53 protein-coding genes, 2 tRNA genes and 1 pseudogene (2 of these 56 only partly in view) are annotated in these 57,671 nt (G+C 53.1%); 27 read left to right on the forward strand and 29 right to left on the reverse strand.

Annotation, left to right across the window (positions count from 1 at the left end):
- Positions 1 to 591: the 3' portion of a TerC family protein gene (locus JWF83_RS24500; protein ID WP_413653106.1), read on the forward strand. Its footprint begins 975 nt before the window's first position; the window shows 591 of its 1,566 coding nt (coding positions 976-1,566); the start codon falls outside the window, past its left edge; it ends in the stop codon at positions 589 to 591.
- A 65-nt stretch (positions 592 to 656) separates the two neighbouring features.
- On the opposite strand, the gene JWF83_RS24505 is transcribed toward JWF83_RS24500, so the two are convergent.
- The 4 genes from JWF83_RS24505 to pabB all read right to left on the reverse strand — a co-directional run bounded on the left by JWF83_RS24505 (position 657) and on the right by pabB (position 6,039).
- Positions 657 to 2,219 carry an EAL domain-containing protein gene (locus JWF83_RS24505; RefSeq protein ID WP_413653107.1) on the reverse strand — a complete coding sequence of 521 codons (1,563 nt, stop codon included), beginning with the start codon at positions 2,217 to 2,219 and terminating at the stop codon, positions 657 to 659.
- Positions 2,220 to 2,438: 219 nt separating this feature from the next.
- Entirely contained in the window at positions 2,439 to 3,803 is a 1,365-nt protein-coding gene (gene sdaA / locus JWF83_RS24510; RefSeq protein WP_413653108.1) for an L-serine ammonia-lyase, read from the reverse strand.
- A gap of 300 nt (positions 3,804 to 4,103) precedes the next feature.
- The gene (locus JWF83_RS24515) at positions 4,104 to 4,679 is read right to left on the reverse strand and encodes a CoA pyrophosphatase (protein WP_413653109.1); all 576 of its coding nucleotides are present in this window, start codon (positions 4,677 to 4,679) and stop codon (positions 4,104 to 4,106) included.
- Positions 4,669 to 6,039 (reverse strand): aminodeoxychorismate synthase component 1, encoded by a 1,371-nt coding sequence (gene pabB, locus JWF83_RS24520; RefSeq protein ID WP_413653110.1) that lies wholly within the window; start codon positions 6,037 to 6,039, stop codon positions 4,669 to 4,671. The genes JWF83_RS24515 and pabB overlap by 11 nt, the downstream gene beginning before the upstream one ends.
- 112 nt (positions 6,040 to 6,151) lie before the next feature.
- On the opposite strand from pabB, the pseudogene JWF83_RS24525 reads away from it, so the two are divergent.
- Positions 6,152 to 6,346: pseudogene (locus tag JWF83_RS24525) on the forward strand (YoaH family protein); the annotation flags it as partial.
- Between the two features lie 164 nt (positions 6,347 to 6,510).
- On the opposite strand, the gene JWF83_RS24530 reads toward JWF83_RS24525, so the two are convergent.
- Positions 6,511 to 6,855, reverse strand: coding sequence for a RidA family protein (locus JWF83_RS24530; protein WP_413653111.1), 345 nt, complete (start codon positions 6,853 to 6,855; stop codon positions 6,511 to 6,513).
- A gap of 129 nt (positions 6,856 to 6,984) precedes the next feature.
- Here JWF83_RS24530 and JWF83_RS24535 point away from each other — a divergent pair, with 129 nt between their 5' ends.
- From JWF83_RS24535 to rnd, 5 genes are all read left to right on the forward strand, one after another.
- Entirely contained in the window at positions 6,985 to 8,895 is a 1,911-nt protein-coding gene (locus JWF83_RS24535; RefSeq protein ID WP_413653112.1) for an ATP-dependent DNA helicase, read from the forward strand.
- Between the two features lie 60 nt (positions 8,896 to 8,955).
- Positions 8,956 to 9,657: a tRNA (adenosine(37)-N6)-threonylcarbamoyltransferase complex dimerization subunit type 1 TsaB gene (tsaB, locus tag JWF83_RS24540; protein ID WP_413653113.1), complete on the forward strand. Its 702-nt coding sequence runs from the start codon at positions 8,956 to 8,958 to the stop codon at positions 9,655 to 9,657.
- A 56-nt stretch (positions 9,658 to 9,713) separates the two neighbouring features.
- Complete coding sequence (locus JWF83_RS24545) at positions 9,714 to 10,307, forward strand: Slp family lipoprotein (RefSeq protein WP_413653114.1); 594 nt, start codon at positions 9,714 to 9,716, stop codon at positions 10,305 to 10,307.
- Between the two features lie 228 nt (positions 10,308 to 10,535).
- Positions 10,536 to 12,221 (forward strand): long-chain-fatty-acid--CoA ligase FadD, encoded by a 1,686-nt coding sequence (gene fadD, locus JWF83_RS24550; protein WP_413653115.1) that lies wholly within the window; start codon positions 10,536 to 10,538, stop codon positions 12,219 to 12,221.
- A gap of 118 nt (positions 12,222 to 12,339) precedes the next feature.
- Entirely contained in the window at positions 12,340 to 13,461 is a 1,122-nt protein-coding gene (gene rnd, locus JWF83_RS24555) for a ribonuclease D (RefSeq protein WP_413653116.1), read from the forward strand.
- A 58-nt stretch (positions 13,462 to 13,519) separates the two neighbouring features.
- Here rnd and minE read toward each other — a convergent pair whose 3' ends face one another.
- From minE to minC, 3 genes are all read right to left on the reverse strand, one after another.
- On the reverse strand, positions 13,520 to 13,789 hold the full coding sequence (gene minE / locus JWF83_RS24560) for a cell division topological specificity factor MinE (RefSeq protein WP_413653117.1): 270 nt from the start codon (positions 13,787 to 13,789) through the stop codon (positions 13,520 to 13,522).
- Between the two features lie 3 nt (positions 13,790 to 13,792).
- Positions 13,793 to 14,605: a septum site-determining protein MinD gene (minD, locus tag JWF83_RS24565; protein ID WP_413653118.1), complete on the reverse strand. Its 813-nt coding sequence runs from the start codon at positions 14,603 to 14,605 to the stop codon at positions 13,793 to 13,795.
- An 84-nt stretch (positions 14,606 to 14,689) separates the two neighbouring features.
- A complete protein-coding gene (gene minC, locus JWF83_RS24570; protein WP_413653119.1) occupies positions 14,690 to 15,391 on the reverse strand; it encodes a septum site-determining protein MinC in 702 nt (233 codons plus the stop codon).
- 159 nt (positions 15,392 to 15,550) lie between these two features.
- Here minC and JWF83_RS24575 point away from each other — a divergent pair, with 159 nt between their 5' ends.
- The 4 genes from JWF83_RS24575 to JWF83_RS24590 all read left to right on the forward strand — a co-directional run bounded on the left by JWF83_RS24575 (position 15,551) and on the right by JWF83_RS24590 (position 18,321).
- Positions 15,551 to 15,820, forward strand: coding sequence for a YcgL domain-containing protein (locus JWF83_RS24575; protein ID WP_413653120.1), 270 nt, complete (start codon positions 15,551 to 15,553; stop codon positions 15,818 to 15,820).
- Positions 15,821 to 15,918: 98 nt separating this feature from the next.
- The gene (locus tag JWF83_RS24580) at positions 15,919 to 17,019 is read left to right on the forward strand and encodes a lytic transglycosylase domain-containing protein (protein ID WP_413653121.1); all 1,101 of its coding nucleotides are present in this window, start codon (positions 15,919 to 15,921) and stop codon (positions 17,017 to 17,019) included.
- 64 nt (positions 17,020 to 17,083) lie between these two features.
- On the forward strand, positions 17,084 to 17,743 hold the full coding sequence (locus JWF83_RS24585) for a fumarylacetoacetate hydrolase family protein (protein WP_413653122.1): 660 nt from the start codon (positions 17,084 to 17,086) through the stop codon (positions 17,741 to 17,743).
- Positions 17,744 to 17,865: 122 nt separating this feature from the next.
- Positions 17,866 to 18,321 (forward strand): YcgN family cysteine cluster protein, encoded by a 456-nt coding sequence (locus JWF83_RS24590; RefSeq protein WP_413653123.1) that lies wholly within the window; start codon positions 17,866 to 17,868, stop codon positions 18,319 to 18,321.
- 36 nt (positions 18,322 to 18,357) lie between these two features.
- Here the strand turns inward: JWF83_RS24590 and dsbB are convergent, their stop codons facing one another.
- Positions 18,358 to 18,888, reverse strand: a complete 531-nt coding sequence (gene dsbB, locus JWF83_RS24595) for a disulfide bond formation protein DsbB (RefSeq protein ID WP_413653124.1) — start codon at positions 18,886 to 18,888, stop codon at positions 18,358 to 18,360.
- 123 nt (positions 18,889 to 19,011) lie between these two features.
- Complete coding sequence (nhaB, locus tag JWF83_RS24600) at positions 19,012 to 20,562, reverse strand: sodium/proton antiporter NhaB (RefSeq protein ID WP_413653125.1); 1,551 nt, start codon at positions 20,560 to 20,562, stop codon at positions 19,012 to 19,014.
- Between the two features lie 227 nt (positions 20,563 to 20,789).
- On the opposite strand from nhaB, the gene fadR reads away from it, so the two are divergent.
- Positions 20,790 to 21,512, forward strand: a complete 723-nt coding sequence (gene fadR / locus JWF83_RS24605; RefSeq protein ID WP_413653126.1) for a fatty acid metabolism transcriptional regulator FadR — start codon at positions 20,790 to 20,792, stop codon at positions 21,510 to 21,512.
- Positions 21,513 to 21,548: 36 nt separating this feature from the next.
- On the opposite strand, the gene JWF83_RS24610 is transcribed toward fadR, so the two are convergent.
- Positions 21,549 to 23,084, reverse strand: coding sequence for a SpoVR family protein (locus JWF83_RS24610; protein ID WP_413653127.1), 1,536 nt, complete (start codon positions 23,082 to 23,084; stop codon positions 21,549 to 21,551).
- 528 nt (positions 23,085 to 23,612) lie between these two features.
- Between JWF83_RS24610 and JWF83_RS24615 the strand changes: the two genes are divergently transcribed.
- Together JWF83_RS24615 and dadX are read left to right on the forward strand one after the other, a co-directional pair.
- Positions 23,613 to 24,917 carry a D-amino acid dehydrogenase gene (locus JWF83_RS24615; protein WP_413653128.1) on the forward strand — a complete coding sequence of 435 codons (1,305 nt, stop codon included), beginning with the start codon at positions 23,613 to 23,615 and terminating at the stop codon, positions 24,915 to 24,917.
- Positions 24,918 to 24,936: 19 nt separating this feature from the next.
- Positions 24,937 to 26,007: a catabolic alanine racemase DadX gene (gene dadX / locus JWF83_RS24620; RefSeq protein ID WP_413653129.1), complete on the forward strand. Its 1,071-nt coding sequence runs from the start codon at positions 24,937 to 24,939 to the stop codon at positions 26,005 to 26,007.
- Positions 26,008 to 26,009: 2 nt separating this feature from the next.
- On the opposite strand, the gene JWF83_RS24625 is transcribed toward dadX, so the two are convergent.
- From JWF83_RS24625 to yeaG, 7 genes are all read right to left on the reverse strand, one after another.
- Positions 26,010 to 27,200 (reverse strand): multidrug effflux MFS transporter, encoded by a 1,191-nt coding sequence (locus JWF83_RS24625; RefSeq protein ID WP_413653130.1) that lies wholly within the window; start codon positions 27,198 to 27,200, stop codon positions 26,010 to 26,012.
- A gap of 150 nt (positions 27,201 to 27,350) precedes the next feature.
- Positions 27,351 to 28,049: a sugar transferase gene (locus JWF83_RS24630; RefSeq protein WP_413653131.1), complete on the reverse strand. Its 699-nt coding sequence runs from the start codon at positions 28,047 to 28,049 to the stop codon at positions 27,351 to 27,353.
- Positions 28,050 to 28,404: 355 nt separating this feature from the next.
- The gene (locus JWF83_RS24635; RefSeq protein ID WP_413653132.1) at positions 28,405 to 28,638 is read right to left on the reverse strand and encodes a DUF1480 family protein; all 234 of its coding nucleotides are present in this window, start codon (positions 28,636 to 28,638) and stop codon (positions 28,405 to 28,407) included.
- A gap of 78 nt (positions 28,639 to 28,716) precedes the next feature.
- Complete coding sequence (locus tag JWF83_RS24640; protein WP_413653133.1) at positions 28,717 to 30,444, reverse strand: potassium/proton antiporter; 1,728 nt, start codon at positions 30,442 to 30,444, stop codon at positions 28,717 to 28,719.
- A 261-nt stretch (positions 30,445 to 30,705) separates the two neighbouring features.
- Positions 30,706 to 31,503 (reverse strand): hypothetical protein, encoded by a 798-nt coding sequence (locus tag JWF83_RS24645; protein WP_413653134.1) that lies wholly within the window; start codon positions 31,501 to 31,503, stop codon positions 30,706 to 30,708.
- A gap of 260 nt (positions 31,504 to 31,763) precedes the next feature.
- Positions 31,764 to 33,041, reverse strand: coding sequence for a YeaH/YhbH family protein (locus JWF83_RS24650; protein WP_413653135.1), 1,278 nt, complete (start codon positions 33,039 to 33,041; stop codon positions 31,764 to 31,766).
- A gap of 92 nt (positions 33,042 to 33,133) precedes the next feature.
- Positions 33,134 to 35,068 (reverse strand): protein kinase YeaG, encoded by a 1,935-nt coding sequence (gene yeaG / locus JWF83_RS24655; RefSeq protein WP_413653136.1) that lies wholly within the window; start codon positions 35,066 to 35,068, stop codon positions 33,134 to 33,136.
- A gap of 445 nt (positions 35,069 to 35,513) precedes the next feature.
- Between yeaG and JWF83_RS24660 the strand changes: the two genes are divergently transcribed.
- On the forward strand, positions 35,514 to 36,266 hold the full coding sequence (locus JWF83_RS24660; protein WP_413653137.1) for a MipA/OmpV family protein: 753 nt from the start codon (positions 35,514 to 35,516) through the stop codon (positions 36,264 to 36,266).
- Between the two features lie 79 nt (positions 36,267 to 36,345).
- On the forward strand, positions 36,346 to 37,197 hold the full coding sequence (locus tag JWF83_RS24665; RefSeq protein WP_413653138.1) for an aldo/keto reductase: 852 nt from the start codon (positions 36,346 to 36,348) through the stop codon (positions 37,195 to 37,197).
- Between the two features lie 37 nt (positions 37,198 to 37,234).
- Here the strand turns inward: JWF83_RS24665 and JWF83_RS24670 are convergent, their stop codons facing one another.
- Both JWF83_RS24670 and gapA read right to left on the reverse strand, forming a co-directional pair.
- Entirely contained in the window at positions 37,235 to 38,113 is an 879-nt protein-coding gene (locus JWF83_RS24670; RefSeq protein WP_413653139.1) for a D-hexose-6-phosphate mutarotase, read from the reverse strand.
- Between the two features lie 82 nt (positions 38,114 to 38,195).
- Complete coding sequence (gapA, locus tag JWF83_RS24675) at positions 38,196 to 39,191, reverse strand: glyceraldehyde-3-phosphate dehydrogenase (RefSeq protein WP_413653140.1); 996 nt, start codon at positions 39,189 to 39,191, stop codon at positions 38,196 to 38,198.
- A 342-nt stretch (positions 39,192 to 39,533) separates the two neighbouring features.
- On the opposite strand from gapA, the gene msrB reads away from it, so the two are divergent.
- Complete coding sequence (gene msrB, locus JWF83_RS24680; protein ID WP_413653141.1) at positions 39,534 to 39,947, forward strand: peptide-methionine (R)-S-oxide reductase MsrB; 414 nt, start codon at positions 39,534 to 39,536, stop codon at positions 39,945 to 39,947.
- A 7-nt stretch (positions 39,948 to 39,954) separates the two neighbouring features.
- A complete protein-coding gene (locus JWF83_RS24685; RefSeq protein WP_413653142.1) occupies positions 39,955 to 40,236 on the forward strand; it encodes a YeaC family protein in 282 nt (93 codons plus the stop codon).
- A 59-nt stretch (positions 40,237 to 40,295) separates the two neighbouring features.
- Here JWF83_RS24685 and pncA read toward each other — a convergent pair whose 3' ends face one another.
- The 3 genes from pncA to sppA form a co-directional block, all read right to left on the reverse strand.
- Complete coding sequence (gene pncA, locus JWF83_RS24690) at positions 40,296 to 40,904, reverse strand: bifunctional nicotinamidase/pyrazinamidase (protein WP_413653143.1); 609 nt, start codon at positions 40,902 to 40,904, stop codon at positions 40,296 to 40,298.
- Positions 40,905 to 40,919: 15 nt separating this feature from the next.
- Positions 40,920 to 41,930 carry an asparaginase gene (gene ansA, locus JWF83_RS24695; RefSeq protein WP_413653144.1) on the reverse strand — a complete coding sequence of 337 codons (1,011 nt, stop codon included), beginning with the start codon at positions 41,928 to 41,930 and terminating at the stop codon, positions 40,920 to 40,922.
- Between the two features lie 113 nt (positions 41,931 to 42,043).
- Entirely contained in the window at positions 42,044 to 43,900 is a 1,857-nt protein-coding gene (gene sppA / locus JWF83_RS24700) for a signal peptide peptidase SppA (RefSeq protein ID WP_413653145.1), read from the reverse strand.
- 174 nt (positions 43,901 to 44,074) lie between these two features.
- On the opposite strand from sppA, the gene JWF83_RS24705 reads away from it, so the two are divergent.
- From JWF83_RS24705 to JWF83_RS24715, 3 genes are all read left to right on the forward strand, one after another.
- On the forward strand, positions 44,075 to 44,626 hold the full coding sequence (locus JWF83_RS24705) for an NAD(P)H nitroreductase (protein ID WP_413653146.1): 552 nt from the start codon (positions 44,075 to 44,077) through the stop codon (positions 44,624 to 44,626).
- Between the two features lie 231 nt (positions 44,627 to 44,857).
- Positions 44,858 to 46,780 carry a DNA topoisomerase III gene (locus JWF83_RS24710; protein WP_413653147.1) on the forward strand — a complete coding sequence of 641 codons (1,923 nt, stop codon included), beginning with the start codon at positions 44,858 to 44,860 and terminating at the stop codon, positions 46,778 to 46,780.
- A complete protein-coding gene (locus JWF83_RS24715; protein WP_413653148.1) occupies positions 46,780 to 47,088 on the forward strand; it encodes a DUF1496 domain-containing protein in 309 nt (102 codons plus the stop codon). The genes JWF83_RS24710 and JWF83_RS24715 overlap by 1 nt, the downstream gene beginning before the upstream one ends.
- A gap of 33 nt (positions 47,089 to 47,121) precedes the next feature.
- Here the strand turns inward: JWF83_RS24715 and xthA are convergent, their stop codons facing one another.
- From xthA to JWF83_RS24740, 5 genes are all read right to left on the reverse strand, one after another.
- Entirely contained in the window at positions 47,122 to 47,928 is an 807-nt protein-coding gene (gene xthA / locus JWF83_RS24720) for an exodeoxyribonuclease III (RefSeq protein ID WP_413653149.1), read from the reverse strand.
- Positions 47,929 to 48,363: 435 nt separating this feature from the next.
- A tRNA-Tyr gene (locus JWF83_RS24725) sits at positions 48,364 to 48,448 on the reverse strand.
- A gap of 172 nt (positions 48,449 to 48,620) precedes the next feature.
- A tRNA-Tyr gene (locus JWF83_RS24730) sits at positions 48,621 to 48,705 on the reverse strand.
- A gap of 241 nt (positions 48,706 to 48,946) precedes the next feature.
- Positions 48,947 to 49,795, reverse strand: a complete 849-nt coding sequence (gene purU, locus JWF83_RS24735; protein ID WP_413653150.1) for a formyltetrahydrofolate deformylase — start codon at positions 49,793 to 49,795, stop codon at positions 48,947 to 48,949.
- Positions 49,796 to 49,880: 85 nt separating this feature from the next.
- The gene (locus JWF83_RS24740) at positions 49,881 to 50,339 is read right to left on the reverse strand and encodes a YchJ family protein (RefSeq protein WP_413653151.1); all 459 of its coding nucleotides are present in this window, start codon (positions 50,337 to 50,339) and stop codon (positions 49,881 to 49,883) included.
- Positions 50,340 to 50,607: 268 nt separating this feature from the next.
- Between JWF83_RS24740 and rssA the strand changes: the two genes are divergently transcribed.
- The 5 genes from rssA to JWF83_RS24765 all read left to right on the forward strand — a co-directional run bounded on the left by rssA (position 50,608) and on the right by JWF83_RS24765 (position 56,117).
- Complete coding sequence (rssA, locus tag JWF83_RS24745; protein ID WP_413653152.1) at positions 50,608 to 51,510, forward strand: patatin-like phospholipase RssA; 903 nt, start codon at positions 50,608 to 50,610, stop codon at positions 51,508 to 51,510.
- A 101-nt stretch (positions 51,511 to 51,611) separates the two neighbouring features.
- The gene (gene rssB / locus JWF83_RS24750; RefSeq protein WP_413653153.1) at positions 51,612 to 52,625 is read left to right on the forward strand and encodes a two-component system response regulator RssB; all 1,014 of its coding nucleotides are present in this window, start codon (positions 51,612 to 51,614) and stop codon (positions 52,623 to 52,625) included.
- A gap of 196 nt (positions 52,626 to 52,821) precedes the next feature.
- Positions 52,822 to 53,730: a UTP--glucose-1-phosphate uridylyltransferase GalU gene (gene galU, locus JWF83_RS24755; protein WP_413653154.1), complete on the forward strand. Its 909-nt coding sequence runs from the start codon at positions 52,822 to 52,824 to the stop codon at positions 53,728 to 53,730.
- A gap of 24 nt (positions 53,731 to 53,754) precedes the next feature.
- Entirely contained in the window at positions 53,755 to 55,095 is a 1,341-nt protein-coding gene (locus tag JWF83_RS24760) for a UDP-glucose dehydrogenase family protein (RefSeq protein WP_413653155.1), read from the forward strand.
- A gap of 14 nt (positions 55,096 to 55,109) precedes the next feature.
- On the forward strand, positions 55,110 to 56,117 hold the full coding sequence (locus JWF83_RS24765; protein WP_413653156.1) for an NAD-dependent epimerase: 1,008 nt from the start codon (positions 55,110 to 55,112) through the stop codon (positions 56,115 to 56,117).
- A 199-nt stretch (positions 56,118 to 56,316) separates the two neighbouring features.
- On the opposite strand, the gene hns is transcribed toward JWF83_RS24765, so the two are convergent.
- On the reverse strand, positions 56,317 to 56,724 hold the full coding sequence (hns, locus tag JWF83_RS24770) for a histone-like nucleoid-structuring protein H-NS (RefSeq protein ID WP_313852209.1): 408 nt from the start codon (positions 56,722 to 56,724) through the stop codon (positions 56,317 to 56,319).
- A 525-nt stretch (positions 56,725 to 57,249) separates the two neighbouring features.
- Here hns and tdk point away from each other — a divergent pair.
- Positions 57,250 to 57,671, forward strand: the 5' portion of a protein-coding gene (gene tdk, locus JWF83_RS24775; protein WP_413653157.1) for a thymidine kinase. 199 nt of this gene lie beyond the right edge of the window; the window shows 422 of its 621 coding nt (coding positions 1-422); its start codon is at positions 57,250 to 57,252; its stop codon lies off the right edge, out of view.

The following is a 57,671-nucleotide window of genomic DNA, read 5'->3' on the forward strand; positions in this document are numbered from 1 at the left end:
CAACTGCTGGATACGCCGCACAGCCTGTTCCCGGTGTGTCGTGGAGAGCTGGATGAAATTATCGGCGTCGTGCGTGCCAAAGAGTTGCTGGTGGCGCTGGATCATGGCATTGATGTGGCGACCTTTGCCGCAGCGATGCCGCCGATTATCGTGCCGGAGACGCTGGACCCGATTAATTTACTCGGCGTGCTGCGTCGCGCCAAGGGCAGCTTTGTGGTGGTCACCAGCGAGTTTGGCGTGGTGCAGGGGCTGATCACGCCGCTGGACGTGCTGGAAGCGATTGCCGGAGAATTCCCGGATGAGGATGAAACCCCGGATATTATCGCTGATGGTGATGGCTGGCTGGTTAAAGGCGGTACCGATCTGCACTCGCTGCAGCAGTTGCTGGATACCCAGGATTTGGTGAAGGCCGAGGATGACCACGCATCGCTGGCTGGTTTGCTGATTGCCCAGAAAGGGCAGCTGCCGGTGCCAGGTGAGGTGATCGAGCTGTTGCCGTTACGTTTCCAGATTATTGAAGCGACGGACTACCGGGTTGACCTGGTTCGCGTGACAAAAGAACGTAATGAAAGGGATGAAGAGGACGCCTGAGTAGCAGGGCGGCATAAATGCCGCCTGTACCGTGGGTTATCTGAAACAGTAATGCGGTCCCTGCATCAGGCAACTAACGCTGCCTGATGCTTATTTAACCATGCCGGGAAGTCTGCAATCGGCATCGGGCGGGCGTAGTAATAACCTTGCAGCGTATCCACCCCGCGCTCGCGCAGATAGGCCGCCTGCTCTGCGGTCTCCACACCTTCGGCCACCAGACTGATATTCAGCCGCTGCGCCAGTGAAATCACCATATCCGTCACCGTGGCGTTAATTGCATCGGTGCCAATCGCCGCAGTAAAAATCTTATCAATTTTCAGCACGTCCGGACGCAGGGTTTTCAGATAGGCCAGGGAACTGTGGCCGGTGCCAAAGTCATCAATCGCCAGTTTTACGCCAATCTTATGCAGATGTGATACTACTCGCTGATCAACCACCGGCAGGGCATCACGCTCGGTTAACTCGACCACCAGCTGCGGACGTGGATTGGCCGGCCACCACAGACGCTGCAGGTCGTCAATAATCGCCCGATCGCGGAAATGACTGGCGGCAACGTTTATTGCGATATGAAACGTCGGGCAGTCAGGGAGCGAAGGCAGCTGGCTGACCACTTCATTAATGACAAATCGCGTCAAAGGCGCGATTAGGTTTTGCCGCTCAGCCATCGGAATAAACACATCCGGCGGCACCCAGCCCTGACGCGGATTATGCCAGCGTAACAGCAGCTCTATACCGTCACAGTCGCCGGTGCGGGCATTGATCAGCGGCTGACAGTAGACCATAAACTCCTGCGCCGATAAGCCGTAGCTAATCTGCCAGGCGATACTCATGCGGTTGGCGGTCGCCAGCCAGATGATATAACCCATCAGCAGGCTCAGCAGCAGCGCCAGCGGTAGCTGAGACGGCACGGTCATTAGCGCCAGCCGCGTCGGCGACGGACCAAACAGCGTGATAGAAAAAGGATAACGCAGCGATGACTCTTCATAGCTCACTTCATCTTCAGAAGGTATTGCCGGTTCAATCATCGGGTTGCCGTATTCCAGACTTTTACCCGCGACATTGAACACCGCACGTTCAACCCATGGCAGGGTCGGTTCCAGCAGATAACTGCTCATCAGCTCGATATTAATGATTTGCACAATACCTGAGCGGTTATTCAGCGACTTTGGCGTCCAGAGTAGTAAGACCGGCGATCCTTTCAACAGGAAATTATCGGTTGTCAGTAACATGCGCTGATTATTGACCGCCAGATCCGGCCAGCTATCGCTGAAGCTAATTGCCCGATCGCCATGAATACTTGAGCAGTAGACCATGTCGTTCTCGACCAGCAGCATTGCACGGACTGTTTGCAGGGTAGCCATTTTCTCCACCAGCGGAAAACGCACGGCTGCGCAGCTCAGGCCAACCAGCGCCAGCATATTATTAGCTGATACATCCAGGGGCGAAAACATGCGGTCAAATCGTTGTATTGCATTATTAGCAAAACGATGTGATTGCTGCTCAATACGGCCTTTCTCTTCAAAAAAACGAAAGGTCAGGGTAAGAATGAGCACTAACGCGGCGACGATCGAAGCAATCAGCAATCGCTTACGACGAAACTGTCCAACAATTTGCTGGGACACTTGCATCAGTAACCATCCTTAAAAAAAGCGCACAATGAGATTCCGAATATCTGTTATCGACAAGGAGAAAGCTAAGTTTAGTACTAATAAACAAAAAGGCGCCGGCTGTAAGATATGGCAGCGCGGCCGGTAAAAGGCCGCGCGAATCCACTGTATCGGTTTCCGAAGGCGGGTGATAGTCCGGTAAGGAACTATTTTTATTCTATAGAAGTAACTGCTGAGGAATTAATCACACTGCACTTTTATCGCCAGTCCACCCCGCGAGGTTTCACGGTATTTGGCGTTCATATCCTTGCCGGTTTCGTACATGGTTTCGATGACTTTATCCAGTGAAACACGTGGTTCACTGGTGCGACGCATGGCCATACGTGCCGAGTTAATCGCTTTTACTGCGGCAATGGCGTTACGTTCGATGCAGGGAACCTGTACCTGGCCGGCGACCGGGTCGCAGGTAAGACCAAGGTTGTGTTCCATGCCAATTTCCGCGGCGATACAGACCTGCTCCGGACTGGCGCCGAGTAATTCTGCCAGGCCTGCCGCCGCCATTGAGCAGGCGACGCCAACTTCTCCCTGACAGCCGACTTCCGCGCCGGAAATGGAGGCATTCATCTTGTACAGCACGCCAATCGCGCCGCAGGCGAGGAAATAGCGGATAAAAATATCCGGGCTCACCGGCTCAATAAAGTGATCATAGTAGGCCAGCACCGCCGGTACGATACCGCAGGCGCCGTTGGTGGGCGCGGTTACCACCCGACCACCCGCCGCATTCTCTTCATTTACCGCCAGCGCAAACATATTAATCCAGTCAATCACATTCATCGGATCGCTGGAGAGTTTATCGGATGACACCAGCAGACGGCGCAACGCTGAGGCTCGACGCGGCACGCGCAGGGGACCCGGCAGCACGCCTTCGGTATTGAGGCCACGGTCGATACATTCGCGCATGGTCTGCCAGATAGCGGTGAAATAGTGCTCGATCTCCTGACGGCTGTGCACGGCCAGTTCGTTTTTCATCACCATGCCGGAGAGCGACAGGCCAGTTTCCCGGCAGTGCGCCAGCATCGCTTTAGCGGAGTTGAATGGGTAAGGCACGCTGACTTCATCCAGCGTCGACTGACCAAAATGCTCTTCCTCGACGATAAATCCGCCGCCGATGGAGTAGTAGGTTTTGCTGTAGATCAGCTGGTCAGCGGCAAAGGCATGGATACGCATTCCGTTTTCATGCAGTGACAGATTATCGCTGCGAAAGACCATGCCGCCCTCACGTGGGAAGTCGACCTCATGGCGACCACCGGCCAGCAACAGGCGCTGGCGCTGCTCGACATCGCGAATAAAACCCGCGATGCCGTCGATGTCAACGCTGTCCGGCGCGGCGCCCGACAGCCCCATAATAATGGCGATATCGGTGTGGTGGCCTTTACCCGTCAGCGACAGCGATCCGTAAACGTCCACCGCCACACGGGTCACGGAGGTGAGCAGGCCATTGGCTACCAGATCATCGACAAACTGTTTGCCGGCTTTCATCGGGCCAACAGTATGCGAACTGGAAGGTCCAATGCCGATCTTAAACATGTCGAAAACGCTAATCACGTTACAGGCTCCTTAATATTGTCTCTCTGCTGCTGTTCTCGGGTGAGCAGAGCTAAGTATGTTCATCATGCGGGAAAAAAAGAGGCTAATCGCATGAAAAAAATTTATCCCAAAGGCAAGTATCACACTTGCCCGCCACGCTGGCGGCCGGCACAGGATAACCGACTTTTCAGGCGCGAGAAATATATATCAAAATGACAAATAAGGAAGTGATTTGGATCGCCTGTCAGGCAATTGGCAGTGAAAAATAATGTAAAGAGTAATAAATGAGCGATTTTAGCAGGCGCGGAATTTAGACCGCTAGTCGCCGGCGGTTTGCAGACTCAACTGCCGGATGATGCCGGCGGTCATGCCCCAGACAAAGTAATCCTCAAACCAGGATAACCACACCCGGTGATGGACACCGTGACGATGAATGTCCAGCGCGCTGTAACGTCCGAGACGCAGGGCTTCCTGCAGCGGCATCTCAAATACTGCGGCGACCTCAGCTTCATTAGCATGATAAATAATGCTGTCGGGGATAATGCCCACTACCGGCGTCACCTGAAACCCGGTGCTGCTGGTGACGGCGGGCAGGGTGCCAATCACTCTGACCAGCGCCGGTGGAATGGCGACCTCTTCTTGCGCCTCGCGCAGGGCGGTAATAATCAGCGAATTATCGCTGCTGTCCATCATCCCGCCGGGGAAAGCCACCTGGCCGGCATGCTTGCGCAGTGAGCTGGCGCGTTTGGTCAGTAGCAGCGTCGGCTGCGGGCGTGCGACAATCGGCACCAGCACCGCTGCCTGTCGCCGCGGCAGTGTGATAGCGCTGGCGGCTGGCGGCTGTAGCGTAAAGCGCGCCAGGAACTGTGCCAGCGTCAGTGAATTAGCGGTCATCACGGGGATCCTGCAGACAGGGCAAAATGCGGTTCAGCTTGTCAAAGGTTTCCTGATATTCCGCCTGCTGCTGGCTATCGGCAACAATACCGCCGCCGGCGCAGCAGAACAGCTGGCCCTGTTCGGCAATCAGGGTACGGATGGTAATACTGGTATCCATACGGCCACAAACGCTGAGATAGCCAATACTGCCGCACCAGGCGTTACGGCGCTGAGGCTCCAGTTCTTCAATAATTTCCATCGCCCGTACTTTCGGCGCCCCGGTAATCGAACCGCCCGGGAAACAGGCGCGCAGCAGGTCGCTGGCATTCAGCCCGGGTTTTAAACTGGCGCGAATGGTGCTAACCAGATGATGTACTGCCGGGAAGGGCTCAACCACAAACAGTTCCGGTACTTTCACCGTGCCGGGCTGGGCCACCCGACCGATATCATTGCGTAGCAGATCAACGATCATCAGATTTTCCGCGCGATCTTTTGCCGAACTGGCCAGCCTCTCTGCCTGCAACCGGTCGGCTGCGGCATCAGCCAGACGCGGCAGGGTTCCTTTAATCGGCCGCGTCTCAATCTCCCCCTGTTGCAGTTCAAGGAAGCGCTCAGGCGACAGGCTGAGAATGGCGCTCTGTTCCAGACGCAGAAAAGCACTGAACGGTGCGCGGTTCTGCTGATTGAGCAGCGTAAATGCCTGCCATTCATCTCCCTGGTAGCTGGCGGTAAAGCGCTGGGCGAGATTTACCTGATAACAATCGCCCGCCTGCAGATAGTGCTGTATGCTGTTGAACTTCTCACCATACTGTTCTGGCGTCATATTGGACTGCCATGCGCTGGTAAGGCGAAAACTTTCCGGCTGCGTCTGTGCAGGCAACGCCATCAGCCAGTCATGGCGCGCATTACCCGCCTGATGCGTCACCAGCGTTAGCGTCTGGCGCTGATGATCGGCAATCACTGCCCAGTCATACAGGCCGACGGCCATATCCGGCGTCGTCAGATCGGCGACCGCAGTCTCAGGTAACGTTTCAAAGCGCCGGCCAAGATCATAGCCAAACAAACCTAATGCACCGCCCTGGAAAGGGAAGTCAGGATGCTGCGTGGCTGACAGATTTAACTGTTCCAGCGCCTGTTGCAGCAGCCCGAGCGGATCGGCATCAGATTCGCTAATCACCTCGCCCTGTCGCCAGCGGGTAGTGGCGCCTGTGGTTTGCAACGTGGCGCAGGGATCGGCGACCATGATATCGAAACGATTATCGTCATGTTCGGCAAAGCCGGAACTGAGCAGCATCGCCCAGGGTAAATGGGCAACGCGTGCAAACAGGTTATGCAGGGCGTCAGGCGTATACGCTAAAGGATGGTAAACAGGCGGCATGGTGTTCAGCAGGTCATCACAACATAAAGATGCAAGCCTGGCATATTTTTGCCTTGCTGGCATCTCTTAGTTAGTCGTGAAATAATTTTCACATTAATTGTAAGGAGTCACCATGATTACAGGTCTACCGGCACTATCGCATGCCCAGCAGGAAGAGGCTGTGGAGCGAATTCAGGAATTGATGGCCAGCGGCATGAGCAGCGGCGAGGCGATTACCCTTGTGGCCCGCGAGATCCGCGAAAGCCATACTGGTGAGATGGTCACGGCGCGCTTTGAAGATGAAGATGACGAAGATGAAGACGAAGAGATGAATACGGCGCGTTACGACGATGAAGATGACGAAGATGAAGATGAAGAGATGAATACGGCGCGTTACGACGATGAAGACGACGAAGATGAAGACGAAGAGATGAATACGGCGCGTTACGACGATGAAGATGATGACGAAGAAGAGTAACGCGCCGCATCCGATCAGAGCGCGGCGATAATCTTGATTTCAACCTTGTACTTCGCATTCATCAGATTCGCCTGCACGGTGCAACGCACCGGTGCATTGCCCGGTGACACCCAGGCGTCCCACGCGCGGTTCATCGCCGGAAAGTCCTCGGGGTTCACCAGAAACAGGGTGGCATCCAGAATACGGCTTTTGTCGGATCCGACACGCGTCAGCAGGCGATCGATCACCGCCAGCGCATTCGCGGTTTGTGCTTCAGCATCCTCATCCAGATTCTCCGGTACGCTGGTGTAATAGACCGTCTGGTTATGGATCACCGCTTCTGACATACGGTGTTCCGGATCAATACGGGTAATGCTCATCAGGTTTTCCTTCTGTGATCGATTTCGGCGGTTAGCCTGACACAGAAATTATCCCGCTGTCATCTGTTGTGGAGGGCGCGGCAGAATACTGACATAATTACAGTGTTTTTTCTCAGGCAGTGAGGGTATGTGGCAGACGATTTTGCAGCAGAAGGCGCACTGGCGCGGGAAATTCCGGGGTTTAAACCACGTGAAGCACAACGGCAAATGGCGGAGGCGGTCAGTAAAGCGATCGGCAACCGCAGTGAACTGGTGGTCGAAGCGGGTACCGGAACCGGCAAAACTTACGCCTATTTAGCGCCGGCGCTCCGCTCCGGCAAGAAAGTGATCATTTCTACCGGTTCGAAAGCCCTGCAGGATCAGCTGTACAGCCGTGATTTGCCTACCGTGGCGCGCGCGCTAAAGTTTAAAGGTCAGCTGGCGCTGCTGAAAGGGCGCGCCAACTACCTGTGTCTGGAGCGTCTGGAACAGCAGTCGATGGCCGGCGGCGAACTGGCGGTGCAGGCGATGAGCGATCTGATCCACCTGCGTGGCTGGTCGAACGAAACCGTTGATGGCGATATCAGCACCTGCGGCGGCGTGGCGGAAGACAGCACCATCTGGCCGCTGGTGACCAGCACCAATGATAATTGCCTTGGCAGCGACTGCCCGCAATACAAAGATTGTTTTGTGGTGAAAGCGCGCCGCCGCGCCATGGATGCGGATGTGGTGGTGGTGAACCATCATCTGTTTCTCGCTGATATGGTGGTCAAAGAGAGCGGCTTCGCTGAGTTGATCCCGGAAGCGGATGTGATGATTTTCGATGAAGCCCATCAGGTGCCTGATATTGCCAGCCAGTACTTTGGCCAGCAACTCTCCAGCCGTCAGTTAATCGATCTGGCGAAAGATATTATCATCGCCTACCGCACCGAAGTCCGCGATGCTCAGCAGCTACAGAAATCAGCTGACCGCCTGGCGCAATGCGCACAGGATTTTCGTCTGGCACTCGGCGATCCCGGCTATCGCGGCAATCTGCGTGAAATCCTGACCGACCCTGCCATCCAGCGTGCGCTGACGCTGCTCGATGATGCACTGGAGCTGTGTTATGACGTGGCGAAAATGTCGCTGGGTCGTTCAGCGTTGCTGGATGCGGCATTTGAACGTGCGGCACTGTACCGCAATCGGCTGAAGCGCTTAAAAGATACCAGTCAGCCTGGTTTTAGCTACTGGTATGAATGTAACTCGCGCCACTTTGTACTGGCGCTGACGCCGCTGTCGGTTTCTGAACGGTTTCGGGAAGTGATGGATGAGCGCCCGGCGGCGTGGATTTTTACTTCGGCCACACTGTCGGTCAATGAACAGATGAGCCATTTTGTTGAGCGGCTGGGCGTCAGCACGGCGGAGTCGCTGATCCTGAATAGCCCGTTTGACTATGCCAGCCAGGCATTGCTGTGTGTGCCGCGCAATCTGCCGTCGCCGAATCAACCCGGCGGCGCGCGCCAGCTGGCACGGATGCTGCTGCCGCTGATTGAAGCCAATAATGGCCGTTGCTTCTTCCTGTGTACTTCGCATCAGATGATGCGCGATTTGGCTGCAGAGTTCCGTGCCTCGCTGAAACTGCCGGTATTACTACAGGGAGAAACCAGTAAAGGGCAATTGCTGAAGCAGTTTGTCGCGGCCGGTAATGCCTTGCTGGTGGCGACCAGCAGTTTCTGGGAAGGGGTGGATGTGCGCGGCGACGCGCTGTCGCTGGTGATCATCGATAAACTGCCGTTTACTTCGCCGGATGACCCGTTACTGAAAGCACGTATGGAAGATTGCAGGCTGCGCGGCGGTGAACCTTTCGATGATGTTCAGTTACCCGATGCGGTGATTACCCTGAAACAGGGGGTGGGGCGCTTAATTCGCGACGTGGATGACCGGGGAGTTCTGGTGATTTGCGATAACCGGCTGGTGATGCGGCCCTATGGTGCGGTATTCCTTAACAGCCTGCCGCCGACACCCCGTACCCGCGATCTGCAGCGCGCCGTTGATTTTCTTACTGCGGCATCAGCGCAGTAATTGCTGCTGCCTTATGCTAAGATGCCGCCGAAAAAAATGTTGATCCCGCCTGAGGTTGCTATGTCCACGCGAATTTTAGCCATTGATACGGCCACGGAGGCCTGTTCAGTTGCGCTGTTAAATGAAGACACTATTGATTCCCTGTTTGAACTCTGTCCGCGTGAGCATACGCAGCGTATTCTGCCAATGGTGCAGCAGGTGCTGGCGGCTAATCAGCTGGCATTAACCGGGTTGGATGCGCTGGCGTACGGCCGCGGCCCCGGCAGCTTTACCGGCGTGCGTATTAGCATTGGTATCGCCCAGGGGCTGGCGCTGGGCGCCAGCCTGCCGCTGATTGGCGTGTCGACGCTGGCGACTATGGCGCAGGGCGCCTGGCGTCGGTGTGGCGCCACCCGGGTGCTGGCCGCCATTGATGCGCGCATGGGCGAAGTCTACTGGGCTGAGTACCAGCGCGATGAGCAGGGCAACTGGCTGGGCGAAAGCAGCGAAGCGGTACTGAAACCGGAAGCGGCAATGGCGCGGATGGCGCAGCTGGAGGGGGAATGGGCCACCGTCGGCACCGGCTGGCAAGCCTGGCCCGATCTGGCGGCGCAAAGTCCGCTAAGCTTAGTGCATACCAGCGTGACGTTGCCGGCGGCAGAGGATATGTTGCCGCTGGCGGTCCTGGCGCTGGCGGCGGGGAAAAGCGTTGCGCCAGAGCATGCTGAGCCGACCTATCTGCGTAATGAAGTGACATGGAAAAAATTACCCGGACGCCAGTAAGCGGCAACTTATTTGCCGCCTGAGAGTCTAAAAAACAGTACCAGGGAGAGTTAACTATGCGTAAACGTTTTATTGGCCCGGCCAGTCTGTGGTTGCTGGCGACTGTTTTTCTTTCCGGCTGCGTTTCCATCCCCGATTCGGTGAAAGGAACCTCGCCAGTCCCCCAACAGGATTTACTGCGCGTCATGAATGCGCCGCAGTTATATGTCGGTCAGGAGTCACGTTTTGGCGGTAAGGTGGTGAAGGTCACTAACCTCACCGGTCGTACCCGGCTCGAAATCGCCACGCAGCCGCTGGATGACAGCGCGCGACCGATTCTCGGCGCCGCTTCCGTCGGGCGTATTTTTGCGGATATCAACGGCTTTGTTGATCCGGTGGATCTGCATAACCAGATGGTGACTGTGGTCGGGCCGATTAAAGGCAGCGAGAAGGGTGAGATTGGCCAGGCCGCTTACAACTTCGTGGTGGTCAGCGTTACCGGCTATCAGCGCTGGCATCTGACGCAGCAGGTGGTGATGCCGCCACAGCCGATCGATCCGTGGATCTGGTATGGTCCGCCGCGCGGCAGGCACGGAGGTTACTGGGGTCCCGGACCATGGGGGGGCTATAACAACAGCCCCGGTCAGGTGCAAACCATTCTGACGGAGTAACTGGCAGCGGCAGTAATCCGGTACTAACCCTTTTTAGCGGCCCGGTCGCGATACTCTGCGACCGGGCCGTTTTATTTAATTTCTCTGTGGATTGAGAAATTTAGTGATGCACTTCGCAACCTCATAACAGAGTGATCTGCAAACTGGTACGCTGAGTTAAAATATTGTTAACAGAGCGTAGCGGGTGAGGCGGCGATGACCATAAAGTATAATTTCCGAGGTGAATCCTTGAAAAAGGTTTGGCTTAACCGTTATCCGGCCGATGTCCCGGCTGAAATAGATGCAGATCGCTACACTTCTTTAGTCGACCTGTTTGAACAGGCGGCAAAACGCTATGCCGATCAGCCCGCATTTATCAATATGGGGCAGGTGATGACCTTCCGTAAGCTGGAGGAGCGCAGCCGCGCTTTCGCCGCTTATCTGCAGGAAGGGCTGGGACTGAAGAAAGGCGACCGGGTGGCGCTGATGATGCCCAATCTGTTGCAATACCCGATTGCCCTGTTTGGCGTACTGCGCGCCGGGATGATTGTGGTTAACGTTAATCCGCTGTATACCCCGCGCGAACTGGAACATCAGCTGAATGATAGCGGGGCCAGCGCCATCGTACTGGTATCCAACTTTGCCCATACGCTGGAAAAAGTGGTTGCGAAGACGGAGGTTAAGCATGTGATTCTGACGCGGCTCGGCGATCAGCTGTCGCCTGCCAAAGCCACGCTGGTCAATTTTGTGGTGAAATATATCAAACGGCTGGTGCCAAAATATAACCTGCCGCATGCCATCTCTTTCCGCAGCGCCATGCATCAGGGTTATCGCCTGCAATATGTCAAACCTGAGGTGATCAATGACGATCTGGCTTTCCTGCAATATACCGGAGGCACCACCGGGGTGGCGAAAGGGGCGATGCTGACCCACCGCAATATGCAGGCGAATCTCGAGCAGACGAAAGCCACCTATGGTTCCCTACTGCAGGATGGCAATGAAACGGTAGTGACCGCGCTGCCGCTGTATCATATCTTTGCCCTGACGGTTAACTGTCTGCTGTTTGTCGAATTGGGCGGGCGCAATTTGCTGATCACCAATCCGCGCGATATTCCGGGGCTGGTTAAAGAGCTGGCCAGATATCCGTTTACCGCTATCACCGGGGTCAATACGCTGTTTAACGCCTTGCTGAACGATAAAGAGTTTAACCGGCTGGATTTCTCATCACTGCGCCTCTCTGCCGGCGGCGGCATGTCGGTGCAAAAAGCGGTGGCGGAGCGTTGGGAGAAGCTGACCGGGCACTACCTGCTGGAGGGTTACGGGCTGACCGAATGCTCGCCGCTGGTGTCGGTCAACCCGTACGATATCACCTGTCATAATGGCAGCATTGGCCTGCCGGTGCCGTCCACCGATATCAAACTGATTGATGACGCCGGCGATGAAGTGGCTGACGGCGAGCCTGGCGAGCTGTGCATCAAAGGACCGCAGGTGATGCTGGGTTACTGGCAGCATCCCGCGGCCACCGATGAAGTATTAAAAAATGGATGGCTTCGCAGCGGCGATATTGTTACCGTTGATCATGAAGGCTTTCTGCGGATTGTCGATCGTAAAAAGGATATGATTCTGGTTTCCGGTTTCAATGTCTATCCAAATGAGATCGAAGATGTGCTGATGCAGCATGCCAAAGTGCGTGAAGTGGCCGCTATCGGGGTGCCGAGCGATCTTTCTGGTGAAGCGGTAAAAGTCTGCGTGGTGAAAAAGGATGACTCACTAACCAAAGATGAGCTGATCGAGCACTGCCGTCGCCTGTTAACTGGCTATAAAGTGCCTAAAATTGTTGAGTTCCGTGACGAGTTACCGAAGAGCAATGTGGGTAAAATCCTGCGGCGTGAACTGCGTGACGAAGCGATCAGGGCGGCGAAAAACGGCGCATAGTCCAGCGGCATTGACACTGCACTAAGATTATATAACGCCGGAACCTCCGGCGTTTTTATTGCTATCAACACCTGAACACTGCCTGTTTTCAGTCTGCAGGCGGCGAGAGATAAACAATTTGAATTACACATTAATCACCTCCGATGACGCGCTGGCCGAGGTTTGTCAGGCGGCGCGCCAGTTTTCTGCCCTGGCGCTGGATACCGAGTTTGTCCGCACGCGCACCTACTATCCGCGTTTAGGTCTGATCCAGCTGTATGATGGTGAACGCGTATCATTAATCGATCCGCTGGCCATCAGCGACTGGGCGCCGTTTGAAGCGTTACTCAGTGACCAGCAGGTGATCAAGTTTTTGCATGCCGGCAGTGAAGATCTGGAAGTTTTTATCAATGAATTCGGCGTGATGCCAGACCCGATGATTGATACGCAAATCCTCGCGGCTTTCAGCGGCCGACCGCTCTCCTGTGGTTTTGCCACCATTGTCGAATCCTTTACCGGCATCGCGCTGGATAAGAGCGAATCCCGTACCGACTGGATGGCGCGCCCGTTAACCGAACGTCAGTGCGAATACGCCGCCGCCGATGTGTTCTGGTTGCTGCCCATCGCCCATCAGCTGGTGGCAGAAACCGAAGCTGCCGGACAAATGGCCGCCGCGCTTAGCGAGTGTCAGCTACTGTGCCAGCGGCGTAGCGATATTCTGCTGCCGGAAGATGCCTGGCGTGAAATCAGCAATGCGTGGCAGCTGCGCCCGCGTCAGCTGGCGGCATTGCGGCTGATGGCCGCATGGCGTCTGGATCTGGCGCGGGAAAAAGATATGGCGGTAAACTTTGTGGTCCGTGAAGAGAATCTGTGGAAAGTGGCGCGTTTTATGCCGGGTTCGCTGGGTGAGCTGGATCATCTGGGCTTAAATGGTCATGAAATCCGCTTCCATGGCAAAACCCTGGTTGGCTTTGTGGAGCAAGCCAACGCATTGCCGGAAGACGCGCTGCCTGAACCGCTGAATAATATTATCGATCAGCCGGATTATAAGCGGGCATTTAAAGCGCTGAAAGCGCTGGTGCAAGAGGTGAGTGAAAGCTCTGGCCTGAGTCAGGAGCTGCTGGCTTCACGTCGGCAGATTAACCAGTTATTAAGCTGGCACTGGCGTATCAAACCGCGTGAGCGCTTGCCGGAACTGCTGGCGGGCTGGCGTGGTGAACTGATGGAACAGGGCATTAAACAGCTGCTGGCGGAGTATTAAGACGTGATAAACGCTTTCCCCTGCAATATTGCAGGGGAAATTTAAGAGTAATGAAAGATCATTTCGTCGTTTCTTCCACTTCCGGTAGCGTCACGTTCAGCTCCAGAATCGAAATATCATCCCCTTTATGATCCAGTTGTACGGTAACCATTTCTGGATCAATCTTCACGTATTTGCAAATCACTTCCAGTATGTCGCGCTTCAACTGGGGAAGATAGTGGGGCTCGCTATCACCCCTTCTACGTTCCGCCACGATGATTTGCAGTCGTTCCTTGGCTATGTTTGCAGTGCCCTTTTTACGGGATAAAAAGAAATCGAGTAAGGCCATGGTTTATCCCCCGAACAGGCGTTTCAGGAAACCCTTCTTCTCTTCTTCAATGAAGCGGAAGGGACGTTCTTCGCCGAGTAATCGATCCACGGTATCGGCATAGGCTTTGCCCGCATCGGACTCGCCATCAAGAATCACCGGTTCGCCCTGGTTGGACGCACGCAGCACAGACTGATCTTCCGGAATAACGCCAGCCAGAGGAATGCGCAGAATTTCCAGCACATCTTCCATGCTCAGCATATCGCCACGATTAACGCGGCCCGGGTTGTAGCGGGTTAACAACAGATGCTCTTTGATCGGATCCTGACCATTTTCGGCACGACGCGATTTCGAGGCGATAATGCCAAGAATACGGTCGGAGTCACGCACCGAAGAGACTTCCGGGTTAGTGGTAATAATAGCTTCATCGGCGAAATAGAGCGCCATTAACGCACCGGTTTCGATACCTGCCGGAGAGTCACAGACAATAAAGTCAAACTCCATGGTGCCGAGGTCGTTCAGCACTTTCTCCACGCCGTCGCGCGTCAGCGCGTCTTTATCGCGGGTCTGCGAAGCAGGCAGGATAAACAGATTTTCAGTGCGTTTATCTTTAATCAGCGCCTGGTTCAGTGTGGCATCGCCCTGAATCACATTAACAAAGTCATACACCACACGGCGTTCACAACCCATAATCAGGTCAAGGTTACGCAGACCGATATCAAAATCGATCACGACGGTTTTTTTGCCCTTCTGCGCCAGACCAGTAGCGATGGCCGCGCTTGACGTGGTCTTACCAACGCCCCCTTTACCCGATGTAACTACAATAATGCGTGCCATATTGATTAATTCCTTAACAAAGGGGCTGAGTCTATTCCAACAGGCTTTTTACTCGTCGAGCGTCACGACGCGGTAAAAACAGGCCTAATTCAGTGTCTGTATGGTCAGCGCGCCATCTTTCAGACAGAGACGCGCGGCTTTTCCAAAAAATTCAGCAGGGATTTGGTCCATAATCCAGTATTCACCGGCAATCGAGACCAACTCTGCAGTTAAACTGGTACAAAAAATCTGGCAATCACGGTCACCGCTGGCGCCGGCAAGGGCACGTCCACGCATCATACCGTAGATGTGAATGTTGCCGTCGGCGACCAGTTCTGCACCGGCGCTGACGCTGTTAGTGACAATCAGGTCGGCGTTACGCGCATAAATCTGCTGTCCGGAGCGAACCGGCGTATTCACCACTCGGGTTTTTGCTACCAGAGGTTCAACCGGTGGCGCCGCCTGAATCAGCGGGGCGGTTTCCGCTGCCGGTTTCTGTTCTTTCCCTTCGGCCAGTACCGGTAAACCCGCGCGCGTGATCATGCGCTTCAGGTTTTCATCTTTACAGCCGCTGACACCGATAACGCGCAAACCTGTTGAGATCACTGCCTGCTGCATCTGTTTCCAGTTAACATCACCAGAAAGCGTCGCAACATTGAGCACCACCGGCGCGTTTTTCAGGAAGGCTGGAGCCTGGTCAATTTTGTCCTGAAGCGCCTGGCGAACCACCTCGGGTTGAGTATGGTGTAAATGAACGACAGACAGTGTAAAACTACTGCCTTTTAACTCGATTGGCGTTTGCGACATCTGTCCTGACTCAGTCCTGTTGTGTCTCACCCGACTAAATTAGGCCTAAATATATCATCGCTTAATCAAGGCGGGACATTATTCCGAAGTACTGCAAGCATGTTATAGTTACTGTTATATTCAGGCAAGCCACCATCCCGGTTAATTCGAGTAAAAAATATGTTTTGTGTGATCTATCGTAGCCCGCAACGCGACCAGACTTATCTGTATGTAGAAAAAAAAGACGATTTCTCGCGTGTGCCCGAAGAACTGCTCCGCGGTTTTGGTAAACCGCAGCTGGCGATGCTGTTACCGCTTGATGGCAGTAAGAAACTGGTCAATGCCGACCTGGCGAAAGTGACCCGCGCTTTGCAGGAACAAGGCTATTATTTACAGCTGCCGCCACCGGTGGAAAGTCTGCTCAAAATGCATCTGGGAAATAGTAAATAAAGTGAATTAAGAATCATCTGTAAATATCTCCGCCGCATGCTGTGAGCGATGCAGATTATTATTTGCGACGGATAAACCTGATTTAAAAGGATGCCCGCATGAAGCAGACAGCCCTCAGTGCTCTTACCCTCGCGCTTTTGCTCAGCGGATGTGCCAGCAAAAACAGCGCCGCTCCGATGCCCGCCGCCGCTCAGGGCGTGACCGGCGCCGCCGCCAGTAACGGCGCCAGTAATAATGATCGTTTTCTGAATCCCGCTAGCGGCGGCAGCACGCTGGCTGAACAGGGACGCAACCCGGCGGAGTTCCCGGCTTATATCGCGCAATTAAAGGCTGAGGCCCGCGCACAGGGGATTAATCCGGCTACGCTCGATAGCGCGTTTGCCGGGGTGCATTTCGTGGATCGGGTGATTACATCTGACCGCAACCAGCTGGAGAAAAAGGTCACGCTGGATGATTACCTCGCGCGGACCCTGACGGCGACGAAAATCAGCGAGGCGCGGGATAACTTTCAGCGCTATCAGCCGGCGTTGCATCGCGTCAGCCAGCGCTATGGCGTAGCGCCGCAATATATTGTCGCGCTTTGGGCGATGGAGAGTAATTTTGGCAAGATTCAGGGCCGGGAAGATATTATTTCGGCGCTGTCGACACTGGCGTTCGAAGGGCGTCGCGAAGCCTTTTTTACCAAAGAACTGATTGCCGCCCTGCAGATTATTCAGCAGGGACATATTAGCGCGGCGGAGATGAAAGGTTCCTGGGCCGGCGCAATGGGCCAGAATCAGTTTATGCCCAGCTCTTACCTGCGCTACGGCGCTGACGCCGATGGCGACGGTAAAATCGATATCTGGAACAATGTCGATGATGTGTTTGCTTCCACCGCCAATTACCTTGCTACAGAGGGCTGGCGCGGTGGGGACAGCTGGGGGCGCGAGGTAGCGTTACCCGCTGATTTTATTAAACAGCAGGCGGGCCTGAAAGATTCACAGGCCAAAAGCGTCGGTGAATGGCAGCAACTGGGGGTGCGTATCACCAACAGTGTGGCGTTGCCGGATAACACACCACGCGCCTGGATCATCATACCGGATGATCTGCAAGGGCGTGCATTTATGGTTTATGACAATTTCCGCACAATAATGCACTGGAATCGGTCTTATTATTTCGCTATTAGTATTGGCAAAATGGCCGATGCTATCGTGCAATAAGTGATTAACTGATAAACGCTGGCAGAAGCTGGCGTTGCCACTCAACAGCAAGCAGGGGAAAAGCATGTATCAGCATCGTAACTGGCAGGGCGCACTGTTAGATTTTCCGGTCAGCAAGGTGGTTTGTGTCGGCAGTAACTACGCGAAGCACATTAAAGAAATGGGTAGCGCGACACCGCAAGAGCCGGTGGTGTTTATTAAACCGGAAACCGCACTGTGCGATCTGCGCCAGCCGATCTCTATCCCGAAAGCCTTTGGCTCAGTGCACCATGAGATTGAACTGGCGGTGCTGATTGGTTCGACCCTGAAGCAGGCATCTGAAGAGCATGTGGCGAAAGCGATTGCCGGTTATGGTATTGCCCTTGATTTGACGTTGCGCGATCTGCAGGCCGGATTGAAAAAAGCGGGGCAGCCATGGGAAAAATCAAAAGGTTTTGATAACTCCTGTCCGCTGTCGGGTTTTATTCCGGTCAGCGAGTTTGCCGGCGATCCGCAAAATACCGAACTGAAACTGGTGGTCAACGGTGAAGTGCGTCAGCATGGCAGCACCGCCGATATGATCACGAAAATTCTGCCGCTGATTGCCTATATGAGTCAGTACTTTACCCTGCGCGCTGGCGATGTGGTGATTACCGGTACGCCAGAAGGCGTCGGCCCGATGGTCTCGGGCGATACGCTGGAGTTGTCGCTGGGCGGTCACGGCGTATCAACGCGCGTGCTGTAAAGGTTGCATCTGAAGCCCGAACTGTTTATAAGGTGCGGTTAATTTACGACAGTCATTAGCTTTCGCGTTGCAGCCCATGGCGCTGTGGCGTGAAAGATAAAGACCATAAACAGGATATCCCCATGACTGACACCTCCGATACTCCTTTCTGGCAGCAAAAATCGCTTGAGCAAATGACCGATAAGGAATGGGAATCCTTGTGTGATGGGTGTGGCCAGTGTTGTCTGAATAAGTTGCAGGATGAAGATACCGATGAAATTTATTTCACCAATGTCGCCTGCGACCAGCTGAATATCAAAACCTGCCAGTGTCGTAATTATGAGCGTCGCTTTGAACTGGAAGAAGATTGCATCAAGCTGACTCGCGATAACTTGCCGACCTTTTCCTGGCTACCGCCGAGCTGTGCTTACCGCCTGCTGGCGGAAGGCAAATCACTGCCGGTATGGCATCCGTTGCGTAGCGGCTCAAAAGCGGCCATGCATGCGGCGCGGATTTCGGTACGGCATATCGCGGTACGCGAGAGTGAAGTGGTGGACTGGGAAGATCACATCATGAATCGCCCGAGCTGGGCACAATAAAAAACGGGCCTGAAGGCCCGTTGTTTATTTTCGCGCTTAGCGTGAAAACAGATCGCGACGTTTAGGTTTCAACGGCTGGGAAATCAGAACCAATACCGCAACCAGCAAAAAGGCGGCAAAGATAATTACCAGCCATTGCGGCATACCTAAAGTCAGGAAAGACCACTGCTTCTCGGCGCAGTCGCCACTGGCGACAAACATTGATGGCAGCCATTTATCCAGCGGTAACCAGTCCGGAAAACGTGCGGCGAAATCGCAGGTGACAAAAGGGTTAGGGTGCAGCTGGATCATCGTATGCTGATAAGCTAAACGAACCCCTTCCCATGAACTGTAAATCCAGCCCGCGATCGCCAGCAGGCGCAACGGACTTTTTGGCGCAATCGCCCCGACAATGCCTGCCGCCACAATGCCCCATAATGCGCAACGTTCATAAATACACATTACGCAAGGCTTGAGCATCATTACATGCTGGAAGTAGAGTGCCACCATTTCCAGAGCAAAAGCGATTAGGGCCATTAATAGCCAGGCACCGCGTCCTCTGGAGCATTGATTTAAAAATCGCAACATAGTCTTTCCATGCAAGAAACCTTGATAGCGCAGTGTAAACCAAAAGCGATTCGCTGCCAGCCTCGATAGCGAAAAAATTAATCAGATAAATGACTTAAATTAAGCAAGCGTCAAATATCTCTGTCAGGGGTGCGGCAGGGCGATCCAACCCTGCAGGGTAAACCAGTGTGTCATCGGTTCCAGAGCGTAGATAATGCAGAACAGACCGACCAGCGACAGCACTACAGTAAAGGGTAGCGCCATCCATACCATGCGGCCATACGACAGGCGAATTAATGGCGCCAGCGCCGAGGTCAGCAGAAACAGGAACGCCGCCTGGCCATTCGGTGTGGCCACCGACGGCAGGTTAGTGCCGGTATTGGTCGCCACCGCCAGCAGTTCGAACTGCTCAAGACCGATCGCGCCGCTGGTGAAGGCATTTTTCGCTTCATTAATATACACCGAACCGACAAATACATTATCGGAAATCGACGACAGCAGGCCGTTAAACACATAGAACCAGCTGAGCTGTGAGGCGGCATCGGCCTGCAATACGAAATTAATCAGCGGACTGAATAGCTGTTGTTCGACAATTACCGCCACAATCGCAAAGAACACCGCCAGCAGCGCGGTAAACGGCAGCGCTTCTGAAAAGGCTTTACCGATAGCATGTTCATCGGTAACGCCGCAGAGTGAGGTGGCAAGAATAATCACCGACAGGCCAATCAGGCCCACTTCCGCCAGATGAAACGCCAGCGCGACAATCAGCCAGATACCGATCACTGCCTGTACCCACAGCCGAACCCGCTCCTGACGGCTGCTCTGTGCCGTGGAGCGACGATCGTAGTCCAGCAGGATCTCCCGTACCGGCGCCGGCAGCGGTTCGCCATAGCCAAAAATTTTAAAACGTTCCACCAGCAGCGAGGTGAGAATGCCGCAAATCAGTACCGGTACCGTTACCGGCGCCATGCGCAGAAAAAATTCTGTGAAATTCCAGCCGGCCGCTTTGGCGATAATCAGGTTTTGCGGTTCGCCCACCATGGTCATCACGCCGCCGAGAGCGGTACCTACACCCGCCTGCATCATCAGACTGCGCAGAAATGAGCGAAATTTTTCCAGGGTCTGACGTGAGTCGCCATCGGCAATATCGCTGTCGTCATGGCGGGCTTCTTCATTACCATTTGAGACAACACGATGATAGATGCCATAGAAACCTGTTGCGACGCTGATTACCACCGCGACCACGGTCAGCGCATCGAGAAACGCTGACAGGAATGCTGAAGCCAGACAGAATGCAACGCCCAACCAAATCTTAGAGCGAATATTCAGTAACAATTTGGTAAAGACGAACAGTAATAACTGCTTCATAAAAAAGATGCCGGCTACCATAAAAATCAGCAGCAATAACACTTCAAGGTTACCTGCCAGCTCCTCTTTAACGCTTTCAGCTGTTGTCATACCGATGGCAACAGCCTCCAGTGCCAGTAACCCACCAGGTAATAGCGGGTAACATTTCAGCGCCATGCCGAGAGTGAAAATAAATTCGGCCACCAGCATCCATCCCGCCAGAAAAGGGCTGACGAAAAAGAATAACAGCGGATTTAGTAGCAGAAATCCCAGCAGAGTGAGTTTATACCAGTCCGGAGACTGACCAAGAAAGTTACGTATCATTGCGCGCGTGACAGAAATATCCATCAGTATATCTGACCTCATTTGGTATTATGCATTTTGAATATAAAACAAAGGGTAAAGCGCTTCGGGTAGCCAGGCAATATGATTATTGTGCTGGCGCGTGCGAGAATTTTGTTATTTTCTCACCGCGATCGCTTTTTCAGCGTCTGACAGGCTATGTCCTGCCTGGGGCGTCTGGTATGATGAGCTGAATTTTTTTGCTGTATATGAAAGCGACGAGAAAAATTGCTATGGTCATTAAGGCGCAGAGCCCAGCGGGTTTCGCTGAAGAGTATATTATTGAGAGCATCTGGAACAGTCGTTTTCCGCCCGGCTCGATTTTACCCGCAGAACGTGAGCTTTCTGAACTGATCGGCGTCACCCGTACCACACTGCGTGAGGTTTTGCAGCGTCTGGCGCGTGATGGCTGGTTAACTATTCAGCACGGTAAACCTACCCGGGTGAATAATTTCTGGGAAACCTCCGGACTGAATATCCTGGAAACCCTGGCACGTCTCGACCATGACAGCGTTCCACAGTTGATTGATAATTTGCTGTCGGTACGAACTAACATCTCCTCGATTTTTATTCGGCGCGCCATTCGTCATCATGCGGACAAAGCACAAGAGGTGCTGGAGACCGCTAATCATGTAGAAGACCATGCCGAAGCCTATACCGAGCTGGATTACAATATTTTCCGTGGCCTGGCCTTTGCTTCCGGCAATCCAATTTATGGTCTGATTCTGAACGGGCTGAAAGGACTGTATACCCGCGTCGGGCGTTATTACTTCTCTAATCCCGAGGCACGTAAGCTGGCGCAGAGTTTCTATCAGCAGTTGATGGTCATCAGCCAGAAACAACAGTTTGAGCTGATTGTCGATAGCGTACGCGATTATGGTCGTCAGAGTGGGGAGATCTGGCATAGCATGCAGAAAGCGATGCCTGCCGATTTAGCGCATCAGCAGCGGCGCTAAAAAGAGAAAAGGCGGCATAAGCCGCCTTTTTTATGGCTACAGGGCAGAGGGACGCGGCGGAACACGGTCAAGCATTTCGATACTACCATCCTCATTTTGCTGCTCAAGATGGATATCAAAACCCCACAGACGATGCACATGCTTCAGCACTTCACGCCGACTTTTATCCAGTGGCGCGCGATCCTGCGGCACGTAGCGCAGGGTTAATGAGCGATCGCCACGCAGGTCGACGCTGTACACCTGAATATTAGGTTCCAGATTACTGAGATTATATTGCGCTGACAGCTGCTGACGGATGGCGCGATAACCCGCCTCATCATGAATCGCGGCAATTTCCAGAAAGTTATTGCGATCATCATCCAGAACCGTAAACAGGCGGAAGTCACGCATCACTTTTGGTGACAGGAACTGGCTGATAAAACTCTCATCCTTAAACTCACGCATGGCGAAATGCAGGGTTTCCAGCCAGTCCTTGCCGGCAATGTCCGGGAACCAGTAACGATCTTCTTCCGTCGGTGACTGACAGATACGTTTGATATCCTGGAACATGGCGAAACCGAGGGCGTACGGGTTAATGCCGCTGTACCACTGGCTGTTATAGGGTGGCTGATAGACCACGTTAGTATGGCTGTGCAAAAACTCCATCATAAAGCGTTCGGAGACTTTGCCCTCGTCATACAGGTGATTAAGAATGGTGTAGTGCCAGAAAGTGGCCCAGCCTTCATTCATCACCTGGGTCTGTTTCTGCGGATAGAAATACTGGCTCACCTTACGCACGATACGCAGAACTTCACGCTGCCATGATTCCAGCAACGGCGCATTTTTTTCCATAAAGTACAGCAGGTTTTCCTGTGGCTCGGATGGATAACGCGTGGCTTCCGCCTGTACTTCCTCTTTCTCGCGCCGCGGCAGGGTACGCCACAGGGTATTCACCTGGCTTTGCAGATACTCTTCACGGCTCTTCTGCCGCGCTTTCTCTTCCTGCAGGGAGATTTTTTGCGGGCGTTTATAGCGGTCCACGCCGTAGTTCATTAGCGCGTGGCAGGAGTCGAGCAGGCGCTCCACCTCTTCCACACCGTAACGTTCTTCACATTTGGTGATATAGGTACGGGCAAACAGCAGATAATCGACGATTGAGCTGGCATCGGTCCAGCTGCGGAACAGATAGTTATTCTTAAAGAAGGAGTTGTGCCCGTAGCAGGCATGGGCCATCACCAGGGCCTGCATGGTAATGGTGTTCTCTTCCATCAGATAGGCGATACAGGGGTTGGAGTTAATGACAATTTCATACGCCAGCCCCTGCTGACCATGCTTGTAACGCTGTTCGGTCTCGATAAATTTCTTACCGAATGACCAGTGGGCATAGTTAATCGGCATGCCGACGCTGGAATAGGCATCCATCATCTGCTCAGAGGTAATAATCTCAATCTGGTGCGGGTAAGTGTCGAGCCGGTAGAGCTTTGCCACACGGTCGATCTCTTCCAGGTAGACGTCAAGCAATTCAAAGGTCCAGTCCGGACCGTCACTGAGTCGTTTATTGTGCCTGATGGTATCGTCAAAAATAGTCGTCATAGCGCACCCCTCTTATTTGAATCTCCCAGCGTCATCCCCAGGATGAGCACTGAAATCTATTCATCGTGACCTGCGTTTTCTCTGTTATCAGTTACGACAAAGAAAGCCCGAAAATCTGAGCGAATACTTCAATGATAGTTCACTCTCACTCATCCGAAACAGGAACACAAATGAAATCTTTGGAAGAAAATAGAGCGCTCACGAAAAAAGAATTTTCAAATATTGAAAAATGCGAATAAATAACGAAAGATTAGCATAATATGCTGTTTATAAGTCTTTTTTATGAGCGGTTTCTTTTCTGCTGGCAAGCTGTGAATAATGCGGATTTGTTATTATTTGCTGCTGAAAACCTTTGTATTGCAATATTTTATTCCAAATTGGACCCCCCATCTTGTTTTTACTTACCCATAAGGTAAAAAAGATGTGAAATAGTTCGCGGTGATACTGATGGGTTTCACCAGTATCATCATCCGAAGCAAAGCTGTTAAAACAGTATATTGTTCTTTTATTAACTGCCGTGGAGTGGTTATGCGCGTTGTCATTCTTGGAAGTGGGGTGGTTGGCGTCGCCAGCGCCTGGTATCTGGCGCAAGCGGGACATGAGGTGACGGTAATTGACCGCCAGCCGGGCCCCGCGCTGGAAACCAGTGCCGGTAATGCGGGGCAGATCTCACCAGGCTATGCCGCTCCCTGGGCGGCGCCTGGCGTTCCGTTAAAAGCGATTAAATGGATGTTTCAGCGCCACGCGCCGTTGGCAATCCGTCTTGACGGCAGCAGTTTTCAGCTGCAATGGATGTGGCAGATGCTGCGTAACTGCGATATGCGCCACTATCAACAGAATAAAAGCCGCATGGTGCGCATTGCTGAATACAGCCGCGACTGCCTGAAGGCGTTGCGGGCGCAAACCGGCATTGCCTACGAAGGGCGACAGGGCGGTACGCTGCAGCTGTTTCGCACTGAGCAGCAGTATCAGAGCGCGGCAAAAGATATCGCGGTATTACAGCAGGCGGGAGTGCCTTACCAGCTGCTGGAAGCCAGTGAACTGGCCAGCGTCGAACCCGCGCTGGCGGCTACCTGCCACAAACTGACCGGTGGCCTGCGTCTGCCAAATGATGAAACCGGTGACTGCCAGTTATTTACTCAGCGGCTGGCGGAAATGGCGGCCGCGGCGGGGGTGACCTTCCGCTTTAACACCTCCGTGGATCATATTCTGCGTGATGGCGATCATATTTTTGGTGTGAAGTGTGGTGAAGAAGTGGTCAAGGCAGATGCCTGGGTGGTGGCTTTCGGCTCTTATTCCACTTCGCTATTGCATAATATTCTCGATATTCCGGTTTATCCGCTGAAAGGCTACTCGCTGACGATTCCGATTCATAACGAAGCTGGCGCGCCGGTTTCCACGGTACTGGATGAAACCTATAAAGTGGCGATTACCCGTTTCGATAAGCGTATCCGTGTGGGTGGCATGGCGGAAATTGTCGGTTTTAATGATCGTTTGCTGCCGGCGCGGCGCGAAACGCTGGAAATGGTGGTGCGCGATCTCTATCCGACCGGCGGTGATATTGCGCAGGCGACTTTCTGGAGCGGTCTGCGCCCAATGACACCAGACGGCACGCCAATTGTTGGCCGCACGCCGCTGAGAAATCTTTTTCTTAATACTGGTCACGGAACACTCGGATGGACCATGGCATGCGGTTCAGGCCAGCTACTTTCTGATATTATTTCCGGACAAACCCCGGCCATTGCCGCTGACGATCTGTCGGTAATGCGCTATCTGCCGGGTTTTTCCGCACCGAGCGGCACCCCGTTACACAGTGCCGACGTCACGCGTTAAGGCTTTACAAGGAGAGGTTATGTCACGTCCGATTGTCGCAACCATTGATACTGCCGCGTTGCGACAAAACCTGGCGATTGTTCGCCAGGCTGCACCTGATTCACGCATCTGGTCCGTGGTTAAGGCGAACGCCTACGGCCATGGTATTGAACGGGTATGGCAGAGTTTGTCAGAGACTGACGGTTTCGCGCTGCTGAATCTGGAAGAGGCGATTCTGCTGCGTGAGCGCGGCTGGAAAAAGCCGATTCTGTTGCTGGAAGGTTTCTTTCACAGCGATGAGCTGGCGATCCTCGATCGCTACCGACTGACCACCAGTGTCCACAGTAACTGGCAGATTCAGGCGATTGCTAACGCCCGGCTGTCCGCTCCGCTTGATATCTACGTTAAAATGAACAGCGGCATGAACCGCCTCGGTTTCCAGCCCGGGCAGGTGCACAGCGCCTGGCAAAAGCTACGTGCGCTGGAGAACGTGGGTGAGATGACCTTAATGGCGCATTTTGCCGAAGCGGAAAAGGCAGAGGGCATCGTCGCGCCGATGCAGCGCGTAGAGCTTGCGGCAGAAGGACTTCATTGCCATCGTTCACTGGCAAACTCCGCCGCGACGCTGTGGCATCCACACACTCACTTTGACTGGGTGCGCCCGGGTATCGTGTTATATGGCGCATCCCCCAGCGGTCAGTGGCAGGATATCGCCGGCAGTGGTTTGCGGCCGGTGATGACCCTGAACAGCGAGATTATTGCCATTCAGCCGTTGCAGGCGGGAGATTGTGTCGGTTATGGCGCCAGATATCAGGCGCAGGGGCAACAACGTATCGGTGTGGTCGCCTGCGGCTATGCTGATGGCTATCCACGCCATGCGCCTACCGGGACACCGCTGGTGGTGGATGGGGTGCGCACGCAAACGCTGGGGGCGATCTCAATGGATATGTTGATGGTCGATCTGACCCCCTGCCCGCAGGCGGGTATCGGCAGTAAAGTGGAACTGTGGGGCAATACGGTGAAAATCGATGATGTCGCCAGTGCCGCCGGTACGGTAGGCTATGAGCTGATGTGTGCTCTTGCCCCACGCGTACCGGTAAACGTTGGTTAAATTCAGAGCGCGGTGATGCGGCCGCGCACTGATTTACTGCACCGCCAGGCGGTGAATGCCAATACCGCCCCCACCAGCATCATCAATGCCAGCGCGGTTTTCTCGCTTAGCGGCAACGCCATCATTAACAACCCTGCGGATGACCCCCCGGCCATCTGGATAAATCCTGCCAGTGCCGATGCCACGCCAGCCTGCTGCTGATAGGGTTCCAGCGCATAGCTGGTGGCCGGCCCCACGGTAAATGCCAGACCCGCGACTGAAATCGCGACCGGGATCATATACAGCGCCCAATGGCTTTGCCATGCGACCGGCAGCAGGGTGGCGCCGCCATACAGCAGAATGGCACCGACAATCATGGTGATACTGCCGATCGCCAGACAGAACGGGCGGCCGACTTTGCGAATGGTTTTATTCACCAGCACGCTGACCAGCATAATCCAGAAACCATTGGCGCCGAAGGCAACGGAGAACTGCAGCGCGCTCAGTTTGCCTTCGGACATCAGTACCTGCGGCGCCAGAGAGACATAGGTCAGCACCATCCCCAGCGCGCCGGCATTGGCAAAGGCAAACGCCAAAAAACGCGGCTGCTTCAGGATCTGCCAGTACTGGCGCAGCGGCAGCCCTTTTACCGGCCGGGTATCCGCCGGGCGGGTCTCCGGCAGGAAAAACACCACAATAACGCCGATCAACAGCGCATAGCTGCTAAGGAACCAAAAAGGCGCGCGCCAGCCAAAGGCTTCCGCCAGAAATCCGCCGAGCATCGGCGCCAGTGCCGGTACGATATTCAGCGCGCCGTTAAGAAAACCGTAGGCGCGTGCCGCGTCCTCGCCATTCAGGCGGTCACGTACGCCGCTGAATGCCACGACGGCAGTGCAGCAGACCGCAATGCCCTGGATCAGCCGGGCAACCAGAAACATTGGCCAGTTCACCGCCGTTGCGCCGATCACGCTGCCGGTGAGATACAGCAGCAGACCAATGATAGCGATCGGTTTGCGGCCAAAGTTATCAACCAGTGGGCCGGCGACAATCTGACCTAATCCCATCACCAGCAGAAACAGCGGGATGGTGGTCTGAATATTGCTGACCGGTGTGGCCAGACCATCGGCAATTTGGGGCAGGGTAGGCAGATAAAGATCGATGCCCAACGGAGCCAGCAGAACCAGGCTCAGCAGCAGCAGGGTGAATTTTTGCATAACAGGGTGCGACTTCCGATAACAACAGGCCGCACAGGGTAGAGTTAACTTACAGAAAAGAAAAGGGGTATTTGTTGTTAATTGGTGCTGAGGCGGTGATGTTAATGCACATTTTCATAACATGCATTAACATCAGCGTGAGAAGGCGCGTTACTGTGATTCTTTACCACGTACCAGTTCGCTGGCGGATTTACACAGAATACGGCTGTCTGCCAGCACGTTCCAGTTCTTGACGTACAGTGCATCAAAATGTGCACGGGTGGCATAATCATTGCCTTTACGGCCACTTACCTGCCACAGACCGGTAATACCCGGTTTCGCCAGCAGATAATAGTTAGCGTGGCCGGCATAGCGCTCCAGCTCAGCGGCAGTGATCGGACGCGGACCGACCAGACTCATCTCGCCGCGCAGCACATTCCACAGCTGCGGCAGCTTATCCAGACTGGTGCTACGCAGAAATTGTCCGGTTTCGGTAATGCGCGGATCATTATCCAGACGGAAATCCTGTTCCCAGTCCACACGCAGCTGCTCGCTGGTTGCCAGCAGTAATTTCAGGCGCTGTTCCGCATCAGGCACCATGGTGCGGAATTTAAAGCAGGTAAATAGTTTGCCATTCTGACCAACACGCTGATGGCGATAAATTGCTTTGCCACCGTCACGCGATGCCATCCACCCCAGCGCCAGCAGTGCCGGGGCAAGGAACAGCAGTAATAACGCCGAAATCAGCACATCAAAGGACCGTTTCATCAATTGCGAAGAGGACCGGGAGAAGCCGTAGTTGGCTCCGGACGTCCCTTGCGGGCCATCATTATGACGACGGCTGTGGTTGATGATATTCATATCATCCATAATAGCGACTCTCTTAATTGCGACTAAGGGCTATCCTGAACTCGCGGACTCTTCAGGAACCATAAGGTTATTGTTAACATTCGTTCTGTTGCGCGTTATTTGCGGCGAGCCATACCGGTTGGGGTCATTGCGAAGGCAGTGATTTCTTTCACTTTCCTGCCAACAGTGCAAACAGTATGCAGGATCCGTTTGGGTTAGTTAATAGGGAAATAATCCTAAAAGAAATAACCGGTGATCTAATAAATAGTAAGATTGTTAATATTATCCACATTATTCAGCGTATTGACTTTGCCAGTGGAAATTAATTAGTGCAAAAAAAAGCCGCCATAATAATTATCAGGGCGGCTGCAGGCGATCAGGCCGGTTTCTTCAGGATCCAGCGGTCCTGTTGTTTGTCGTAATGTCCGACATCCAGGTCTACCGGGTTGCCGTCAATCCAGGCAGGAACGCTGGTCTCTGTGTCCCAACCATCCAGTTGGTAGCTGAGACCGGGATTGGTTTGACAGGGAATACTGACGGTATCCAGATTTTCAGTATCCATCTCGGCATCAATAATCTCGTAGCGACCAATTTTGACTACATGACCCATGTTACTTCTCCCATCAGGAAAGACGTGAATAGTAAGCTTAGTCGCTCAGGTGAGAAAATCGAGTCTACGGTGCCAGGATTATTCTTTCTCTTGCGGCACACGTACGCCGATCTTAATCACACGATTATCCTCTTTCTCCGCCACGGTCCATACCAGCTCTTTCCACTCGACCTGATCGCCTACCACCGGTGCGCCACCGATCATACCCAGAATCAGATGACCCAGGGTCTGCTGGTCATCAATCTCCGGATCCAGTTCGAGGCCATAGATTTGCGAAATATCGCGCAGGCGAGCATCGGCTTCAAGAATAAAGTCGCCGAAGAAACGTTGATCGAGAGAAACCGGCGGCGACTGGCTAAAGAGTTTGCCTAACGCGGGCAGATCGCGATCGCGGCCAATTACGCAGAGCACATCCCCCTCACGTAGCCGGGTGTTGCCGGTGGGGTGTAGCAGCTGGTTCTGGCGGAATAGCGCGGCGATAAGCGTCTCTCGCGGCATCTGCAGGTCGCGCAGTGCCGCGCCGACACACCATTTGTCCGCACTCAGCTGATAGACAAACTGTTCCCAGGGATTTTCCGGATGAATATCCAGCCCAACCCGGTTGATCGGAACCCCGGTTGGCGGCACCACCACCCGCGCTTTGCGCGCGGCTAGGCCAAGTGATGTACCCTGTACCATCAGTGAGACCAGCACCACGAAAAAGGCGATATTAAAAAACAGTCTGGCGTTATCCAGCCCGGCCATCATCGGGAATACCGCCAGAATAATCGGTACCGCGCCGCGCAAACCGACCCAACTGATAAAGAAGCGTTCGCGAATATTAAAGCCACGGAATGGCAGCAGTCCGACCAGGATTGACAGCGGACGCGCCACCAGAATCAGCCACAACGACAGCAGCATCGCCGGCAGGGCGATCTGCCAAAGGTCAGAAGGGGTCACCAGCAGACCGAGCACCAGGAACATGCCAATCTGGCTAAGCCATGCCATACCGTCGAAAGTCTGCAAAATACCGTGACGGTTACGAATCGGACGATTACCCAGTACAAAGCCACACAAATAAACCGCGAGAATACCGCTGCCTTCCAGTACCGTCGTCAGGGCAAATACCAGGATGCCGCCACTCACCGCCAGTAATGGATAGAGACCATTGGCCAGCGAAATTCGATTAACCAGCTGCTGTAGCGCCCAGCCGCCGCCCAGACCTAACACTATTCCCAGACCAAACTGTTGAACCAGATGTACCACAAACATCCAGCTCAGGCTGGTCTGCCCCAGTTGAATCATTTCGATTAAGGTGATGGTGAGAAACACCGCCATCGGATCGTTACTGCCGGATTCGATCTCCAGCGTTGCGCTGACGCGCTCATTGAGCCCTTTGCCGCCCAGCAGAGAAAACACCGCCGCGGCGTCGGTAGAGCCGATAATCGCTCCTACCAGAAAGCCCTGCATCAAATCGAGATGAAATAACCAGGCGGCGACCACCCCGGTTAATCCGGCGGTGATCAGCACACCGACTGTCGCCAGCGACAACGCTGGCCCTAAAGCGACTTTAAAGGAGCTGGCCTGGGTACGCATACCGCCATCCAGCAAAATAACCGCCAGCGCCAGGTTGGAGATCAGGTAGGCGGCCGGGTAGTTATCAAAAGCAATACCGCCGATGCCGTCAATCCCGGCCAGCATGCCGAGTGCCAGAAAGATCACCAGAATGGGGATGCCGAGGCGTGAGGAAAAAGAACTTAACAGGATGCTCGACGCGACCAGCACGGAACCGATAATAAATAGACTATAAATCGCGCTGGCTTCCAATGGGCGGGTCTCCTGAAATAGTGGGTATTTTTACAGTGTGTAAAACGTGGCGGCAAATGTCAAAAGCTATTCATAGTGCGATGTTTTAAACCGGGAAAATGCGCTACACAGAACAAAATACCAGATTCCTGCGGTGATCAAATGGCTTGCGACGGATAAATTTTGTCGGGTATTTTCGGGATTGGTACAGAAAGGAGTAAAAAGTAACCAGGCCAGACCGTGGGTCTGGCTTATAAAGCCGTTCTCACCCGTGAACCGTCGCTATTGAAGGGGCTTAAACGTTTGATAAAATTCATAGCCAGCAAACAGCAGACCGGGTACGCCGAGGATCCACAGGATAATGGCTGTTTTTTGTTCCTGCAGCTTGCTATCAAAGGTAATTGCCTGATTTTCAATGGCGGAGGTTAACTTTTGCGACTGGAGTTCAAGTGCCGAAGTGAACTTTTCAGACTGATGTTCCATGGCTGAAAACACCCGTTCTATATCGGAAGCGTGTTTCTGCGACTGATGCTCTATGGCTGAAAACACCCGTTCTATATCGGAAGCGTGTTTCCCCGACTGATGTTCTATGGCTGAAAACACCCGTTCTATATCGGAAGCGTGTTTCCCCGACTGATGTTCTATGGCTGAATACACCCGCTCTATATCGGAAGCGTGTTTCTGCGACTGATGTTCTATGGCTGAATACACCCGTTCTATATCGTAAGCGTGTTTCTGCGACTGATGTTCTATGGCTGAAAACACCCGCTCTATCCCGGAAGCGTGTTTCTGCGACTGATGCTCTATGGCTGAAAACACCTTTTCCGACAGGCGCTCCAGTGCTCCACTCAGTTTCGTCGTGTGCAGATCAATTTTCGCATCGAGCCGAATCACTGTTTCGTTGAGGTGCGAAAGGTTTGATTCGATGGCGTCAGTTTTTAATTCCAGGCGATCTAATCTTGCTAACATGCTGCCCCCTCTGCCGTTCCTGTGCGGTAGGTTAACATCATTGTTGGGTAAAACTTTAGCAGCTGAACCTGCTGTAAAACGATATGCATGAAAACTGTATAACTTCTTCATCGTGAATCCTTTCGCCAAACCTGCCATCTTTCCCCGGGAAATGGCGGCTGCTTTACTCTTCGATTGGGTTGTCGCAATACTGCGATTATTTCTTCAGGTTGCGCTTCCTGATGAATAAACACTCTATCCTGGATTTTATTTCAGGAAAAGATGTTTTTTATCAGTTAGTTGAATGATTAAACTGTTGGATTAAACCATGGTTATAACAATAAAAAACCAGCCGGGCGGCTGGTTATAATTATTTAACCGGTTGAGGTCAATCAGTAACTCTCTTCGGCCTGTTTGTGAAACAGTTCGCGGAACACCGGGTAAATATCTTCCGGTTCGCGAATGTGCTGAATGGCAAAGTTGCCAAAATTAGCCTGCAGATGCTCGTATTCGCGCCACAACGTCTGATGAGCACGTCGGGTAATCTCGATATAGCTGTAGTAGCGCACCATTGGCAGAATATTTTTCGCCAGAATCTCATGACATAACGGTGAGTCATCCGCCCAGTTATCGCCATCAGACGCCTGCGCCGCGTAGATATTCCACTGGGCCGGGTCATAACGTTCTCTCACCACCTCATCCATCAACTTCAGCGCGCTGGAAACAATGGTGCCGCCGGTCTCTTGCGAGTAGAAAAACTCCTGCTCATCAACCTCTTTCGCCTGAGTATGGTGACGAATATAAACCACCTCGACATTTTTATAGGTTCGGCTCAGGAACAAATAGAGCAGAATATAAAAACGTTTGGCCATATCCTTGGTCGCCTGATCCATCGAGCCGGAGACGTCCATCAGACAGAACATGACTGCCTGGCTGGAAGGTTCCGGACGTTTTTCAAAGTTTTTGTAGCGAAGATCAAAGGTGTCGATAAATGGCACCCGGGCAATGCGCGCGCGCAACTCGGCGATTTCATGGCGCAGGCGCTCCTCTTCCAGCAGTTGCGCCGGCTCGGCTTTCTCCACCGCCGCCAGCGTCTCTTCAAGTTCATGTACCATACGGCGTTTACCCGCCGTCATTGCAGTACGACGCGCCAGTGAGTTCTGCAGCGAACGCACTACGCTGATATTGGCCGGTACTCCGTTGGCGGTATAACCCGCACGATGGGTTTTGAATTCATTGAGCTGGCGATGCTGGTTTTTACGCAGATTAGGCAGAGCGAGATCTTCGAACAGCAGATCGAGGTATTCATCTTTAGAGATCTGAAAGACAAATTCGTCCTGGCCATCACCGTCCTGACTGGCGTTGCCCTGGCCACTACCGCCGCCGCCGCCGCCTTGTGGTCGTTCTACACGGTCATTTTGCACGAAGTGATCGTTACCGGGATGAACGCGATGACGATGGCCGCCGCGCCCCTGATGGAATATCGGTTCGTGGATATCGTCAATCGGAATTGAGACGGACTCACCACTTTCAACGTCGGTAACCGAACGCTTGTTAATGGCCTCGGAGATCGACTGCTTGATTTGCGACTTATAGCGGCGCAAGAAGCGCTGACGGTTAACCGCGCTCTTGTTTTTGCCGTTAAGTCGCCGATCGATAAAATAGGCCATAGTTCCCCCACACAACATTGCAAGCAGGTCGGGCGAACCCGACCTTTCCGATTTCGCTTCCATGCGCGTTCTGAGCTTACATGACAGTCAAGTTAAGACGATTTACGCACTCGCAGATACCATTCGCACAGCAGGCGTACCTGCTTACGTGTGTAGCCTTTCTCCATCATGCGGTCAACAAAATCGTCGTGTTTCTTCTGTTCGTCCGTGGACGTCTTGGCATTAAACGAGATCACCGGCAGCAACTCTTCGGTGTTCGAGAACATTTTCTTCTCAATAACCGTACGCAGTTTTTCGTAACTGGTCCAGTTAGGGTTACGTCCGTTATTGTGCGCGCGTGCACGCAACACAAAGTTGACGATCTCATTACGGAAGTCTTTCGGATTACTGATACCGGCAGGCTTCTCAATTTTTTCCAGTTCCGCATTCAGCGATTCGCGGTCAAACAGCTGACCGGTATCCGGGTCACGGTACTCCTGATCCTGGATCCAGAAATCAGCGTAGGTGACGTAGCGGTCAAAAATATTCTGCCCGTACTCAGAATAGGATTCCAGATAAGCGGTCTGAATCTCTTTACCGATAAACTCGGCATACTTCGGAATCAGATAACCTTTCAGGTGCTCCAGATACTTCTCGGCCAGATCCTGTGGGAACTGCTCGCGCTCAATCTGTTGCTCCAGCACGTAGAACAGGTGTACCGGGTTGGCCGCGACTTCCACATGGTCGAAGTTAAACACCCGTGAAAGGATCTTAAAGGCGAAACGCGTCGACAGACCGTTCATCCCTTCATCAACACCGCCATAATCGCGATACTCCTGGTAGGACTTCGCTTTTGGATCGGTATCTTTCAGGCTTTCCCCATCATAAACGCGCATTTTTGAATAAGTGCTGGAGTTTTCCGGCTCTTTCAGGCGCGACAGGATAGAGAAGCGGGCCAGCGTTTCCAGCGTGCCAGGGGCGCATGGCGCATGGGTCAGCTCACTGTGATTAAGCAGTTTCTCGTAGATTTTGATCTCTTCCGAAACCCGCAGGCAATAAGGCACTTTGACAATGTAAACACGGTCAAGGAACGCCTCGTTGTTTTTGTTGTTGCGGAACTGCACCCACTCAGATTCGTTGGAGTGCGCCAGAATAATACCGTTAAACGGCAGGGCGGAGATGCCCTCGGTACCGTTATAGTTCCCTTCCTGCGTTGCGGTCAGCAGCGGATGCAGCACTTTAATCGGTGCTTTAAACATCTCAACGAATTCCATAATCCCCTGGTTAGCACGGCAGAGTGCGCCGGAGTAACCGTAAGCATCAGGATCGTTCTGCGCGTGGTTTTCCAGTTTACGGATGTCCACTTTACCCACCAGCGCCGAGATATCCTGGTTATTCTCATCGCCCGGTTCGGTTTTGGCGATCGCCAGCTGTTCCAGAATCGACGGCCAGACTTTCACCACTTTAAAGCGGGTAATATCGCCACCAAAGTCATGCAGGCGTTTTGCTGCCCACGGCGACATAATGGTGCCAAGATAGCGACGTGGTACACCGTACTCTTTTTCCAGAATATTGGCGTCTTCCTGCGGATTAAACAGACACAGCGGGTGATCATTCACCGGGCTACGTTCGCCATCCGCACTCAACACATAAATAGGCACACGTTGCATCAGCGATTTCAGCCGCTCGGCCAGAGATGACTTACCGCCACCAACCGGACCCAGCAGGTACAGAATCTGTTTCTTCTCCTCGAGCCCTTGCGCCGCATGTTTCAGGTAAGAGACGATCTGTTCAATCGCTTCCTCCATACCATAAAACTCTTCAAAGGCCGGATAACGTGCCACGACGCGATTGGAAAACAGGCGGGAAAGGCGTGGCTCCAGAGCAGTATCGACCATTTTTGGCTCTCCGATAGCCATTAACAGTCGTTCTGCCGCGTTGACGTATGCACTACGATCTTGCTTACAGATAGCAAGAAATTCCTGCAGTGTGAACTCTTCGTCCTTGGACGCTTCATAACGCTGGCGATAGTGATCGAATATATTCATAACGATGCCCGTCCTTTCGTTTTTAGCACAGGTAAAAGGAGCCTAAAAAAAGATCTGGGTGCTCCCGGAAGATATTCTCTATTGTGAGTACAGCAACCCTTATGCCAACCTGATGTTTTTTTATCGGGATACACAATGCTTATGGTTACTCTGCTCGCTCAAAATTAGCGTCTTACATTTAACTGTAGAAGGCATTTAAGAATTTTCCTCAGCTGCCTGCACTTTTTGATGAAATTTCAATAACAAAGTTAGAAACCATCTAACGCAAATCCCTCAGCTGACGCGGGCTGAGAGAAAATTGTAAATTAATTAACCAAAGTCTATCCGCCGATTAAAGGCATTAAATTGATTCTAAGTGCTACCGAATATGTAAATTTTTCAACTGCACGTCGGGCAGTGGTTACACTGTGTAGCCTGATTGTTATATTTATGGGATGAATAAATTGTGAACCATTTCAAAGTTAGCGCGCTTGCCCTGCTTTTACCTTGTTGTTTTGCGGCTTTTTCCACCAATGCAGCCCCTCTGAGCGTGGGCGCTTCGGTTATTTACTCCGAAAGTCCATATAAAAGTGGTCAGGATCGCTACTACCCGGTCCCAATCATCAACTATGAAGGGGAGAGCTTCTACTTCCGCAGTCTGCAGGCCGGTTACTATCTGTGGAAGGACCAGCAGGACCAGCTGTCGCTCACCGTACTCGGTTCACCGCAAAGTTACGATCCCGACCAGAGCGATGATGGCGACATGCGGGCGTTAGATAAGCGTCATATGACGCTGATGGCTGGCGCGTCATACCGCCATACCGCTGACTGGGGCATTGTGCGCACCACGCTGGTGGGGGATGTGCTGAATAACAGCAACGGTATCGTCTGGGATTTAACCTGGCTCTATCCGTTCAAATTTGGCGACGATTTCAGCCTGACGCCAGGCCTTGGCGTGCTATGGAACAGCGCCAGACAAAACCGTTATTACTACGGGATCTCCGCTGCTGAATCGGCGCGTAGCGGTCTGGATAGCTACCATCCGGACGACAGCTGGAGTCCGTATGTGGAACTGAGCGCTGACTACAAAATTAGCGCAAACTGGCGCGCCAGTGTGGTAGGACGCTATACCCGCCTGGCTGATGAAATCAAAGACAGTCCGATGGTCGATAAAGATTCACAAATACTGGTGTGGACCGGCTTGAGTTATAGCTTCTGATGAAAAGCTATGCACAAGAAAGGGGCGTAACGCGCCCCTTGTTCGATCGTGGGGCACCATTTTGGTGCAAGGAGCGAACATGAGTAAGACAGTCACTTTCCCGCAGGCTATCACTTTACCGGCTATTGGTCAGGGAAGCTGGTATATGGGCGAAGATCCCAGTCTGCGTAAAAAAGAGATAGCCGCATTACAGGCAGGACTGGAGTGCGGTCTGAAACTGATCGATACCGCAGAAATGTATGCGGACGGTGGCGCGGAGCAGGTGGTGGGTGAAGCGCTCAGCGGACGACGTGACAGCGCGTGGCTGGTATCGAAGGTCTATCCATGGCATGCCGGTGAGGTCGATGCCATTGAAGCCTGTGAGCGCAGCCTTAGCCGCCTTAAAACGGACTACCTTGATCTCTATCTGCTGCACTGGCGTGGTAGCGTGCCACTGGAAGAGACCATCCGTGCCATGGAAACGCTGCAACAGCAGGGCAAGATCCGCCAGTGGGGGGTCTCCAACTTTGATATCGATGATATGCATGAATTGTGGCAGGAAGCTGGCGGTAACGCCTGCGCCACCAATCAGGTGCTTTATCACCTGGCGTCGCGTGGCATTGAATATGCACTGTTGCCCGAGTGTCAGCAGCGTCAGATACCGCTGATGGCATACTGCCCGCTGGCGCAGGCAGGCCGCTTGCGGCGCGACTTGCTGCACAATGGCGCCCTGAATCAACTTGCACAACAAAAGGGCATTAGCATTGCCCAGCTGCTGCTGGCCTGGGTGATCCGCAAGGAGGGGGTGATTGCCATCCCGAAAGCGAGTTCGGTGGCACATGTGCAGGAAAATGCCGCGGCGTTAAACGTCAGTTTTAGCAGTGAGGAGCTGGCGACGATTAATCAGCAGTTTCCGCCGCCAACCGGTAAATTGCCACTTGATGTCGTATAACCAGAGCGGGCGGCATTAATCCATGCCGCCCGTGATATCAGGCTTTGTTACGCAAACGCAGGGTAGTACCAAGACGTGCAGGTTTTTCGCCGGCGCTTTTCATCGGCTTACTGACGTGGGCCGTTTCGACGCAGACAAAGGTTTTGTAACCGTCATTCGCCATATCCGCCAGGCTGCAGGACAACTCTGCGCCCGGATTCCATGTGACAACGTCACTTTGGTAATGGTGGTACACCTCAATTACCCGGTTACCGGCTTTATCATGAATCAGGCTGCAGTCTTCGGGTTGCGTGTGAATGCGATCCACGCGTGACGGATAAGTCTGCCTGCCGTTTTCGGATACGCCGGTGACGCCGTTATTCACTTTATCGATAAAGTGATTACCGAGACCACTGACTTCAACTCCTGCGATATCTTCTACGGCAAAATAGCTGTGCAGCGCTGCGGTAGCTTCATAATCACCGTGAGCTTCCAGTTCCATCTCACAATGTTCGCCGAAGCGGAAGCGGGCAAACAGGGTGAAATCGTGCGGCCACAGTTTTTTGGTCTGCTCGTTACTCTCCAGCACCAGCGTCAGCATCACGCCATCTTCATTCTCGTCGTGCGCGGACAGCGTCCATGGCAGGATACGGGCGAAACCATGTGCGGGCTCACCGGCCGGACCAAACCATGGCCAGCAAATCGGTACGCCGCCACGAATCGCCTTACCGGCGGTAAAGGGGGTTTTTTCGCTCAGCCAAATCACCGCTTTCTCGCCACTCGGTTGCCAGGCAACAAGGTGTGCGCCCTGCAGAGTGACGGCGGCACGTACTTTGGGATGGCTGATGACAATAACCGGTAGTTGATCGATCTGGCGCAGGGAGATGTAAGGGGTGACCTGGTTAACCACGGGCAGGGTAAAAAGTTTTTCGTTCATGATGAATCCTGTTTTATTCAGGTTCCGACGAAGAAAAAAGGGCGACCTGAGTCGCCCTTCATAATCAGCTTGTCATCATCACTTATTTAGCGATGTGAGCAACCAGATCCAGCACCTTGTTAGAGTAGCCAGTTTCGTTGTCGTACCATGAAACCAGTTTCACAAAGGTGTCGCTCAGAGCAATACCGGCTTTCGCATCAAAGATAGAAGTCAGTGTTTCGCCGTTGAAATCGGTAGAAACCACTTCGTCTTCGGTGTAACCCAGAACGCCTTTCATTTCGCCTTCGGCAGCAGCTTTAATCGCAGCACAAATTTCTTTGTAAGATGCTGGTTTAGCCAGACGTGCAGTCAGGTCAACAACAGAAACGTTAGGGGTAGGAACGCGGAACGCCATACCAGTCAGTTTGCCGTTCAGCTCAGGGATCACTTTACCTACCGCTTTAGCAGCACCGGTAGAAGAAGGGATGATGTTCTGAGATGCGCCGCGGCCGCCGCGCCAGTCTTTGTGAGACGGGCCATCAACAGTTTTCTGCGTAGCGGTAGTTGCGTGAACAGTGGTCATCAGCGCTTCAACGATACCGAAGTTGTCGTTGATAACTTTAGCCAGTGGTGCCAGGCAGTTGGTGGTACAAGATGCGTTAGAAACGATATCCTGGCCAGCGTATGACTTGTGGTTTACACCCATAACAAACATTGGGGTGTCATCTTTTGATGGGCCAGTCAGTACAACTTTCTTCGCGCCAGCTTCGATATGTTTACGAGCAGTTTCGTCGGTCAGGAAGATACCGGTAGCTTCAGCAACGACGTCAACACCCACTTCACCCCATTTCAGGTTAGATGGATCACGTTCAGCGGTAACACGGATGGTTTTGCCGTTCACAACCAGATGGCCGTCTTTGACTTCCACAGTGCCGTTAAAGCGGCCATGAGTTGAGTCATATTTCAGCATGTATGCCATGTACTCTGCGTCCAGCAGATCGTTGATTGCAACGATTTCTACGTCAGAACGCTCCTGAGCAGCACGGAAAACAATGCGACCGATGCGGCCAAAACCGTTGATACCTACTTTGATAGTCATATATTCCACCAGCTCGTTGTTAGTGAATAAAAGGTTGGCTGTAAAATTACAAAAACCATACCAGGCGTCAAGCGGAATCGTGTCAATTATTGCGACAAATCAATCCAGTGACCAGGAATTATTCAACGCCAAACCAACTCCGCGACGACAGATAGTTCTACATAATGGGGCTTGATCCCTGAATATAAAGGGGCGCGGGTGGTAAATGGTGACCTGAATCACAATTTTAACTGCGCCTGAGGTTGTGACCGGTTCAGGCACGAAAAATTCACCTGAACTTGTTAAGTGTTTGTTAGAATAGTAGCTGAAGTTTTCAGAATAACACTGCCAGAGACCAGCAAAATGGCTAAAGAAACGACACACCCGATAACACCCGCGACAGAACTGACCGAAATGCAGCGCTATGTGACGCAGCAACGCGGTACTGAACCACCGTTTTCTGGTGCATTATTGCACAATAAAGATGAAGGTATCTATCACTGCCTGGTGTGCAATGCGCCACTCTTTTTATCCGAAACCAAGTATGATTCCGGCTGCGGCTGGCCAAGTTTTTATCAGCCCTACAACGATGAGGCAATCCGCTACCTGGAAGATAACTCGCATGGTATGCAGCGTGTTGAAATTCGCTGCGGCAGCTGTGATGCCCACCTTGGGCATGTTTTCCCTGATGGCCCGCAACCGGGCGGCGAGCGTTACTGTGTTAACTCTGCCTCACTCAGTTTTACCGACGATGACGGCAGGCAAACCAAAGGCTGATGATGAGATGCAAAAAGATCTTAATGAGATAATTGCGGCTATGACGCCAGATGTTTACCAGCGGCTGGCGACCGCGGTTGAACTCGGCAAGTGGGCAGATGGCGTGGCTCTGACCGCGGAGCAGAAAGAGAACTGTCTGCAACTGGTGATGTTGTGGCAGGCAAAGTATAACGACCGGCCGCAGCATATGAGCATCGGGCAGGATGGACAGATCGTCACCCGTACCCGGGAGCAACTGAAAGAAGAGTTTGGCATTAGCGCTGAGGTGACGCGCATAAATCTGCAGTAAGCCTCCGCGAATCCCACGAGCCGGACGATCCCGGCACGTGGGCTCTACCGGGCCTCAGATTAGTTGATCAGCGCGCCTGCCGCTGCCATCGCGGCAAACGCCTGTTCACTGTCGTCAGGATGCAGATTGACGCCGCGGCAGCCTTCGCGCAGCACCTCAACCTGATATCCCAGCGCCAGCGCATCGAGAACGCTGAATTTCACGCAGTAGTCGGTGGCCAGCCCGATAATCAGCAGCGAACGGATACCGCGTTGCGTCAGCCACTCATCCAGCGCCGTTTTGCGGCGATGACCGTTATCGAAGAAAGCGCTGTAGCTGTCTACCGTCGCATCCTCGCCTTTGTGAAATACCGCATCGATTAAGCTGCGATCCAACTGCGGATGAAACTGAGCGCCTTCAGTGTGGCTGACACAGTGATCCGGCCACCAGATCTGCGGCAGCCCGTTTAGCTTGCCCTGGGTGTTAGGCTGCTCGCCAGCCACCGAGGCGAAGCTGCCATGGTTCGCCGGGTGCCAGTCCTGAGAAGCGATTACCGCTTCGCCACGCTGGCGGAACGCCTGAGCCAGCCGATTAGCCACGGCGATAGTGGCATCGCCGTCGGTTACCGCCAGCGCACCGCCGGGGCAGAAGTCGTTCTGCAGGTCGATCAGCAATAAAGCGCGTTTCATCGGCATCTCACCATCTCAGAGGGTTAATTCACCACGCAGATTACTTTGCATCTGCTGGCGTACTTCAGCGCTGGTGAGGTTCTGGCTCAGCAGAAAATGCAGTTTGGTCAGCGCCGCTTCTACCGTCAGATCGAAGCCGCTAATCACCCCGGCATGCGCCAGCGCGTTACCGGTGGCATAGCCGCCCATATTCACCTTGCCAGACATACACTGCGTCAGATTCACCACCACGATACCGCGTGCGGCGGCGTCTTTCAGTTCATTGAGAAATTCAGCATTCTGCGGCGCATTGCCGACGCCATAAGAGCGCAGGATCAGCGCTTTTACCGGCTGACGCAGGAAGTTACGCACCACTTCGGCGGAAATTCCCGGATAGATGGTCACCACGCCGATCGGCTGCGGTGAGGTCGGATGGACAATTAACCGTCCGCTGCCCTGGGGCGCTGCCGGGGTGTTCAGCCGGCGAATATGGATACCCGCCTCCAGTAGCGGCGCCAGGTTCGGCGAAGCAAAGGCATTAAAGCCATCGGCATGGGCTTTAGTGGTCCGGTTGCCGCGAAACAAGGTGTTATTAAAAAACAGCGTCACTTCATTGATCGGATAATTTGCGGCGACAAACAGCGCATTCAGCAGGTTTTGCTGACCATCGGAGCGCAGTTCGGCCAGCGGAATTTGTGACCCGGTGACAATGACCGGCTTCGCGAGGTTCTCCAGCATAAAGGAGAGGGCGGAAGCGGTAAACGCCATGGTGTCGGTGCCATGCAGGATCACGAAGCCATCATAATTGTCGTAGTTTTTTTCGATGTCTTCCGCAATCGATTGCCAGTCCTGCGGCGTCATATCCGACGAGTCCATCAATGGCGCGTATTCGTGAATGGTAAAATCCGGCATCTCGGGACGGTGAAACTCAGGCATCTTCGCCAGCTGGGTCTGCAGATGGCCGGACACCGGGATATACCCCTGTTCAGAACGCTGCATACCAATGGTGCCGCCGGTATAGGCAACGTAGATCGATTTTTTTTGCATAAAGGTCGTCATTATAGTTGGTACAAATTACAGGCAGGGGCGGCATCAATGCCGCCCCTGCGTGGGAGTAGCTAAAATAGGGCGGGGGGCGTCATTACCGCCGCCCGCGTAACTTAACGCACGTCACCGCAGGTAAGGCAGAGTGCGTAACGGTTTTGCGGATCGTTAAGATCGTCGAATAACCCCGGTTGCTTTTTCATATCCGCCATAATATCGGCCATTGGCGCCGGCAGATAGACTTTCAGAGCCGCCGGCAGCGAGGCGCGGACAGAAACGTCCACCTGGCTGAGCAGCGCCTCAAACAGCGTTGGTTCATCCTGCGACCACTGCAGCTGATAATCTTTCAGTTTTGCCAGCTCCGCCGCCTTGACCACCGCATCATCGAAGTCGCCCAGAGCATCAACCAGACCGTTGGCTTTCGCCGCGCTGCCGGTCCAGACGTGCCCCTGGGCGATCTGGTCAATCTCCTCAGGCGTCTTGTTACGTGACTTCGCCACCAGACCGAGGAAGTTTTTATAACCGTTTTCGATACTTAGCTGCATCAGTTGCTGAACTTCGCCTGGCAGCGCTTTGGTCGATGCGATATCCGCCAGCGGCGAGGTTGCCACGCCGTCAGTATGCACGCCAATGGCATCCAGCGAATTTTCCACCGTGTTGATCACGCCGAAGATACCAATCGAACCGGTCAGCGTGCTTGGGCTGGCAACAATATAGCTGGCCGGGGTAGAGATCCAGTAACCGCCGGATGCCGCCATACCGCCCATCGATACCACCACCGGCTTACCGGCATCACGTGCTGCCGCCAGTTCTTCACGAATCACTTCGGAGGCGCTGACGCTACCGCCAGGGCTGTTCACGCGCAGTACAATCGCTTTGATTTTTGGGTCAAGACGCGCTTCACGGATCTGCATGGCGGTGGTATCGCCGCCGACTGAACCCGGTGCCTCTTCGCCATCCATAATCGCGCCGTTCGCCATTACCACGGCAATATTGCCATCGTGGCTGGTGTTGTCCTTCAGCGGATAATCATAGATGCTGATATTGTTGTAATCATGCTCCTGCTGATTGAAGCCAAACTTTTTCGTCAGTTGCAGATCAACCGCGGCGCGCGACGCCAGTTCATCGACCAGTTTATTGTCTTTGGCATACTGAGCGGTATCACCGCCCACTTTCTGCAGACCGTCCAGCAGACCTTGCGCGCCAGGGAACAGCTGCTGCGTGGTAATCTGGCGGTTGGCGGCGATGGTATTAAGGTAATTTTGCCACAGTTCACCAATCCAGCGGCTGTCGGCATCGCGCGCGGCCGGGGACATATCATCACGCAGGAAGGGTTCTACTGCTGATTTGTAGGTGCCGACACGAAACACATGCGACGTCACTTTCAGCTTATCCAGCAGTGATTTGTAGTAAAGCGTGTTGGTGGCGAAACCGTGTAAATCAACGGTGCCCTGCGCGGAGAGATAGACGGTATTGGCAAAACTGGCGAGATAATATTGCGCCTGGCTGTAGCTGTCGCCAGTGGCGTAAATCGGTTTGCCGCTGTCACGAAATTCCCGCAGCGCTTTACCGATATACTGCAACGAAGGCTGGTCCGCGCCGGCGAAATCGCGCAGATCCAGCACCATGCCGGTAATGTTTTTATCATCTTTTGCCTGACGAATGGCGTTAACCACGTCAAACAGCGAGTTCTCTTTCAGACGGTCGCTGCTGGCGCCCAGTAACTGACGGCCAATTTTGCTCAGACGGTTGCTGACGGAAGGTTTATCCACCACCACCCCGGTAAGATCGACTTTAAGTGCGCCGCGCGGCACATCGGCTGGCGCACTGGAGCTGTTAATCTGGAAATAGATGCCGGTGCAAATCAAAATTAAAAAAATTAAAAACAGGTTGAGAATGAACTCACGGATAAAGTTCACCGCACGCCATGTCCATTTAAAACAACCAGCGATAATTCGCCACAAAGTGCGCATGTCATCTCCATATTCGCAGAGTAATACCCGCAAGCGACTGGCTTGCGGGGTGATGGGCTCATCCTAAAGAGCGCCAGCGCAATTGTCAGCAGGAAAAAGCACTATGCTGTAACAAAAGATCAGGCTGTGTTAGTTTGCCGGGTAATAAATGCTACTCATTTTCAGGAGGCGTTAATGGATGCTCTCGATTTACTGCTGAACCGCCGTTCGGCATCCCGTCTGGCAGAACCGGCCCCGCAGGGCGAGGCGCTGGATAATATTATCCGTGCGGCAATGCGTGCGCCGGACCATGGCGCAATGCAGCCGTGGCGTTTTATTGTGATTGAAAAAGAGGGGCGTGAGCGCTTCAGCGCGCTGCTGGAGAACGCCGCGCGCGATGATGGCCTGGATGCTAAGGCGATTGAGAAAGCGCAACAGGCGCCGTTCCGTGCGCCAATGATTATTACCGTTGTGGCTCACTGTGAACCGCAGGCGAAAGTGCCGCGCTGGGAACAGGTAGTATCCGCTGGCTGTGCGGTGATGGCGATGCAGATGGCGGCCGTTGCGCAGGGGTTTAACGGTATCTGGCGCAGCGGCGCATGGACGGAACACGCGGCAGTGCGTGACGCGTTTCACTGCCGCGAACAGGATGCCATTGTCGGTTTTCTCTACCTCGGCACACCGCAGTTGAAATCCTCTACCACCGTCATTCCTCCCGATAGCACGCCATTTGTCAGTTATTTCTGAGTGACTTTTTGCATTGCTGCCTGCAGGGTTGTGAGCAACCCTGCATTTCGTCGGCATTATGAGCGAATAAGCCGTCAACAGTGACGATAAGCTTATCACTGTCGGTTGAACACGCTAACATAGCCGCCAGAATGCGACGATAGAGTAACTGATGAACAATCATATGGAATGGCTGCCCGCCCGCGCATCTGTCGGATTGAACCGTGAAGCGCCAGGGGTTAAAACGAAATAATGCGTCTGTTTATTGCCGAAAAACCGAGTCTCGCGCGCGCCATCGCCGATGTATTGCCCAAACCGCATCGTCGTGGCGATGGTTATATTGCCTGCGGCAACGATCAGATGGTCACCTGGTGTGTCGGACACCTGCTGGAACAGGCGCAGCCGGATAGCTATAACAGCCGTTATGCGCGCTGGTCGCTGGCAGATTTACCGATTGTGCCGGATAAGTGGCAGTTGCAGCCGCGTCCTTCCGTCGCCAAACAACTGAATGTGATTAAAGGCCTGCTGGCGCAGGCCAGCGAAGTGATCCATGCCGGCGACCCGGATCGTGAGGGGCAGTTGCTGGTGGATGAAGTGCTGGACTATCTGTCGTTGCCAGCGGAAAAGCGCGAAAAAGTGCAACGCTGCCTGATTAACGATCTTAATCCGGCGGCGGTGGAGCGGGCGGTAAGTCGCCTGCGCGAGAACCGCGAGTTTATCCCTCTGTGCGTCTCGGCGCTGGCGCGCGCGCGCGCTGACTGGCTGTACGGCATCAATATGACCCGCGCCTATACTCTGCTGGGACGCAATGCCGGTTACGACGGCGTGCTCTCTGTCGGGCGGGTGCAGACGCCGGTGCTCGGGCTGGTAGTGCGTCGTGATGAAGAGATTGAAAACTTTGTCGCGAAAGATTTTTTTGAAGTCAAAGCCTATATCGTCACGCCGCAAGAAGAGCGTTTTGTCGCGCTGTGGCAGCCCAGTGACTCGTGTGAGCCTTATCAGGATGAAGAGGGGCGTTTACTGCATCGCCCGCTGGCGGATCATGTGGTGGCGCGTATCGGCGGTCAGCCCGCGCTGGTCACGCAATATCAGGATAAGCGGGAAAATGATACCGCGCCGCTGCCGTTTTCGCTCTCCAGCCTGCAGATTGAAGCCGCCCGTCGTTTTGGTCTGAGTGCGCAAGTGGTGCTCGATACCTGCCAGAAACTGTATGAAACCCATAAGCTGATTACCTATCCGCGTTCCGACAGCCGTTATTTGCCGGAGGAACATTTTGCCGGACGTCATGCGGTACTGAACGCGATTAACGCTCATCAGCCGGACTTAACGCCACCGGCGGATTTTGACCCGGACCGCAAAAATCGCTGCTGGGACGATAAAAAAGTCGATGCGCACCACGCGATTATTCCCACTGCGCGTAGTAGCCAGACCCGTCTCAGCGAGAATGAGGCCAATATTTATGGGCTGGTGGCGCGCCAGTACCTGATGCAATTTTGCCCGGATGCGGTATATCGCAAATGTGTTATCGAACTCGATATCGCCGGCGGCAAGTTTGTCGCCAGGGCGCGCTTTCTCGCTGAAGCGGGCTGGCGCGCCCTGCTGGGCAGCAAGGAGCGAGATGAAGAGAATGACGGCACGCCGTTGCCGGTGGTGGCGAAAGGTGATGAGCTGCTGTGTGAGCGCGGCGAAGTGGTAGAGAAGCAGACCCAGCCACCACGGCCGTTTACCGATGCCACGCTACTTTCGGCGATGACCGGTATTGCACGCTTTGTGCAGGATAAAGATCTAAAGAAAATACTGCGGGCGACCGATGGTTTAGGAACTGAAGCGACACGCGCGGGTATCATTGAATTACTGTTCAGACGTACATTCCTCTATAAGAAAGGTCGCTATATCCATTCCAGCGAGGCCGGACGAGCGTTAATTCACTCGTTACCGGAAATGGCGGCGCGACCGGATATGACGGCGCAATGGGAATCAACGCTGACTAAAATTAGTGAAAAGCAGTGTCGTTATCAGGATTTTATGCATCCGCTGGTCGAGACGCTCTACAGCCTGATTAATCAGGCGCGTCAGCAGCCTGCAGCGCACGCTTTTCGCGGCTTACCTGCGGCGGCCAGTAGTAAAAGCAAAAAACCGCCGCGTAAATCGGCGAAGGCAAAGGAGACCGGATAATGAAACTTTCAGGCGTGTTATTTTGTGCCGGATTACTGCTAAGCACTGGCGCACTGGCGCAGGGGCAACAGGAAAGTCGCCCGCACAATGGCGGTGATACGGATGTGGTGGTGAATCTGCCTGCGGAGGCCTGGACACAGGGCAATAATAGCCAGTCGGCTCCTCCCTGTGCGCGCTGCTGTACCTATGGCAACCAGAACTACACTGAAGGCGCGGTGATTAAAGCGGTAGGGGTGTTACTCCAGTGTACGCGCGATAAAGCATCGCTGGGCACCAATAACCTGATCTGGCAAGTGCTGAAACAGTAACTCTGACCGCATCGCGCGGTCAGAGCCGGACGATCAGAGGGTAAACTGCGCCCAGATTGGCGCATGGTCAGAAGGTTTTTCCATGCTGCGAATAGCATAATCAATGCCGGTCGCCACACAGCGCTCGGCCAGCGGCTTACTCGCCAGAACCAGGTCGATACGCAGTCCACGGTTGTCGTCGAAGCCTTTAGAACGATAATCAAACCACGAGAAGCGGTCACTGGTCTCCTGATTTTGTGCCCGCCAGGTATCGACTAACCCCCAGTTCATCAGACGATCCATCCACTCGCGCTCTTCCGGTAAGAAAGAACATTTGCCGGTGCGTAGCCAGCGCTTGCGATTCTCTTCGCCGATGCCGATATCCAGATCGCTGGAGCTGATATTCATATCGCCCATAATCAGTACCGGATTTTCCGGCTGCAGATGTTGTTCAAGGTAATCCTGCAGATCGCGGTAAAACTTATCTTTCGCCGGGAATTTGGTTGGATGGTCGCGGCTTTCACCCTGGGGAAAGTAACCGTTAATTACCGTCAGATTGCCGATTGGCGTCGCCAGTTCCGCCATAATCAGCCGACGCTGTGAATCGTCATCATCACCGGGGAAGCCACGGCGTACCATAATTGGCGGCTCTTTGGTCAGCAGCGCAACGCCATAGTGGCCTTTTTGTCCGTGATAAAAGACGTTGTAGCCCAGCTTGCTGACATCTTCCAGCGGGAACATATCGTCATGGACTTTGGTTTCCTGCAGACCGATCACGTCTGGCTGATGCTGTTCGATGATAGCTTCAAGCTGATGTGGGCGGGCGCGTAGCCCATTGATATTAAAAGAAACAAATTTCATTTCAGTTGCCGTTTCACGAGGGAAAAGATGGCCGGATGGTAGCAGACTCGGGTAGTGGCTGTCATTACGGCTGGTGCAAATTAGCGGAAATGTTGCGAGTTTGCAGTAATCTGAATGGTGGTGCTAAATGTAGCCTCTGTGCGGGAAGGATTACCGCCGCAGGCGGCGTTGTCTCGCTGTCGCTCGACCCGAACCTTCGAGGTCGAAGCTTCTCATCCTTCCCCAGCGGGAATTTGCAGATAGCGGGGATATTGCGAGTTTGCAGTAATCCTGAATGGTGGTGCTAAATGTAGCCTCTGTGCGGGAAGGATTACCGCCGCAGGCGGCGTTGTCTCGCTGTCGCTCGACCCGAACCTTCGAGGTCGAAGCTTCTCATCCTTCCCCAGCGGGAATTTGCAGATAGCGGGGATATTGCGAGTTTGCAGTAATCCTGAATGGTGGTGGGGGAAGGATTCGAACCTTCGAAGTCGATGACGGCAGATTTACAGTCTGCTCCCTTTGGCCGCTCGGGAACCCCACCAGGGGAAGCGTATTACAAGTTCGTGCTGTACCCGCTAATAGTACCTTACCACCGGGTGGGAAGGATTATCGCCGCAGGCCTCGACCCGAACCTTCGGGAGCGAAACTGCTTATCCTTTCCGGTCGACAACGTCTCTATTCCGGGAAAGTTGCATGCATGGCGCAATGCAAAATGGTGGTGGGGGAAGGATTCGAACCTTCGAAGTCGATGACGGCAGATTTACAGTCTGCTCCCTTTGGCCGCTCGGGAACCCCACCACTGGCCTTACTACTATGCTCGTAAGCGGGGCGCATCATATCAAATGAACCGCAGCTGTAAAGCACTGGATAGCGGAAAGTTTATCGTTTGCCGCTTTTTTGCCCGTAGCGCTGCTTTACCCGGCATTAGCTGCGCTGAAAATCAGCGCTGAGGGGCACGTCGGGCGGAATAAATCCCCACCCCTGGAGCCAAATCACCGGTGCAGGGGAGCCATTAATGGCTCCCGAATAGCATGCACGGTTAAAGAATAATGGTGCGGTTGCCATACACAAACACGCGTTGCGCCAGCACCTTATACAGCGCGCGACTCAGCACATTTTTTTCCACATCGCGACCGGCACGCATCATATCTTCCGCCGTATAGGTGTGATCGACATTAATCACATCCTGCATAATGATCGGACCTTCATCCAGATTATCATTCACATAGTGCGCGGTGGCGCCGATAATCTTCACACCACGCTCGTAAGCCTGATGATAAGGGCGCGCGCCAATAAAGGCTGGCAGGAAAGAGTGATGGATATTGATAATCTGATTCGGATAACGCTGAACAAAGGCCGGCGTCAGTACGCGCATATACTTGGCCAGCACCACATAATCCGGCTGGTAGCGATCGATCTCGGCCGCCATATTGTTATCGTGCTGCTCGCGCGTCATCCCCTCGTGGCTAACCAGCACAAACGGAATATCGAAACGCTCAACCAGTGTGCGCAGCGTTTCATGGTTGCCAATCACTGCCGCAATTTCTACGTCCAGCCCGCCATAAGTGCTTTTCATCAGCAGATCGCCAAGGCAGTGCGCCTCTTTGGTCACCAGAATCACCACCCGGCGCCGACCGGCAGAGCCCAGTTCGCGCACCGACCCTTGTGGTAAAGCGCTGTCGAGATCGGCCAGCAGGGTATTATCGTTAAAGATCCCTTCCAGCTCGGTGCGCATAAAGAAGCGACCGGTGCGATGGTCAACAAACTCATTGTTTTGCACGATATTCAGCTCGTGCTTGTAACAGATGTTGGTGATCTTGGCGATCAGCCCTTTTGCATCAGGGCAAATAGTACGTAAAACTTTTCGTTGCAGTGTTTGCGCTTGCATCTCGTTAGGGATCCTGTCGAAGCGTTTATGTCATCAAATCTAAACGGCAATAGTACGTTACCCATGCATCATGAATGCTGTTGGGTTACTGGCCGCAACATTTTTTGTATTTTTTCTCGGAGCCGCAGGGACAGCGATCGTTTCGACCCACCTGCGGAGCGGTTCCGTCAATATAGTACCAGCGTTGATCGTCCCGAAGAAAGCGCGAGCGTTCATGGATAGCCGATGGGTGCTGATTATCGGTAAAACGAGCAAAGAAAGTGACATAACTTTCGTTGTCATCGCGTCCCGCTTCCTGAGCAATAACAGTCAGGCCAAGCCAGTGGGTGTTGGCAAAACTTTCTGCAAGCATACTTTGCAATTGTGCGTGGCGCGCACTACTGTGCCATGTCGCGACCAGATAAGCCGCATCCTGTTTAACATAGGCGGTATAGCGTGAACGCATGAGTTGCGCAGCGGTGGACGGAATTGCCGTCCCGTTCAGCCACGGCTCGCAACATAGGCTATACTGCATTCCGCTACAGCACGGACACTTTTCAGACACATTAACTCCGGGTTGTCAGACAACAGTCAGACCCGTCATACTTCAGGCTGCAGCAGCGTTAGCGCCACGGGCGGCATTAGGCCATCCTGGCCCGGGGCATCTGAAACATCGCCGCAGAGCCGTTAATGGCTCCTGCTCATCGGGCCTGGTTCATTTGCCGCCTTCCTGCAATCCGAAGTCGTCAGGGCAGATAAGTAAAAACACGCGTTATGTTAACCGAGCTGCAGGCGGTTAGCCATTTGCACGTTGAGTTATCACCAGAGGTTGAATGAGACAGGTAAAAATTGGACTGGCGTTGGGTTCTGGCGCCGCCAAGGGATGGGCCCATATCGGAGTGATTAATGCTCTGGAGCGCGCAGGGATCAAGATCGATATTGTCGCCGGCTGTTCCGTCGGTGCCCTGGTGGGCGCGGCTTATGCCAGTGAACGTTTGCCGATGATGGAAAAGTGGGTACGCTCATTTAGCTACTGGGATGTGATCCGGCTGATGGATTTCTCATGGCGTCGCGGTGGTCTGCTGCGCGGCGAACGGGTGTTTAACCATGTCCGTCGCCTGGTGACCCACGAAGATATTGAGCAGTGTAAATTGCGTTTTGGCGCGGTTGCCACCAATCTTAGCACCGGCCGCGAGCTGTGGCTGACGGACGGTGATCTCCATCAGGCGGTGCGCGCCTCCTGCAGCATGCCGGGTCTGCTGGCGCCGGTAGCCTGGAATGGTTACTGGCTGGTCGATGGTGCGGTGGTGAATCCGGTACCGATTTCGCTGACGCGCGCATTAGGCGCCGATATTGTTATCGCGGTCGATTTACAACACGATGCGCACCTGATGCAGCAGGATTTACTGTCTGTCACGCCGCAAACGGCGGCGCAGGAGAGTGAACCCGCGACCAGTTGGGGCGGAAAACTGCGCCAGCAGTTGTCAAAAATGGCCATCCGGCGCGTGAATCAGACGCCAGGCGCGATGGAAATTATGACCACATCCATCCAGGTGTTAGAAAACCGGGTTAAGCGAAACCGTATGGCGGGTGATCCGCCTGATGTGTTAATTCAACCTTTTTGCCCGCAGATATCGACGCTCGATTTCCATCGTGCCGACGAAGCGATAGCCGCGGGCCGGGAGGCCGTCGAGAAAAAAATGGATGAGCTTTTACCGCTTGTTCGAAACAGGTAATCCAGCCTGTCACTGCTATTGAGGTGACTTCAGGCAATTCTGACAGGCATAAGTGCGTTTTATGAACCACTATTGAATTATCTGGCGCACAAGGGGGAGCAATGGAAAAACCATTAATCGGGAAGCAGATACTCATCGTGGAAGATGAGGTAGTTTTCCGTACCCTGCTGGAAAACTTCCTTCAGGCTTTAGGGGCGGTGATTATCCCGGTTGGCGATGGGCTGGAAGCGCTTGATGCCCTGCAACAATCCACGCCCGATATGATGATATGCGACCTGGACATGCCGCGGATGAATGGTATCAGGTTGGTAGAGCATCTGCGCGCCCGTGGCAATACTTTGCCGATCCTTATCGTCTCCGCTACGGATAATATGGCGGATATCGCTCATGTGCTGCGGCTTGGCGTGCAGGATGTGCTGTTGAAGCCGGTGAAGGATCTCGAACGGCTGCGTGAGGCGGTATATGAGTGTCTCTATCCTTCGATGTTCACTTCGAAAGTGGAAGAGGATGAACAGCTGTTTCAGGACTGGGATGCGCTGGTACGTGACCCGACCGCAGCCGCTAAATTGCTGAAGCAGCTCCAGCCGCCGGTACAGCAGGTTATTGCAAATTGCCGCATTAACTACCGACAGTTAACCATGGCGGAACAGCCTGGCCTGGTGCTGGATATCGCCGCGCTTTCCGAAAAGGATCTGGCCTTTTACTGCCTTGATGTCACCCGTGCCGGGGATAATGGCGTTCTTGCTGCACTTTTATTACGCGCTTTGTTTAACGGTTTACTTCAGGAACAGTTATCGGGGCAGGGGCCGCGCTTGCCAGAATTAAGCGGGTTGCTGAAACAGGTTAACTTGTTATTGCGCCAGGCGAACCTGAACGGTCAATTTCCATTATTGGTGGGCTATTATCATCAGAGCCTGAAAAACCTGATCCTGGTTTCTGCCGGATTGAATGCTACGCTTAACATCAATACCCATCAAATCCAGCTAAATAATGGTGTGCCGCTGGGAACCCTTGGCAGCACACATCTTAATCAAATAAGTCAGCGCTGTGATGCATGGCAATGTCAGGTCTGGGGCGCGGGCGGCAGGCTGCGGCTGATGCTGTCGACTGAATAATAGACAGAAAAATAATATTGTTTCTACGGCTAAAGACAGCATCAACTATAAGCTTTACACTTGGGTAATAGTCTTAATTTCACTGGAATTTACCTAACCAGGATAAATCCTGCGTCTCCGAACTGATATACTCATTTCGTTTTTTTAAATCGACATATCAAGTAATAACTTGAACGGCCTAAAGAGAGGTATCTTGATGTCTGCCTATAAGTCAAAAGTAAAAAAAGCGGTAATCCCGGTAGCAGGTTTGGGAACACGTATGTTGCCAGCTACCAAAGCTATTCCTAAAGAGATGCTGCCATTGGTTGATAAGCCGTTAATTCAGTATGTCGTTAACGAGTGCATCGCAGCAGGAATTAACGAAATTGTGCTGGTAACGCACTCTTCCAAGAATGCCATCGAGAACCATTTTGATACCAGTTTTGAGCTGGAATCGATGCTGGAAAAACGCGTTAAGCGCCAGTTGCTGGATGAAATTCAGTCTATCTGCCCACCACACGTCACCATTATGCAGGTGCGTCAGGGTATCGCTAAAGGTCTGGGCCATGCGGTTATGTGCGCGCACCCACTGGTCGGCAATGAACCATTTGTCGTGATCCTGCCAGACGTCATTATTGATGAGTACGAATCTGATCTGACCAAAGAAAACCTCGCCGATATGCTGAAACGTTACGACGAAACCGGTCACAGCCAGATTATGGTTGAACCCGTTGCCGATGTGACTGCGTATGGTGTTGTGGATTGCGAAGGCCGCGAACTGAACCCGGGCGACAGCGCCCCGATGGTCGGTGTGGTAGAGAAGCCAAAAGCTTCTGAGGCGCCATCAAACCTGGCGGTTGTCGGTCGCTACGTGCTCTCTGCGGATATCTGGCCTCTGCTGGCAAAAACTCCTCCGGGAGCGGGTGGCGAAGTTCAGCTGACTGACTCCATCGCGATGCTGATGGAAAAAGAGACGGTTGAAGCGTATCACCTGAAAGGTATCAGCCACGACTGTGGTAACAAACTGGGCTATATGCAGGCATTTGTGGAGTACGGTGTACGTCATGAAACGCTCGGCAGCGACTTCAAACAGTGGCTGGAAAGCACCGTTGGTAACAAAAAGTAATTCATTTAAAAGCGGGATAACTCAATGAAAGTCACCGTATTTGGTATCGGCTATGTTGGTCTGGTTCAGGCTGCAGTACTGGCCGAAGTCGGACATGACGTTCTTTGTATCGATGTGGATGAGAACAAAGTTGAAAACCTTAAGAAAGGAATTATTCCGATCTTTGAACCAGGTTTGACGCCTCTCGTCATGCAGAACTATGAAGCTGGTCGTCTGAAATTTAGCACCAACGCCGAAGATGGCGTCAACCACGGCGTAATGCAATTTATTGCGGTTGGTACTCCCCCAGACGAAGATGGCTCAGCAGATCTGAAATATGTTACCGCCGTAGCGCGCACCATTGCGCAGCATATGACCGAGCATAAAGTGGTTATCGACAAATCAACGGTGCCGGTAGGGACTGCTGAACGTGTGCGCTCAGTGATGACCGAAACGCTGAAGGCGCGTGACCACAATCTCTCATTTGATGTGGTTTCCAATCCAGAGTTTCTGAAAGAAGGGGCTGCGGTCAGCGACTGCATGCGTCCTGAGCGTATCGTTGTCGGTACCGATAACGAGGATGTGGTGGAACTGTTGCGTGAACTTTACGAACCGTTTAACCGTAATCACGATCGTATGATCCTGATGGACATCCGTAGCGCCGAGCTGACCAAGTATGCGGCTAACTGCATGCTGGCGACCAAAATCAGCTTTATGAATGAGATGTCCAACCTGGCGGAACGTCTGGGTGCCGATATCGAGAAAGTGCGTCAGGGTATTGGCTCCGATCAACGTATCGGCTACCACTTTATCTATCCTGGCTGTGGCTACGGTGGTTCCTGCTTCCCGAAAGACGTGCAGGCATTGATCCGTACCGCTGAGTCGATTGGCTATACTCCACGTCTGCTGCAGGCTGTGGAAGAAGTTAACGACGCGCAGAAGACCAAACTGCCAACCTTTATTAAGCGCCATTTTGGCGACAATTTGCAGGGCAAAACCTTTGCCGTTTGGGGTCTGGCATTCAAGCCGAACACTGACGATATGCGTGAAGCCTCCAGCCGCGTCCTGATGGAAACCTTATGGCAGGCGGGCGCTACGGTTCAGGCGTTCGATCCTGAAGCTATGGATGAAGCTCAGCGTATTTATGGTCATCGTGCCGATCTGAAATTGATGGGTACGAAAGAAGCGGCGCTGCAGGGTGCTGATGGCCTGGTTATCTGTACGGAGTGGAAAAACTTCCGCGCGCCAGACTTTGATGTGATTAAAAATGCCTTAAAAGAACCCGTGATTTTTGATGGTCGTAACCTGTATGATCCAGAAAGAGTCAGCAAACGCGGTTTTGTTTATTATGCAATCGGCCGCGGAGCGTCTATTGAAATTGCATAATTAATGAGGAAAGTATGAAATATCTGGTTACCGGCGCAGCAGGCTTCATTGGTTTTCACGTTAGCCAACGGTTGTTGTCAGCCGGTCACCAGGTTGTTGGAATCGACAACCTGAATGATTACTACGATGTAAACCTCAAAACCGCCCGCCTCGATCTGCTTAAATCTCATCCTGAATTCTTATTTGTCGCCTGCGATCTCGCCGATCGCCAGGGCATGGCGCAATTATTCGCCAGCCAGGGTTTTGAGCGGGTGATTCATTTGGCGGCGCAGGCAGGTGTGCGTTATTCCATCGAAAATCCTCATGTCTACGCTGACGCCAATTTAGTCGGACATTTAAATGTTCTTGAAGGATGTCGTCACCACAGCATCGGGCATTTGTTATATGCATCTTCCAGTTCGGTGTATGGACTAAACAGAAAAATGCCGTTTTCTACCGAAGACTCGGTTGACCATCCGGTTTCACTTTATGCGGCGACCAAAAAAGCCAATGAGTTGATGTCGCATACCTATTCTCATTTGTACGGAATTCCAACAACTGGTTTACGTTTCTTCACCGTATATGGCCCCTGGGGCCGTCCGGATATGGCGTTGTTCAAGTTCACCCGCGCTATTATCGCTGGTGAAAGTATCGACGTTTATAACCATGGCCAGATGCGTCGCGATTTTACTTATATTGACGATATTGTGGAGGCGATTATTCGCATACAGGATATCGTACCGGCAAAAGATCCAGCCTGGACGGTTGAAACCGGTTCGGCCGCCAGCAGTTCGGCGCCGTACCGTGTATATAATATCGGCAATAGCCAGCCGGTTACCCTGATGGCGTACATTGAGGCGCTGGAAAGCGCTCTGGGAATGAAGGCGCGTAAGAATATGTTGCCAATGCAACCTGGCGATGTACTGGAGACCAGCGCCGATACACAGCCGTTATACGCTGTTACCGGCTTTAAGCCACACACAACCGTGGAAGAGGGGATTAAACGCTTTGTAGCGTGGTACAGAGCGTTTTACCGGGTCTGAGATGGCCATTGTGTCTGTCTGTACCCGTCCCATTTATGGCCCCGGCTCATCCGGCAACAAAACAGGCAACAAAAAAAGGAAGCCACTGGCTTCCTTTGCTTTATGTGTTTCCCGGTGGAACAAATGTTCAATAAAGATGAAAAATAAAAAACCCCATTTTTAACAAATGGGGTTATTTGGGAAGCACCCTGAACCGCTATTACAGCAGGAAATCATCCAGCTGTTTGCCTTGCTCTTCGATAGCTTTTTTGATCACGGCCGGAGTACGACCCTGGCCTGTCCAGGTTTTTGATTCGCCGTTTTCATCAATGTATGAATATTTAGCCGGACGTGCAGCGCGTTTTGCTTTGCCCGCCGCTTTAGTTGCAGCCATAGTCTGCAGCAATTCATTTGGATCAATACCGTCAGCAATCAGCATTTCACGATATTGCTGCAGCTTACGGGTACGCTCTTCAATCTCTGCCTGAGCCTGAGTATCTTCTTCGCGACGTTCGTTAACGACGACTTCCAGTTTTTCCAGCATCTCTTCCAGAGTCTCAAGGGTGCATTCTCTGGCTTGTGCACGCAGAGTGCGGATGTTGTTCAGAATTTTAAGTGCTTCGCTCATTGTCCTAACTCTCGAAATTATATTGGGTGGGAGAAATGTTCTGCCTGATAATAATAGAGGCCGAAAATAGGAACTGCAATAGTTAATTTTGTAAGAAACTCAAAATAACTATTTAAAGTGCGATTAGCATAACGCTATTTGCGAAAATTTAAACCCCGTTGTCGCAGAAATATGCCATTTGATAAAAAATAAACCACTGCAGCCGGGTGCAGTGGCGGTTTTTGCTGCAGGAGATAAGTCAAATAGGGACGGCCGTCAGGTAAGAATGGCCTTACAGACCGGCTGACAACAAACTAAAATAGAGAAAACTCTGAGGATATAAACGTGTTAAAAATTGCATTTTTACCGTTTAATGCGCTTTTGCCTGCCAGGAAAAAGCCGCTGATTTAAACAGCAGCAGTGGGAATTAGCCTCGGGTCTGGCGGATGAGACGCGGTACTACCTCTGGGGTGCCAGCAATATAGCGTGACACTGTGATACAATCCTGCCAGACCTTTCAGTTAACCTTTCATGGAGTTCAGCCTGATGGCTCAGCTTTATTTTTATTATTCGGCGATGAACGCTGGCAAATCCACCGCACTGCTACAGTCCTCTTATAATTATCATGAAAGAGGGATGCGCACGCTGATCTATACCGCAGAGATCGACAACCGCTTCGGGGCGGCAAAAGTGAGTTCGCGCATTGGTCTTTCTTCTCCAGCAAAACTTTATAATAACCGCACTTCACTGTTGCAGGAAATTAGCGCGGAACATCAACTGCAGACGGTGCACTGCGTGCTGGTGGATGAAAGCCAATTTCTTACGCGAGAACAGGTTAAAGAACTTTCTGACGTCGTGGATAATCTCGATATACCTGTACTCTGCTATGGGTTACGTACAGATTTTCGTGGCGAACTGTTTAGCGGCAGTCAATATTTATTGGCGTGGTCGGATAAACTGGTGGAGCT

The organism is Pantoea sp. B65, from assembly GCF_047308185.1.
Lineage (GTDB): Bacteria > Pseudomonadota > Gammaproteobacteria > Enterobacterales > Enterobacteriaceae > Erwinia.

What these genes read in the sequence shown, in the direction of transcription:
- msrB (WP_413653141.1), top strand. Translation starts at nt 39,534, where the DNA reads ATGGCTAAAGAAACGACACACCCGATAACACCCGCGACAGAACTGACC.
- hns (WP_313852209.1), bottom strand. Translation starts at nt 56,724, where the DNA reads ATGAGCGAAGCACTTAAAATTCTGAACAACATCCGCACTCTGCGTGCA.
- pabB (WP_413653110.1), bottom strand. Translation starts at nt 6,039, where the DNA reads ATGCCGCCTGTTTACCATCCTTTAGCGTATACGCCTGACGCCCTGCAT.
- ansA (WP_413653144.1), bottom strand. Translation starts at nt 41,930, where the DNA reads ATGCAAAAAAAATCGATCTACGTTGCCTATACCGGCGGCACCATTGGT.
- JWF83_RS24530 (WP_413653111.1), bottom strand. Translation starts at nt 6,855, where the DNA reads ATGAGCATTACCCGTATTGATCCGGAACACCGTATGTCAGAAGCGGTG.
- JWF83_RS24685 (WP_413653142.1), top strand. Translation starts at nt 39,955, where the DNA reads ATGCAAAAAGATCTTAATGAGATAATTGCGGCTATGACGCCAGATGTT.
- JWF83_RS24715 (WP_413653148.1), top strand. Translation starts at nt 46,780, where the DNA reads ATGAAACTTTCAGGCGTGTTATTTTGTGCCGGATTACTGCTAAGCACT.
- rssB (WP_413653153.1), top strand. Translation starts at nt 51,612, where the DNA reads ATGGAAAAACCATTAATCGGGAAGCAGATACTCATCGTGGAAGATGAG.
- purU (WP_413653150.1), bottom strand. Translation starts at nt 49,795, where the DNA reads ATGCAAGCGCAAACACTGCAACGAAAAGTTTTACGTACTATTTGCCCT.
- JWF83_RS24610 (WP_413653127.1), bottom strand. Translation starts at nt 23,084, where the DNA reads ATGACGACTATTTTTGACGATACCATCAGGCACAATAAACGACTCAGT.
- JWF83_RS24615 (WP_413653128.1), top strand. Translation starts at nt 23,613, where the DNA reads ATGCGCGTTGTCATTCTTGGAAGTGGGGTGGTTGGCGTCGCCAGCGCC.
- tsaB (WP_413653113.1), top strand. Translation starts at nt 8,956, where the DNA reads ATGTCCACGCGAATTTTAGCCATTGATACGGCCACGGAGGCCTGTTCA.
- minD (WP_413653118.1), bottom strand. Translation starts at nt 14,605, where the DNA reads ATGGCACGCATTATTGTAGTTACATCGGGTAAAGGGGGCGTTGGTAAG.
- JWF83_RS24575 (WP_413653120.1), top strand. Translation starts at nt 15,551, where the DNA reads ATGTTTTGTGTGATCTATCGTAGCCCGCAACGCGACCAGACTTATCTG.
- rssA (WP_413653152.1), top strand. Translation starts at nt 50,608, where the DNA reads ATGAGACAGGTAAAAATTGGACTGGCGTTGGGTTCTGGCGCCGCCAAG.
- JWF83_RS24590 (WP_413653123.1), top strand. Translation starts at nt 17,866, where the DNA reads ATGACTGACACCTCCGATACTCCTTTCTGGCAGCAAAAATCGCTTGAG.
- JWF83_RS24705 (WP_413653146.1), top strand. Translation starts at nt 44,075, where the DNA reads ATGGATGCTCTCGATTTACTGCTGAACCGCCGTTCGGCATCCCGTCTG.
- JWF83_RS24585 (WP_413653122.1), top strand. Translation starts at nt 17,084, where the DNA reads ATGTATCAGCATCGTAACTGGCAGGGCGCACTGTTAGATTTTCCGGTC.
- xthA (WP_413653149.1), bottom strand. Translation starts at nt 47,928, where the DNA reads ATGAAATTTGTTTCTTTTAATATCAATGGGCTACGCGCCCGCCCACAT.
- yeaG (WP_413653136.1), bottom strand. Translation starts at nt 35,068, where the DNA reads ATGAATATATTCGATCACTATCGCCAGCGTTATGAAGCGTCCAAGGAC.
- JWF83_RS24665 (WP_413653138.1), top strand. Translation starts at nt 36,346, where the DNA reads ATGAGTAAGACAGTCACTTTCCCGCAGGCTATCACTTTACCGGCTATT.
- JWF83_RS24580 (WP_413653121.1), top strand. Translation starts at nt 15,919, where the DNA reads ATGAAGCAGACAGCCCTCAGTGCTCTTACCCTCGCGCTTTTGCTCAGC.
- JWF83_RS24635 (WP_413653132.1), bottom strand. Translation starts at nt 28,638, where the DNA reads ATGGGTCATGTAGTCAAAATTGGTCGCTACGAGATTATTGATGCCGAG.
- minC (WP_413653119.1), bottom strand. Translation starts at nt 15,391, where the DNA reads ATGTCGCAAACGCCAATCGAGTTAAAAGGCAGTAGTTTTACACTGTCT.
- JWF83_RS24645 (WP_413653134.1), bottom strand. Translation starts at nt 31,503, where the DNA reads ATGAAGAAGTTATACAGTTTTCATGCATATCGTTTTACAGCAGGTTCA.
- JWF83_RS24505 (WP_413653107.1), bottom strand. Translation starts at nt 2,219, where the DNA reads ATGCAAGTGTCCCAGCAAATTGTTGGACAGTTTCGTCGTAAGCGATTG.
- JWF83_RS24765 (WP_413653156.1), top strand. Translation starts at nt 55,110, where the DNA reads ATGAAATATCTGGTTACCGGCGCAGCAGGCTTCATTGGTTTTCACGTT.
- JWF83_RS24760 (WP_413653155.1), top strand. Translation starts at nt 53,755, where the DNA reads ATGAAAGTCACCGTATTTGGTATCGGCTATGTTGGTCTGGTTCAGGCT.
- JWF83_RS24625 (WP_413653130.1), bottom strand. Translation starts at nt 27,200, where the DNA reads ATGCAAAAATTCACCCTGCTGCTGCTGAGCCTGGTTCTGCTGGCTCCG.
- galU (WP_413653154.1), top strand. Translation starts at nt 52,822, where the DNA reads ATGTCTGCCTATAAGTCAAAAGTAAAAAAAGCGGTAATCCCGGTAGCA.
- minE (WP_413653117.1), bottom strand. Translation starts at nt 13,789, where the DNA reads ATGGCCTTACTCGATTTCTTTTTATCCCGTAAAAAGGGCACTGCAAAC.
- JWF83_RS24670 (WP_413653139.1), bottom strand. Translation starts at nt 38,113, where the DNA reads ATGAACGAAAAACTTTTTACCCTGCCCGTGGTTAACCAGGTCACCCCT.
- JWF83_RS24545 (WP_413653114.1), top strand. Translation starts at nt 9,714, where the DNA reads ATGCGTAAACGTTTTATTGGCCCGGCCAGTCTGTGGTTGCTGGCGACT.
- dadX (WP_413653129.1), top strand. Translation starts at nt 24,937, where the DNA reads ATGTCACGTCCGATTGTCGCAACCATTGATACTGCCGCGTTGCGACAA.
- JWF83_RS24650 (WP_413653135.1), bottom strand. Translation starts at nt 33,041, where the DNA reads ATGGCCTATTTTATCGATCGGCGACTTAACGGCAAAAACAAGAGCGCG.
- gapA (WP_413653140.1), bottom strand. Translation starts at nt 39,191, where the DNA reads ATGACTATCAAAGTAGGTATCAACGGTTTTGGCCGCATCGGTCGCATT.
- sppA (WP_413653145.1), bottom strand. Translation starts at nt 43,900, where the DNA reads ATGCGCACTTTGTGGCGAATTATCGCTGGTTGTTTTAAATGGACATGG.
- nhaB (WP_413653125.1), bottom strand. Translation starts at nt 20,562, where the DNA reads ATGGATATTTCTGTCACGCGCGCAATGATACGTAACTTTCTTGGTCAG.
- JWF83_RS24710 (WP_413653147.1), top strand. Translation starts at nt 44,858, where the DNA reads ATGCGTCTGTTTATTGCCGAAAAACCGAGTCTCGCGCGCGCCATCGCC.
- pncA (WP_413653143.1), bottom strand. Translation starts at nt 40,904, where the DNA reads ATGAAACGCGCTTTATTGCTGATCGACCTGCAGAACGACTTCTGCCCC.
- fadR (WP_413653126.1), top strand. Translation starts at nt 20,790, where the DNA reads ATGGTCATTAAGGCGCAGAGCCCAGCGGGTTTCGCTGAAGAGTATATT.
- dsbB (WP_413653124.1), bottom strand. Translation starts at nt 18,888, where the DNA reads ATGTTGCGATTTTTAAATCAATGCTCCAGAGGACGCGGTGCCTGGCTA.
- JWF83_RS24515 (WP_413653109.1), bottom strand. Translation starts at nt 4,679, where the DNA reads ATGACCGCTAATTCACTGACGCTGGCACAGTTCCTGGCGCGCTTTACG.
- JWF83_RS24630 (WP_413653131.1), bottom strand. Translation starts at nt 28,049, where the DNA reads ATGGATGATATGAATATCATCAACCACAGCCGTCGTCATAATGATGGC.